The following is a 57,671-nucleotide window of genomic DNA, read 5'->3' on the forward strand; positions in this document are numbered from 1 at the left end:
AACAAAGTATTTAAATTGCGACATGCTTTTATTAGAGGCGAACAAATAGTAGCTGAAGGGTATGAATTACGTGCCTGGACATCATTTGAGGGTAAGCCGAAGGCGCTACCGGTTCCTGAAGATATCCGAAAAAAAATGATGCCAAAAACCCACCAGTCTATGAAGAGGTGAATACATGCTTACGGAAAAAAAGGAAATCAAACATTTTTTGAATACTGACCTCCTTCCTGACGAAATTTTCACACCCGAAGACTTTAGTGATGAACATATTATGCTGGAAGAGATGACTGGGAAATTTGTGAAGAACAGAGTTTATCCGGCATTAGGAAACATAGAAAACCAGGAGTTTGATGAAACAGTGCGTCTTATCAAAGAGGCAGGTGAACTCGGGCTGATCAGCGCAGATATTCCAGAGCAAGATGGCGGGCTAGAGCTTGGCAAAGTCAGTGCGTCCATCATATCTGAAAAAATGGCGCTTGGCCGTTCGTTTTCCATTACATTTGGAGGGCAAACCGGAATTGGGGCGTTGCCAATTGCCTATTTTGGAACTGTGAAACAAAAGGCGATGTATCTCCCAAAAATGTTATCTGGTGAGACTATAGCTGCATATGCTTTAACCGAACCTTCATCCGGCACGGATGCAATGAGTGCAAAGACAACAGCGGTACTCTCAAAATGTGGGAAATATTACATTTTAAATGGAGAAAAACAGTGGATTACCAACTCTTCTATCGCTGGCCTATTTATTGTATATGCAAAAGTGAACGGTGAAAAGTTTACTGCTTTCATTATTGAAAAAGATTACGAAGGAGTCTCCATTAGTCCTGAAGAAAAGAAAATGGGGTTGCGGGGGTCTTCCACATGTTCTCTTATTTTGGATAATGTAAGAGTACCTTCTGAAAATGTTATTGGTGAAGTGGGGCGTGGGCATATTATTGCGTTTAACGTATTGAATATCGGCCGCCATAAGCTTTCAGCCACTTCATTAGGAACTGCAAAGAGATCGATTGAGCTAGCAGTTAGCTACGCCAATGAAAGGAAGCAATTTGGCAAGCCTATTTCCAGCTTCAACTTAATCAAAAATAAACTGGCTGATATGGCTATAAAAACATACGCTAATGAAAGTTCCGTGTATAGAACTGCAGGCGCGATGCAGGAAGGGTTTGCAAATATGAAACAAACGGGCTCCGATGACTTTTGTGAAACGATTTCCCGTTATGCTTTAGCATGTTCGATCAACAAAGTTATGTCCACGGAAGTTCTTGACTTTATCGTAGATGAAGCTTTGCAGATCCACGGTGGATATGGATATATGGAAGAATATGAAATAGAGTCACTATATCGTGATTCCAGGGTTAATCGGATTTTTGAAGGTACTAATGAAATTAATAGAACCCTGATTGCTTCAACATTACTGAAAACCTATGAATTGCCTAGTAAGAAAGGAAATGTTGACGAAGGTACGCTGCTACGTGAAAAGCAGACACTTCAGCTGATGAAAAAGCTTTATCATTCTACAATAGAGTCTGTTCGGAAGAACGACCTGATAAATCTAAATCAAGAACAGGAAACAGCTGCATTTATCGCGGACCTAGTCATCGGAATTTATTCGGCGGAAAGCTCCATTTTACGAACGGAAAAAGCAGTACAGATAACAGGGAAGTATGAAAACAGCCAAAAAATTGCTTATACGAAAGTATTTATACATGAAACATCCCAAATGGTCGCCATCAGAGCCTTAAATATTCTAAATCATCTCGGTGATGATGAAGCATTTTCGCGGATTGCTGGACGTCTTATCATGAGTTGCCCGGAAAATATTGTGGAAGTGAAGCGTAAAATTGCGGATGTAATTATTGAATCTGAAAAATATGTTTCTTAGTTATTAGTGCAGATACTTGATCAGCTACCGAGATAATTGGGGTGGTAAATAAAGTTCAATTATTAGATTTAATTATGGAATCGCTTTCAAATCATGAATTTATTTTAAAAGGAGTGAATTGAGTGGCTAAAAGTGAAGTTTATACACAGGAAAAGCTAGATCAGTATTATGAAGGAATGAAGAAAAGAAATCTTGGCCCTCTATGGTACGACCTTGGCCATATGGTAACCAAAGAGCCGGTACATGATGTAGAGCCGTATTTATGGAAGTGGAAATCCATTCGTGAATATGTGCTGACTGCAGGGGAATTGCTGGAGCCGGGGAAAGACGCAGAACGCCGTGTAGTGTATCTTCAAAATCCGAGCCTGCTGAAGCGAGGTCTTGTTGGCTATGGGACACATACTTTATATGCTGGCATTCAGCTACTGTTACCTGGTGAGAGCGCCCCCTCCCATCATCACTCACAATCTGCGATCCGTTTTGTTATTGAAGGGGACGGGGCATACACGGCGGTTAATGGAGAGAAAACGTATATGGAACGTGGAGACATGATTTTGACGCCGGCCTGGACTTGGCATGAGCACAAGCATGAAGGAACAGAGCCGATGTTTTGGATGGATGGGCTAGATGTAGGTCTCGTCCGCACGATGGCTGCATCGTTTTTTGAGCCGTATGAGGAAGAGTCTTACCCGATGGAAGCACCAGAAAACTATGCTAATCAGCAATTTTCAATGGGAGCGTTTAAAAAGCTAAATGAAAAATCAAATCCTGATTATCCATCACCAATTTTCGGTTACAAATTCGATCGTGTTAAATATTTGCTTAATCAGATGACAGAAGCAGATTTTGACCCGTTTGACGGATACGCGATTGAATATATTAATCCAACCACAGGTGGCTCTGCTGATTCCCGCATTGGCACAATGATGCAAAAGCTTAAACCAGGTCAGCAAACGAAAGCGCACCGACATGTTCACAGCGCAATTTTTCATGTTCTTGAAGGTACAGGCTATACTGTCATTGATGGTCAGAAGTTTGAATGGGAAAAAGGGGATTTCTTTATTCTACCACCATGGAGCAATCATGAGCATGTGAACACGGGATCAGAAGATGTGTTCCTATTCTCCTTCAATGACAAACCCGTCATGGAAAAATTAGAGCTTGAATTCAGCGAGGGATACCAAGAAAATGATGGACACCAGGTAGTGGAAAAAGTCTTTATACCTGACGGAACCGTTTGAGAAGAGAAGGGGGAGGCATTGTGAAGATTGCTATTTTTAATGACGATTTACTTGGAGTGGTAATGGGAGACCGTGTAACAGATGTATCAAAAGTAGCAGGATGGGATAAAGCTGACCCGAATTCTTCTTTCCTCAAGCTCGTTGAAAATTTTAATGAACTAAAAGAGGAAATGAATCGGGAAGCGGAAACAGGAACTTCTTATTCATTGAATGAGGTGACATTGAAGTCCCCCGTACCAAGTACACGGAAAATTTGGGCTGCACCTGTGAACTATCGAAAACATCAAGAAGAAATGAATGAAATATTCAACAACGCACCTAGGACAATCGAAGAAATTGCCTTGTTTCTGAAATCACCTGAGTCCTTATCTGGCCCCTCCGATCCCATTTTACTTCCTTATAAGGATCGTCGTACGGACCATGAGGCTGAGCTTGGATATGTGGTCGGTAAAAAGGCGAAAAATATAAAGGAGGAAGAGGCAAAAGATTATATCTTTGGTTACTTTGCCTTATTGGATATTTCCATTCGGGGCAATGAAGAGCGGACCTGGCGAAAGTCGTTTGATTCATTTACTCCGATCGGACCATGGATTGTGACTTCCGATGAAATCGAAGATCCAAATGACTTGGCAATGACATTATGGGTGAACGATGAAGTGCGTCAGGATGGAAGTACAAAACATCTCATTTACGATTGTTACAAATGTTTTGAAGTGGCATGCGATAATATGGTGCTCCTTCCTGGAGATATTGTGGCAACGGGTACCCCTGAAGGAGTTGGTCCGATTGAAGAGGGGGATTGTGTCCGCATTAAAATTGACAAAATTGGTGAATTCACCGTAGATGTTAAACTGGCCGGTGAAGTTTAAGGAATTGTAAAACTGAAAATGTCTATTTTGCCTTATAAATCTAACCACAAATAATTATAAAATATTAAATAAGGAGAATCTCATCTATGGAAAAAATAAATAAATGCGATGTAATAGTTGTTGGCGCTGGCCCGGTTGGTTTAGTTGCAGGTCTTGCATTGAAGCAAAAAGGAATTTCTTCTGTAGTTATAGAAGCGGATCCGCACGGACGTCCTCGTCCGGGTAGCCGGGCGATCTATATGCATAGTGCAACTCTAAAACTTTTGGAAGAAATTTCGAAAGGACTGGGGTTCACACTGGGGCGCAATGGGATCATTTGGCCTGTTAAGCGAACACTTTATAAAGGAAAAGAAGTATATGTCCGTAATTATGGATTTACGGATAATACCGATCAAAAAAAATTACCCCATTTCACGGCATTGCACCAAGATGATATCGAAAATCACATTTATGATGCCTGTCTTGACGCTGGTGTTGAGTTCGTTTGGGATTCACCAGTGAAAAAATTGGATATAACCGGTGCTGGGGTGAGATTGACTACAAAATCCGGTGAAGTGTGGGAAGCACAATACATTATTGGCAGTGACGGATCACATTCAGTTGTAAGAGAACAGGCTGGTTTAAAATTTGAAGGACCGCGAACGGCAGATACATTCCTTGTAGTTGATGTAAAAGAGGATGAGGAAAATCCCCTGCCGCTTGAGCGTACATTTCATTATCAACATCCAGCAATGGGAGGAAGGAATGTGATGTTTGTTCCGTTTAAAGGTGGCTGGCGGGTGGACCTTCAGCTTTTAGAAGGTGACAATCCGAATGACTATACAAATATTGAGGGTGTCAAAAAGTGGCTTCCAAAAGTGATGGATGCTAAATATGCTGAGCGTATTACATGGGTATCAACATACCGTTTCCATCAGGTCGTTGCCAATTCTTTTACAGATGAAAAAAGGCGAGTTCTTCTCGCCGGTGAAGCAGCCCATTTATTTGCACCTTTTGGTGCCCGTGGATTGAACTCCGGAGTTCCGGATGCAATTATTTCTGTACGGGGGATTAAGAAAGCGCTTCAATCTAACTCTGAAACGGAGCGAAAAGAAGCAATTGATGCAGCTGCCACCGAAAGACGTATTGCCGCAAAGTGGAACCGTGACGGATCAACCACTGCATTACATCACCTTCAAGGAGATGCCCCTGAAATGAACCTAAAGCGTGAACTTGCAGCATCCCTCGTATCCATAGTTCCAAGACTGGGACGCTGGCTCGATGAAGGCCCATATGGACCGAAATTTGGTCCTCCAGAACTGACAACAAAATATTAACAGACATTGGTCGACAGGGAAATCCCAGTCAGCCTGATAAAACGGAAGGTATGAAAGGAGCGGACTAATATGGCTTTAGTCGGAATAATCAATGAAGAAAAGTACGGTACGGACGCACGGCCTGCCAATGAAATGATTGTGCGACTTACTTCCATAGACTGGTATTCACAAGTCGGGGTGAAGTGTAATGAAGCAGAGAGAAAAGTAGATCAGTTTATGAACGCAATTGGCGTCAGTGAATATAAAATAAAGTGGCTTTCGGCAACTCAGGTTTCAGAGGCAATCAGCTGTCTTTCGTTTGAAAGAAGTACACTTTGGGAAGTTCTAAAGGAATTACCAGATCAACTTAAGGAAAAGATCGATGCCGCTGGAAATGAAAAACTGCTTGCAGATATCGTGGACAAAGTGCCGGAGGCCGTTTTTCATGGAGCATATAAACATGCATTCAACGCATTTAGGGATGAAAAAGCAATAAAGTTCCTCGTTGGACATGCCATGTATATAAGTGTTCTTGCTTGTACAGCTGAACTTGCTGGTGAAGAAAACCCATTTTCCTTTATTGTAGAATTGCTTGAAGATGGACATCTGCCGCTCGGTCCTGAAGGAAATACATTTTATCTTCTATAATTTAAGAAGCAAACATGATAGGATGTTTGCTTGCTAATATCACCTACTCACACATACCGGATAACACATATAGTAGTGTTAAGATACTATTGCAAACAGAGACTTTTGAAGACTACCATCTTCCAATAAGAAAACAAGGTAGCCAGAAACGGAAAATCTGGTGCAGCCTTGTTTTCGTTTCAGTTTTATATACGAATAGTTATTTGCCTAAGAACAACTTGTTAGATTTCGGATTATAACTTATTTCTATTAATGTAATAAACGACTGCGATTACCAGAATCAACAGTACCAAAACAATCCTTATATCGTCCGATGCCCTCAATACTTGTGTCACCGAATACGCCTCGACAAGGAGGGCAGGCAGTTTTCCGATGGATGTGGCGAGGAAGAAAATCATCATTCGCGTCTTGCTTAATGCTGCTGTAAGGTTAATCACGCCGGATGGTATAAAAGGAAGGAGCCTAAGCATCAGGATCATCCAAAATGCATGAAACCCTTGTGACTTTTGCAGCTTCATGACCCACCGGTTCTTCATGAACTTGGGTTGGAATGTTTGAAAGCCCTTTCGATATAACCAAAAGCTGACCACTGCACCGGCAATTTCCCCCATGTAAGAAAGGATCAATCCCTTTTCAAATCCAAATACGGTGATATTGGCGGCCGTGATGAATACGCTTGGAACAAAACCAAGCACGCTAATCAATATATTGAATACTAAACTTACAGCAATGGAAAAAGGGCCGCTGGATAGTAATGCCTCAGAAATGAAATTCATATCAATCCACAGAACTCCATTTATACCCGATGCCCCAGACCGTTTTCAAGTGTTGATCTACAGGAAAACCGACATGACGCAATTTCTCTCTAATATTTCGAATATGGGAATCGATTGTCCGATCTTCCGTATCCGTTTTAAATCCCCAAATGGTCGAAAGCAGGTGGTCTCTGGAATACACTTGATCTGTTGATTTTAAAAACAAGCATAACAGTGAGAACTCTTTTGGTGTCAATGGGATTGTTTTTGTATCATAATGTGCTTCATAAGCGGATTCATTTAATTTTAGCCCTCTAAAAATCACAGTATCATCCTGATTATGCACTCGCCGCGTCACTGCTTCGATTCTGGCAAGTAAAACTTCTTCATTAAATGGTTTCGTAATATAATCGTCTGCGCCCTTTTTCAACCCTTTCACCATTTCTTGTGCAGCATCCCGGGCGGTGAGCATGATTATGGGAATGTTGGTAAACGCACGGATCCTTTCACATGTTTCCCACCCATCCAAATTAGGCATCATTACATCAAGAAGTACTATGTCCGCATGTTTATGCGATAAGAACTGTAAGGCTTCATGTCCAGATTTCATCTTCATGCATGTATATCCGTGAGGTTTAATGTATAGCTCTAATAGATCAAGCATTCTCTGTTCATCATCAACCAGAACTATTGTCTTCATTTGTAATCTCCTTAAATGTGATAGTGAAGCACGTTCCTTGCTCCAAGTTGCTTTTAACCGAAATGGTCCCTCCTTGTATCTCCACTAATTGCTTGACGATGGAGAGCCCCAATCCGAATCCACCGGTATCTCTGGCGCGTGATTTCTCGACACGATATAAACGGTCAAAGATATGGGGGATATCTTCAGGGGGAATGCCAACACCTTGATCGATTATGGAGACGGAAATCCTGCCAAGGCATTCAGTGGCTTTGATGGTGGTGACTGTATATTCGTTCGAGTACTTCAGCGCATTATCGAGCAGGTTAAGAATGACTTGCTCAAACCGTGAGGGATCTATATCTATAAATAAATCATCCTTACATTCCAGATTCAATTGAATTCTTTCATTTGTAAAAGCCGGCAGCACTTTTTCATGAATGTTTTGCAGGAATGAAGAGAGCTGGACGGTTTCTTTTGATATGGTGAATGTATTCACATCCATTCTAGCCATATTGAATAGTTCGTCCAATAATCTGTTTAATCGTTCGGATTCATCATGGATGATCTCTAAGTATCGTGTTCGTTCGGCAGCATTCAAGTCTTTCCGGCGGGCAATATCAGCGTATCCCTTGATATAAGTTAGCGGCGTGCGCAGTTCATGAGAGATACTTGCCAAAAATTCATTGCGTTCCTTCTTTAAATAGTTCAATTCATTAGCCAAGCTTTGAATGGATTGGGCAAGCTCCCCGAGTTCATCATGAGATCGTACTGGCACTGCCAATGAAAAATTCCCTTTGCTGAGTTTGGTTGTCGCTTCCTTCATTGAAATAAGCGGTCTAGTCAAAGCTTTTGATAGAAAATAAATGGTGATAAGCATGAAGAAAAGGAGCAATGCAGTCGCAAAAAGGAAATGCTTATTCAATTGTGCAATTAAATCCTCAACTTCCCTAGTATCTTTGAACATATAAACATAGCCTTTTTTTTCTTTATCACTGATAAATGGCGTAATGGTCGCTATATATCTTTCATCCTTCCAACTTGATTGGATGACCATACCTTTTCGGGGAACTTGCGGGATGTTTTTTGCCAAGATTTTTTTCATTCCCCCATTTACCTTTTCGGAAGATATCAGAATATCGCCCCTTGTGTTCGTAATCACGACATCTGTATCGGTATGGTACTCCATCAGGCCGATATGCTTAAGGGTAGAGTCGGAATACGTGATTTCCAACACATCACGATGACTATTGCCACGGGCCTTCAGTGATTCCAATTCTTGATTGATACGGGAATGGATCACTTTATTATGCAAGTAAATCATCGAAACGGTTTCCATCAAAAAAATGCAAACAAATATAGATAGTCCGAGCTTAAAGGAGATTTTCATGAGCATTCACCTTCTTATGGAATAAAGTCAGTTTAGCGAAAAAGTATGAAGAAAGTATGCAGTATTTTCAATTTCTTCGCATCTCTTAAACAACGATAATCCGAATGAAGACTTGTTGCAAGAAGGACAATAACTTTAATGGACCCAAACTGCATTTTTTCAGTCTTGTATATGGTAATGCGGGAATAAGTTTTTTTAATTCTATTGGAAGTTGTTATTTAAAAAATAGATGATGATTCTTGAATTTATGTAGACTGCTTTTATTTTATTTAAACCTATAATAAATTGAAACTGCCGGAAAAATGGGCAGTTTTTTTTATTTAGTCTATTCAAAATGTTTTGTATTAAGGAAACATTTTGTCGTAAATGAATACTATATAAAAAAGGAGCTGATCCATATGAATTGTACAAACCGTACGCAGAAAAAAATAATGGCTTATTCCGCATTATTCAAAAAAATGGGCATTCTCAATGATGAGGAATACAAAAATATCGCAAAAACCTTACAAACAAAGGATTGAGGAAGTGTCCATTGGAAATTCATAAACTATTATCCTGCATTAAACGGGCTGTAAAACCCCCGCCTTCCAATTTTCGAAGTAGGAGGGGGACTTCAGTCTGGAACTCAAGGAGGTGCCGTCATTTGTCCGGCCCTGAGTCTATCGAATTCCATCTTTTTGGCGGCTGCACTCAGCTGGATGAAATACTGCATCTTTATTTTGGAAAACTACATATATGATGGACATTCATATACAAATAGAGGGGGGGGAATTTGGACTGCCCAAAAATTTCTGCCTTTATTAGAAGTGAAAAGGAAGATTGTTGTGATCCGGTGGTGTTCTCTGCGATAATGGAATAAAGAAATCGAAAAGGAGTTACGTAGGATGGCAGAGGACTATAAGATTCCCAGCTTGAAAGTTGATGAGATCGATAAGAAAATCATATCGGTTTTACATGAAGATGCACGAATTTCGTATACCGAATTAGCAAAGAAAGTGGAGCTTTCCAGAGTTGCGGTACAGATGAGAATTAATCATCTTGTTGAAAACGGGGTGATCGAGAGGTTTACTGCGGTCATAAATCCAGCTAAGGTCGGCATCCATGTCTCGGCATTCTTTAACGTTGAGGTTGAGCCAAAATATCTGGAATCGGTCGCACAGCAATTAGAAAGTGAACCGGCTGTAACGAGTTTATATCATATGACTGGTCCGAGTAAACTCCATATGCACGGAATCTTTACTGATAACCAAGAGATGGAACGTTTTCTCAATGAGAAGCTTTATGCGGTCGTCGGTGTTGTCAGCGTTGATTGCCAAATTCTCATTAAACGCTATAAAAGCCGGATGGGCATGAAGCTTTAATAAAAATTCCCCCTATATTATATAGGCGGATTTTTTATTATTACTATGTGTGCGGGATGATAAAGCCGCCGTACGCAAAGGCAAGAATGATTACGAATGCGGGGTGGATCTTGAATTTACCTAAAGCCAAGAATGCCAATCCAGCGATGACGATTGAATGGATGTAGCCGATGGATCCGACCGCATCCGCTGCCATATTCCAGGTGAGCAATAACATCATGATCGCAATCACGGGCTGTACAAGCAGTGACATGCCTTTTACGATAGGCGATTGCTTGTATTTTCGCAGGATTTTTAATAAATATATCAAAGCCACGGCTGAAGGGATGATCGTGCCTGCCAAGGCAGCTAGAAATCCTGGCCAGCCATATACATCATATCCGACATATGCGGCTATTTTCGTGGCGATCGGTCCTGGGAGTGAATTTCCTAACGCCAGCATTTGTGAGAACTCGGTATTATCAAGCCAGCCATAACGGTTAACGATTTGATCATACATTAGCGGAATCGAGGCTGGACCTCCGCCGTAACCAAGCATATTGGCTATGAAAAACGCCAGAAAAACAGCAACTCCTATTGGGATAATAAGACCCATTAAGCGGATTCCTCCTTCCTATCCGTCTTTTTGTTTTTCAATCTATCCTTTAATTTAAAATGAAACGCTCCATATATAAGAAAAATCATGATGACGATACCCGGATGCAGGGAAATGACCTGCAGAAGCAAAAAGGAAATCGCAAAAAAGGTGATTCCGAGCACCTTTCCTAACCCTTTTACCGCCTTTTCGCCAAACTCATAAGCCATTTGACCAAGCATGACAGCAACCACCGGCATTACAGCAGCGATCATATTACTGATCATTGCGGAATTACTTAGAACATTAATGAACGCAATCAAGAAAACCATCGCAATGCATGACGGTAAAACGTGGGCGGCCACACTTACGGTGGCTCCCGGCCAGCCTTTTAATTTGTAACCAAGATATGCTGCCATCTTCGTGGCAATCGGTCCTGGGAGTGTATTGGCAATCGCCAAAGTTTCCCCGAATTCATCATCGTCGAGCCAGTGATAACGGGAAACTGCTTCGTGGCGGATGAGCGGGATGACTGATGGTCCGCCGCCGAAACCTAATATCCCCGTTCTCATCATCCCAATCGTCAATTCCATATATGGTTTTTTCAAGAACGATTCCTCCTTCGTTATAAAATTTAGCATTCATTTCCAAAAGATTATGAATTAATGATAACAAAAACTCTTTCGAAATGTACATAAAATAATAATTATTATTACGTAATGATTGTATATTTGGGATTTTTCAATATAATCGGCTGAAAAAAATATAATAATACATCTTTTTGTCTTAAGAATCTAGAAACCGTTGGGACGGTGTGGATGAGTTCTTGGATTCCGCCTTATTATTAACATAAAGGGGTATTAATAAGGAGAAATTACAAATAAAAAACAACTTATTCTGCAATCCCCTTTTTAAAACCAAAAAAGAACCCTATAGACAGCCTTTTTTAAAGAGACCGCTCTATAGGGTACATTTTAATATATAACTCTAATAAACTTATTAATGTGGGTTATTCTTCCCGAATGACTAATAATACCCCGATAAAAATTAATATTGTGCCGATCCAAAAAGACAAGCCGATTTGTTCCCCTAGTATTAACCAACCTAAAAAAGTACCGACTATAGGCTGTAAAAAGAAAAATAATCCACCACTTGAAGCGGTAAGCATTTGCAGTCCGCGATTCCACAGTAAAAAGGCACATGCTGTGGAAATAACGCCCAAGTATAATAGGCCGCCCCATATGGATGGATGCATGATTGCTTGAAAATCAAGCTCATCCAATCGACTGATCGTAATAGGCGTTAAAAAGACAATTGCCACTAGCACTGCATAGGTCGTTATAACAATTTGTGAATATTGCCCAGGGACACGTTTAATTAGAACAGACATAAGTGCCCAAGTTAAGGCAGCAATAAGCAGTGATAGGCCCCCAAGTTGGTGAGATGAGCCGATATGGGCATTCCCGACAATGATACCGACTCCGATCGTCGCTAAAATTACAGAAATTGATTTCTTGATAGTGATTTTTTCTTTTAAAATGATACGTGCAAATATCACCATGAATGCAGGTGTTGTGGAAGTAATGATGGCTCCCATTTGTGCAGTGGATAGCAGTGTACCGACTTCCTGGGTCACGATGGAAATTGTGTTTCCAACAAGTCCTATAATGAAAACCAAAAGCCAATCCCGTTTTTCAATCCGCCAAGATTGTTTTGTTATAAAACCAATTGTCAGCAATGCTAAAATCGCAATTACATATCGTAATAATACTAATTCAAGTGGCGGAACAACGTCTACCACAACTTTTACCACAACATACATCCCGCCCCAAATGCTAGCAGCGAGTGATAAATATAAAGAACCTAATATAGTGTTTTTCATCTTGTACCCTCCGTTTTAACTAAACATTTCCAGTCCTTAACGGAGATGCAATTTTTCTGCCGTTAAGGAAGAATAACTGCAGGTACATCATTTTCGAATAGAGGTGACCACATCAAAAGCTTTCAGCTCACTTTCAAAAAATATTATTTTCAATGATTTTAGTATTCCGAGTTGCTACTTTATTCGTTTCAAGCATCAGTAAGTTATAAAATATACTCATTTAAATATACAAGATTTTAGATTGATAAAACAACAAATAATAGTATTAAGCTAGCGTACCATTAAGATTATCCGTCAATCAAGATAGTATACTAAAACTTGAAACACATGAAAAAACCCCACCTGATCTATTAACAACTGGTGGGGTTTCTATTTGGCTTAATGAATTCTAGTTGGGATAAAAAGAGGGATTTATAGGGAAAGGATGCAAATGGTACAGTAATAAAGCTGGAAAGAAAAGGTGGATTAGGATTAAAGAGCTCCCTTAAAGAGTTTAATCCTAATCCACCGTTACGTTATATTTGGTGCATGACCTTTCCGGAAGCATCACAATCCGTTATATTTTCTTTCAATTTTCCTGAACTCATCTGATAGTTCAAATAGGGTGTGTAATACGGCTGTTTGAATATATAGATTCATATAATTATCATTGCTCTTCTTTTGAAAGGATAAATCATGTTTTTCATTTATTTTCCTAGTAATACATGCATTAATTTCGCTCCACATTTCTTTCGTTCCGTCTTTAATTTTAGTCTCCATAATCTCCCACTCCTTTTTTATTAGTTTATCCAATCTATTACATTCTTATACTTATTATTTGGCCAATCTGGTAACTTTTTTTATCTTAAAATTAATGTCTACAGTTTTATGGGTATCCTTCTTTTTCTTTGCTTCATAAAGAAAGAGTTAGCATAAAGAATAAAGAAAATGATAAAGAGGAAGATGACCACTGAGGCAATCGACACCCCCGTTTGAAAACTCTCCATATTATTGAGTAAATCCAATATATCCTGGTTATACGTCAGTGATGAGAAGGTGAAATGGACCATTACACCAGTAATCATGGCAAACAGATAAATCGTATAAACTCGGAAATTGCGCTGAACGTTCCGGAACGTCATATTCAGTAAGTTCACATTTGATTCCCTCCCATGGCACTCTGGATGTGAAGGATTCGAGCAAAGAAGTCACTTTGACTTTGGTCACCTTTATAAAGCTCGTTTACGATTCCTCCATCACGCAAGAAGATAACTCGTTTACAGAAGATTGCTGCATAGGAGTCGTGTGTAATCATGAGAATGGTCGTTCGAAACGTTTCATTTAAGCTCGATAACTGTTCCAATAATTGTGTTGCCGCTCTCGAATCAAGTGCGCCTGTAGGTTCATCTGCAAAGACAATCGCAGGGTTTGTAATAATTGCGCGCGCGGATGAGGCCCGTTGTTTTTGACCGCCTGAAACTTCTGTAGGGTATTTATCCTGGATTTCTTCAATATTCAATGCCTGAATGACTGGTCCCAGCCGTCTTTCCATCTCATCCGTAGAAAATTTCCTCAATGAAAGGGGCAGGAGAATGTTCTCTTTAATCGTTAAAGTATCAAGCAAGTTGTAATCTTGAAAGATGAACCCCATGCGTTCTTGGCGAAATGTACGCAATGCTTTTTTGTTTAAATCCAACAGGGCCTGTTCTTCAAGCCAGACCTCCCCGCCAGAAAATTTATCAATTGTCGAGAGCACATTCATCAGTGTGGTTTTTCCCGAACCGGATGGCCCCATAATAGCCGTAAATTCACCCGAAGTAATGGTAAGGTCAATATTTTTTAAAACCTGTGCTTTTCCATAGGATTTTGATAAGTTTTTAGTTTGTAATACTTTTTTCAACGTAAATCTCCTCTACATACTATAAAATTCATCCCTTTTCCCACCATAGATGTAAGAGGAAGTAAGATAACAATTTTGTCACATTACAATTTGAATATGTAAAATAAAAGTGTGAACAGTGAATGTAATAAATGGATTTCCCTATAACAATTATGCATTTTCAGCAACTTGGTAGCATAAAGAGGGATTAGTGAATCTCAGCAAAAGGGGATTAAATTGTAAGATAAAGAATAAAAACAAATTTTCTACAAAGAATACTTCTATTAATTACAAGTTAGGAGTGTATATATGGAACAAACACTTTATGAAAAAGTCGGCGGGGAAGAAGCGATAGCAAAAGTTGTGGACTATTTTTACTCCGAATTGGTTCTTAAGGATGAGACAGTTAATCATTTTTTTGAAAAAACGGATATGGAAAAGCAACGCCGTCATCAAACAAAGTTCATTAGTTTTGCATTAGGTGGTCCAAAACAATATTCTGGACAATCCATGGCAAAAGCACACCAAGGATTGAATCTGCAACCAGAACATTTTAATGCCATTGTAAAACATCTTAACGATGCACTAGCTCACTTTGGAGTGAATGAAGCTGACATAAATACAGCTCTATCTAAAGTTGCTACACTAAGAGATGATATCTTGCATAAATGATTGTTATTGAGCTATCAGGTGCTTTGCAAAGGTGAGCTGACTAGCAGCTCTCCTTTGCAACCAAATTAATAGTAATAATATATTAATGGATTAGAAAAAATAGTGTTAAGGAAGGAGGGATTGCGAATGTCTATGAAAAAGCGGGTAACAGGATTGGCCGTTGTGCTTGCAATGTTTGTAGTTATGACAAGTCTAGGCTCACTCGGCGTATTTGCCGAATCCGGTGTTGTAGCTCAGCCTACGGTGAAATCGATTGAGGTAGAGTTGAACGACGATTACTTTAATCCGGAAGTCATCACTATTCCGAATGGAACAGCCACAACGTTGATATTGAAAAACAAAGGTACAAAAGAACACACCTTCACAGTGGAGAAGCTCGGAATTGACGCCGAGGTCCAGCCAGGTAAAGAAAAAACCATTACCGTGCAACCGAAACAGCCCGGTACATATGAACTGACATGCCGGTACCATTTCCAGGAGGGAATGGTTGGGAAAGTAATAGTCAAATAAAAGGCAGGGCCAATAAGGCCTTGTTTTTTTTATTTATTAAGCTATTTTTTCATTACACAGGAAATTGATGTTTGGATGATTAATAATTGTTCCACCTCTAATAAATGGTAATATAATGTATCGTAACGTATAAACCAAATGGAAGGAGGTGGAAAGGTGTATTTTTTTAAACCTATTTCTGATGAGGTTCGTTTATCTCAAATAGTATTCAATAAACATAAAAAAACGATGAAGCTCATTTTAGGGTCTATTTTTGCCTGTATTGCTGCTATTCTACAGGCTGCTGCTGGCTTTTTACCAGGTATAGGATATTTTATAAGTCCGCTAGCCACTGCACCTATTCTGTTATGTTCCATGTTTTCCATTCCATATGGAGTGATGACCTACCTTCTGACAATTATGTTGTTATGCATCCTACAGCCCACTGAACTGATTGTATTTCCTTTTACAACAGGATTGTTAGGACTTGGCATAGGGGCATCTTTTTACTTCTTTAGGAAGAGATTAAGTATTATCGCTGCTGGCGCAATTCTTTTAATGTTAGGGATTATGAGTCTAATATTTATTTTTCACTTTCCAGTTTTAGGTCCAGCAGTCTCTTTTTCCTTTTCATTTCTTATTACTGGCTTCTTATTTGCTTTTCTTTATAGCTGGTTATGGGTTGAAATTGCTTTAATCATTTTTAAAAGATTAAAAATGATTATAATTTAGTGATTCCCCATCACTCACTTGATTTAAATTTGGATTCATAAGAGAATTATCAAGAATTAATTCATGGAACAATTTCAAAAACAGTACCCTGGTTGAAATCAGTCACTTTCATAGAGCCATAAACGCCTAAATATAACTTGCTTTGATCCAGGTTCGTTCCCAAATTAACATAATAAGCTGATTGAGACCCAAAATCATAATCGGTTTGTATCACACTAAAATCATTTTGTTCACCATTTGGTCTAATGGTGGTATAAGCTAGAGCCCCTCTAACCTGAGGTTGAGATTCTTTCCGGAAAAGATCCGTAAACACAACGCTTCCTGCTAAACCAGGGACGCTTTTCCCCATATATGCTTGCACTCCTGTAAGTGCAGTTCCTTCAAACTTATCGGGTCTGTTATCTTTATGAAAATAACTAGTTAAAGGCTGAAGACGACTCCCTGAAAGTGATACTGCTTCATTGTAATAAGCAATTGTTTTTTCATCCGAATTCTGATTTTCAGTGCAGCCTTTTATAATCGAAGCAGGAAAAGCACCTTCCCAACCTCGCCAGCCAAAGTTAATAAATCCTTCTTTGTCAGGTTCAGAATTCATGAAAGAAGCTTGAATAAGCTGAGTAACCGGCATTGGTTTATAATGAACGAATGAAAAAATCGACTCGACCAAATTCTGGCCGACATTTCCCGCATATTTAATATACTGATTATAAAACCTTTGAAATGAAATGCCTGGTATATTGCGAACACCTTTGGCCATTACCATGAGCGCTTCCTGAATGGTTGTGGGAAGTTCATTGAAACGTGTGACAATGGGTGGATCATTGACGTACATATTCTTACCTACATCAATTTCAATTATTTTACCAGCGATTTCCAGATCATCCTGACTTAAGTTAAATGGATCATGGCCTGATCCACCATCTCCGGTTGTTAAAACAAGTTTTCCTGTTTCAGGTGAAAAGTTTAAACTATTGACCCCATTATGATTTGAAAATGGTCTTCTTAAGTTAAGTAATGTCCGTCGTTTTTGGGGTTGGCCATTCGATTGTAAAATCCATTCTTCAATTGTATCAATATGATCATATTGTGTTTCTCTATTTATCCACCGTAGGTTTAAAGTCTTGGGATCACATGGATCAGGCTTAAAAGATTCAGGAAGAGCACCTGGTCCTTGTGTTCCAGCCACTGAATAATGAAGATAAAACAGACCGTTATAATAAAAATCGGGATGAAAAGCTAGCCCTAGCAATCCCCGTTCATCATATCCGCCACCAGAAGCACCTAGTTTCAGGATTCGCGGGCGAATATCCAAAAAAGTCCTTATATCTCCGTTTCCTATGTAAAAGATCTCTCCTACCTGGGTTGCAATAAATAATCTTTCAATTGAGTCACCTGGAAGTATGGTTGTTTTCAAAACAGTAGGTAAATTTATTTTACTTACGATGGGCCGTAAACCAACCTTGACTTTTATCAACTGACTTTGCACCCCTTCTTATTGTTTTCTTTTTATAAGAATATGATTAGAGCTGTCCATTAGTACCAAATTAGGCCGGGGAATCTGATAAGGCATTACACCATTTTCTGCACGAGCGTAATTAAATGGGTAGAAAAATGGGAGCCTTTTTAAATAAAACTGTATTTATTGCTAGGCAAAATCTTAACAAGATTTCTAAATGTTAAGCCGTATGAGTATTTAAAAAAGATATGCATGTACTGGGTTAATTTAATAATTATTATATGAAATATAACAAAAAATCACGGTCCCTTTATACGGATATAAAATTCAAGAGTTATTCTTAATTTACATCTAGAGGGAGGGATCGGAAATTGTCAAAATTTCAGGCCATATCTTCTTTGTTCATCTTGGTATTCATCATCATTTTCGTAACTTATAAAATCTCAGCATACTCATCCAATCATTCCACAACGAACCATTCCACATCCAACCACTACATTCAAGTACATTTGTTAGGAGTTAATGATTTTCACGGCCAACTAAATAAATATCAAATGGTTTCAGGAACCATGGCAGGTGGGGCTGAATACTTGTCTGCCCATTTAAAAAAATATAAACAAGAAAACCCAAATACACTACTTGTTCATTCAGGTGATATGGTAGGAGGAAGTCCTCCAATCTCTTCTCAATTTAAAGACGAACCGACGATTGAATTTTTAAACCTTCTGCACTTTGATGTCGGGACACCTGGAAATCATGAATTGGATCAAGGCGTAAATGAAATGAAACGCCTTATTTATGGAGGATTCAATAAAAAAACAGGCTATTTTCAAGGTGCCAATACTTCTTACAGTTCTGCAAATATAATCGATAGAAAGTCGGGTACTCCCTTGTTACCACAGTATGTTATTAAACAAATTGACGGAATTAATATTGGATTTATCGGGGTGGTCACAAAAGAGACCAACCTGTATGTGGCACCTGAAAATCGAAAAGAAGTAGAAATTACGGATGAAGTTACAGCAATTAACCGATCCGTTAAGATTTTAAAGGAAAAAGGGATTAAAGTGATTGTTGTATTGGCACATGATTCAGCTAAATCAGATAAGGCAGGAGCAAATACCAGTGGAGCTTTAGTGGAGATGGCTCCAAGAATCGATGATGAGGTCGATGTCATTTTTGCGGGTCACAGCCATGAATATGCCAATACCGTTGTAGCCGGTAAACTGATCGTTCAAGCTTATTCTAATGGGAAAGCCTTTTCTCAAGTAAATCTTGAAATTGACCCACATTCTAAAATTATCGTTAAGAAACAAGCAAAGATTATTGTCACTTCACATCATCATATAAAACCGGATAAAGAAACGGTTGCCCTTCTAAATAAATACAGAAAAAGATTGGGGAGCCACTTTAATCAGGTAATAGGACAAATGCCTGAAGAAATCAAACGAAATCAAGATGCAAACGGTGAATCCCCATTAGCGAAAATGATTGCAGAATCTGAGCGGGAAGCCATGGGAGTAGATATAGCTTTTGTCCATCAAGGCGAAATGCGGAAAAGTTTTAAAAAAGGGGAGGTCACTGTAGAAGACCTTTATACAGTCTTGCCTATGGGGCATAGTGTCAGTAAGTTAATCTTAACAGGAGACCAAATAAAACTTGCTTTAGAACAGCAGTGGGCGAAAGGTTATGAAAATAGGCTGCAAACGGTTGGTTTAACGTATAATTGGGACCCCGAAGCTCCAATTGGCAACCGCATTGTTGCGTTGAAAGATATGAAGGGTCAAGAGATTCAGGCAAGCAGCGAATATGAAGTGGCAGTTAGTAATTATTTAGCTTCAGGCGGTGATAACTTCACTGCATTTGAACAAGGCAGACTCGTAGAATCCGGTCCGCAAGTTGTCACTGCACTAATACGCTATATCCAACAGAAGTACCCTCCCCATTCATTGAAAGAATGAAGGGGAAAATACAAGGACTTGCATAAGTAAGTGAGCCCAAAAAATTATATTTTCGACTATTGTTAATTTACTCTTTCAAAGGAGTTGCTTCGGCAGCTTTTTTTCTTATGGAATAAAAAGGTGCTGTCCGGTTTGTAAAATTCAGAAAAATAAAAAATATATTATTGACTTATGTCTGAGGTATTATGTATTATGTATACATAACACATATGAGGTTTTAGCCAATCATGTAGATTTAAATTGTTCATATTGTAAAGACTTATCAAAAAGGACGGATTAATATGGCAGGAATTCATTTAAAACCAATCGAAAAGGAAAGAACAACACAAGATAAAGTTTATAATCAAATAAAAAAAGCAATTTTATTTGGTGGTATTACCAGTGATGAAATATTTACTGAAGTTCAATTAGCGGAAAGGTTAGATACTTCAAGAACTCCGGTAAGGGCAGCTATTCAAGATTTGGTGAAGGAAGGATTACTTGTTACCATACCAAGGAAGGGTTTAACTGTAAGAAAGATTACACCAGAGGAACAGGATGAAATCTTTTTACTAAGAAGTGCAATTGAAGTTGAATCGGTGAAAAAACTAACAAAAGAAATGACATCACCTGAAAAGCTGAGGTTACTTAAATTAATTCTGAAGCAACAAGAAGAAGCGTTGCAAAACGATGATGCTATTAGTTTTATCAGGCTAGACCATGAGTTTCATCTCTCGCTGACAAGGCTAGCAAACTTCACTATAATAGAGCAAGTTTTGAACAATCTTCATAACCTTACTCAGCTTATGGGTTTAAAAGCAGTCAGTAAACTTGGGAGAATGAAAAATGTTTTAATGGAACATACTCAGATTATCCAGGCTTTAGAGGAGAAAAATCCCGAACTGGCTTCACAGGCGATTTTAAACCATTTAGAAAAAACAAAAGAAACATTGATTATGGTTGATAATTCCTGATTTCTATCAAATGCTTGAAGGGGGGTGCTCCTAGTAAAAGGCAGTTTATTAATCTTTGGGAAAAAAAGGGTTTAGAATCAACTTCAGACTATGAAGTTGAAGCAAGGTTAAACCGATTCTTTTTTTAACGTGTAGAGCAAAGCCTTGGGGAAATTCTTCCGAATGCTTTTTCCTGGGTTTTTGCTTAGATAGTAAGCCTTATTGTTGAAATAGTAAGAGAACAATCTATAATTCATTGGAAATGAAAGCGTTTACCAATCGATCCCGATGTTAATGTTCATAGGTAAAGAGTAAAGGTATAAAGGAATAATGATTCGATATGGAATGTCATTTACCTACCTTAATTATAGATTGGAATTGGCAAAACCTTTAATGTATACACAATACATAATACATAACACGAAATACAGTTAAGGTTCGCCTGTTAAATCGTTTCTTGTTTTTAAAACATGTACTTATTCAAACATATAGGAGGAATCAGGTATGGTTAGAACAGGTAAAGAATATTTACAGTCATTGAAAGATGATAGGGCAATCTACATAAATGGGGAACGAGTACAGGATGTGACGACCCACCCAGCTTTTACAGGAATTACACATACCATTGCAGGTTTATACGATTTAGCATGGGATGAATCTCAGAATATGACATACAAAACTGAGGACGGTACACTAGCAAATAAAATTTATATGATTCCAAGGAGTCGGGAAGAACTTAAAGATAGAAGATTGGCGATTTCTAAATGGTCTGAAGCAACATGTGGATTTGTCGGAAGAAGCCCTGATCACGTCGCCAGCTTTTTGGCTGCTTTTGCCAGTTCACCCGATGTGTTTGATCGTGGAGGAGAAGGCTATGGGAATAATGTTTTGAATTTCTATAAACATGTGCGAGATCAGGATTTATATGTAACATACGTTATTATTCCGCCACAAATCGATCGAAGTAAAGCAGCTCATGAGCAGGAAGATAAATTTCTTCCAGTTGGAGTGTACGAAGAAAGAGAGGACGGAATTATTGTTCGAGGTTCTCAAATGCTCGGTACTGCATCAGCAGTATCAGATTACTTATTTGTAAGTTGCCTAACACCACTCAGACCTGGTGATGAAGATTATGCTTTGTCTTTTGTACTGCCGATTCATGCAAAAGGATTAAAATTTTATGCGAGACCTGGTTATGCTGAAAAATCTCCAAGCACATTTGATTACCCATTGTCCTCTCGTTTTGATGAAAGTGATTCATTAGTTGTTTTTGACGATGTATTCATTCCTTGGCAAGATATTTTTGTTTACAAAAATATTGACATCGTGAGAGCTCAGTTCCATGAAACACCAGCTCACGTTTTAGGCAATAATCAGGCGCAAATAAGATTTAGCAATAAATTGAAATTTTTGATTGGTGCTGCTCGAAAAGTTTCTGCTATGAATGGAATTGATAAAATCCCTTCAGTCCAAGAGAAGTTAGGGGAACTTGCTTCTATTGCGGCTTCTGTAGAAGGTAATCTCTTAGCTTCTGAATATAATTGTATCATCGACAAAAACGGTGTGGCACGACCGAATCCACGTTTTCTCTATGGTGTAGTAGGTCAACAGGAAACTATATATGCTTCCACTATTAAAATTTTACGGGAGTTATGCGGTGGAGGTGTTTTACAATTACCATCTTCATATAAAGAACTCATCAATCCTGAAACGAAAGATGATATGTATCAATATATACGTTCTACGGGAGTTGGGGCTGAGGAGAAAATTAAACTATTTAAGTTAGTATGGGATATCATTGGTTCAGAATTCGGTGGCAGGCATCAACAGTATGAAATGTTCTATAATGGTGCACCTTTTGTCACGAAAGGCTTTTCATTTAGAAATTACGGCTATGATGAGCCGGTTCAAATGGTGGATAAATTTTTAGGAAGCTATTCACTTCCCACTCAGGTGGAAGAACTAATATAAAAAAATATAAATAAAAGGATGTTGCAGAAATGAAAATTGCATCAATACAATTAGAGATTAAAGATAGCGAATCTAAATCTGCTCGCATAGATCGTGTGGAGTCAATGATTGATGGATTAAAAGGACAAGATTTAATAGTTTTACCAGAAACGTGGGCAACAGGGTACTTTTCTTTTGATCGTTATATTGACGAATCAGAAGAATTGAATGGGGATTTTGTCCAACGATTCTCCTCAAAGGCTAAGGAAGTTAAGTCATATATATTTGCAGGTAGTTTTATAGAAAATAATAATGGAAAATACTACAACACAAGTGTTCTATTTTCTCCGGATGGGAAACTTATAGGAACCTATCGAAAAATGCATTTATTTCGTTATGGTTCAAGAGAAGGCCAAATATTGACGAGAGGAAATGAAACAACTGTAGTCGATACAGAATTCGGGAAAGTTGGCTTATCAACTTGCTATGATTTGCGATTTCCTGAATTGTATCGTGCTGAAGTGGATTTAGGAGCAGAGTTACTTCTTGTTACATCTGCTTGGCCGCATAGAAGGCTGGAGCATTGGAAATTATTCAATTCAGTTCGAGCATTGGAAAACCAGTGTTTCTTGATTTCGAGTAATTGTGTTGGTAATACTAATGACGTCCTTTTAGCTGGTCATAGTCAAGTGGTTGACCCATGGGGGATTGTTGTGGCTGCTGGAGGAGACGAAGAAACTATTATTAAAACAGAGATTGATCCATCTCAGGTTACTAAGATTCGAGATGTATTCCCTAATTTGAAGCACCGAGTTTTGGATAGAAAGGAGGAATTCAGTTGATAAATATTAATGTTTGTGGAAGAAATATTGTCGCAGACCCTAAACGATTACTTATTGCCGGCTATACGGGAAAAGACCAGGAATCTGTAAAAAAACATATTGATGAATTGAAGGAGATCGGCGTACCGGCTCCTCCACAAGTTCCGATGATTTACGATCTTTCAACAAATCTCATTACGACAAATAACTCAATTTCAGTTATTCAAGAAAGCAGCAGCGGAGAAGCAGAAGTGGTCATCATGAAAATTCAAGGGAAATGGTATTTAGGACTTGGCAGTGATCACACGGACCGCGGGCTTGAAAAAGTGTCTATTCAGAAATCCAAACAAGTATGCAGCAAACCTATTTCAACACAATTTTGGGCTTTGGATGAAGTAAAAGATCGATGGGATGACATTGAAATGAGAAGCTGGATGATTGTTGATGGGGTGAAAAAAGAGTACCAAACAGGCAAGCTGGGAGAATTCTTGCATCCTGAAGACTTGCTCAAAATAATCGAGGAACGTGGATATGATAGTGAGGATATGATTGTGTTTTGCGGAACATTACCGATTAAAAATGGTGAATTTATTTATGGGGAAGCATTTTCAGCAGAATTATATGATCGTTTAACGGATAACAAAATTCAATTGTATTATCAAGTTCATATTTTAGTGGATTCGGAGGTAGTTTGAAATGGAAAAATCAAAAATGAAAATTGATAGAAAACCAGAATTAGAATTTGTTGAGTATAAAACCTTTGAGGCTGTTCCTTCAAAAACTGTAAAAGGTGCATCTCAACGAATTATTGCACAGATTCCAGATACTAATGTAGCAACTCGAATTCTTGAACTGGAGGCAGGTACTGATACATCCCCTGATGGAGTCCAAGTCCATGATTTTTGGGAAGAATTATATATTATAGAAGGATCCTTAATTGATTTACGTCTAAATGAGGAATTTACAGCAGGAATGGTTGCATGCCGTCCTCCAGGGATGGAGCATGGTCCATGGAAATCAACTAATGGTTGCAGGATTTTCGAAGTTCGCTATTATGCAGATCAGAAAAAAGAAGAACATGAATTTGTCGATCATAACACTTTTGAAGCGCAGCCTTTTAGTAAGGTTAAGAGCCTTTCTGAAAGAATCATTGCTTCTGACCCTACTACAGGAGTCGCTACAAGAATTCTTCATAACGGTCCAGGGACAGATACTTCTCCTAATGGGGTGCAAGTCCATGATTTTTGGGAAGAATTATATATTATTGAAGGATCTTTAATTGATCTACGTCTAAATGAGGAATTTACAGCAGGGATGGTTGCTTGCCGTCCTCCTGGGATGGAGCATGGCCCATGGAAATCACCGGATGGCTGTAAGATTTTCGAGGTCCGTTACTACTCTAAGGTACAATAAACAGATATGTTTTGAAACGAATAAGCTCCTGCATATACGAATATGGTAATCCATCAAATGGCTTCTCGTGACATTAAACAACGAGGAGCCTTTTATCTCTGATACATTCTTACGCAGGACCCCAATGCGAGTGCTCAAATTGATTATTGGGGTATTTAAGTATCTGAATATTCCGTGTAATAGATTATGTATACAGAGTTCATTACGAAGAAACTCTAATCGTTAAGCAATGAGTGCACATTCATGAAAAGTTCAATTGTTCACTTAAAATGTACGTCATTAATGGTTGATGGGTCCACCGTACACCAGTGTTACACAAAATAATATCGGCTAAACATTTTAAAAATCATTATCTTGATGACGGAGAAGGTGAAGCAGGTTGGATGTTTTCCATTTAGCACATCCACTAGAGGGATCCCTATATCCAAGGGAGCCTCACGTAATGGCATTAGGTTTTTTTGACGGTGTTCATTTAGGTCATCAATCTCTGTTGAAGCAAACCAAGAGAATAGCCGAAAAGAAAAATCTTAAATTCACGGCGATGACCTTCGATCCACATCCAAATGAAGTAATCAAATTGGAGAAAGATTGGAGATATTTAACTCCCCTAGCTTTAAAGATTGAAAGAATGGCTGCTATTGGAGTGGACAAGCTTTTTGTTATAAAGTTTAATTTAGCATTTGCTTCCCTTCAGCCATCTGAGTTTATTAAACAATATGTTTTAGGTCTTCAAGCTAAACATATAGTGGTAGGATTTGATTTCACCTTTGGAAATAAAGCTCAGGGTACTGTTGATTATTTACAAAAAGTGAGTAAAAACAACCTCTTTGATGTAACCGTCATTTCAAAACAGGTACATAATGGCGAAAAAATAAGTTCAACTTTAATTAGAAAAATGGTAAGGGATGGAGATGTCCACCTCGTACCCTACTATTTGGGACATCATTTTGAAATTAATGGGGTCGTTTATAGTGCAAATAGACATAAACATGAGAAAGAGACAAATATGGAAATCTATATTGGGAATAAGTATATCCTGCCAGCACCAGGCTTATATCGTGTAGAAATCAAAAACGAGAACAAATCTTGTCATGGGAAATTTATAAGATATGGGTGCAGCAAGAGAAATGATGAAATAAGCGGTCAAATTATAGAAATGCTGAAGGGAGGTGTTGTGGAAGAATTGACTGTTAAATTCATAAAACAGATACCTTTCGAATCAATGTTTAAGTATAGTTCAAATTTTAAGGAGGTTATAAAATGATGGATGATAGAAATTTTAGAAATGCGATGGGGAAATTTGCAACAGGAGTAACAGTCATTACAACACTTTTAGAAGATGAAGCACACGGTATGACGGCGAATGCTTTTATGTCAGTTTCACTTAATCCAAGAATGGTCTTAATATCCATAGGCGAAAAAGCTAAAATGCTAGATAAAATTAATGAATCTGGAAAATTTGCTGTAAATATATTGTCAGATGCTCAAAAAGAGTTATCCATGCATTTTGCGGGGCAGATTAAAGAAAACCGTCAGATTGAATTTGGCTGGATAAATGAACTGCCAGTAATTAAAAATGCTTTAGCAAATATCGTATGTAAGGTCCATAGTAAACAAATGGCTGGGGATCATACACTCTTTATTGGAGAAGTAACTGAACTCGTCGTTAGCGAAGGAGCACCACTAGCCTTTTATGAAGGGAAATACGCCGAAATACTCAGCTAATCTGTTTATATCAGGATTTTTGTAAAAGTTTGATCATTAAATTTGAAAACGATGATCCTGTTCCGTATTAGTTAAAAAGACCGTAAAGCATTCTTGAAAAAGCGCTTTTGTTTTGTTAAGGAGGGGAATTCATGCAAAGCAAAAATAAGACAGCCGTCAGATCAATGGATATCCTTAATCTTTTTTTAACGCACTCAAAGTTAAGTTTTAATGAAATCGTACATTTTTCAGGGATACCGAAAACATCTGTTTATCGAATGGTAATGTCACTTGAAGAGATGGGTCTTCTCGCTAAAGATAGAGATGGAAAATATTCACTTGGCCTGTTATTTCTTCAGTTTGGCCATTTAGTAGCTGAACGCTTCGATATTCGGCAGGTAGCTTTGCCGATAATGCAAAAACTTCATGATAAGGTAGGGGAAGCCGTTAATCTCATCGTACAAGACGGCAAAGAGGCAATCTGCATCGAAAAACAGGATACAAAACAGCGTGTAAGGCTTAATACGGCAATTGGCCGGAGAACACCGCTGTATGCCGGAGCGTGTTCTCGTGTCATTCTCGCTTTTCTGCCCCAGTATGAGCGGGAACAATATTTAGAGCAAATAGAACTGAAGTCGATTGCATCTGGAACAATTACTGATAAAGAGAGACTTCGTATTCTTCTAGAAGAGTCTCGAAAAATGCAATTTACGATCAGTCACTCGGAACTTGAAAATTATATATCTGCGGTAGCTGCTCCTATTTTTAATTACAAAGGTTATATCATTGCGGGCATTAGTGTTGCTGGTCTTGAAGTGAATTACCAAAACGAGTTGTTGCCTCCATTGGTTGAAAAGGTTAAGAGTGCAGCACTCGATATTTCACGGGAATTTGGGTATAACGATAAACATCTTTGTTTAGGCTAATATATCCACGGTTGATAGACAAATTGCGATTATCGGCTTTTTCACCAGAACGATTAGTGCCTTATTGAAGGTATTTATATAATGTATTGTGGATACACAACACATTATACTGAATACTTACGAGTCTGATTAACTGCATGTTCAAGATTAATATAAGGCACAAAGTAAACAAATAGCAGGAGATCAGACTCTCTTTATCGGGGAAGTAACATAGTACGTTATTAATGTTGGTGCACCATTAACCTATTAATAATCAGCAAGCCATCCACATCCAAGAACCCGCATCCAGGAAGTAACTAATCCGGAGGTGTGTTAAATTGAGTGGGAAAAAGAAACTGGACAAGAAATCACAAAAGATATTATTTGCAAGTTTACTTGGCAGTACCATTGAATTTTTTGATTTCTTTCTTTATGGAACCGTTGCTGCACTTGTATTTAATAAACTGTATTTTCCTAATGATGATCCGTTTGTAAGTTTATTGCTTGCTTATGCTTCATTTGGCATTACATTTTTTATACGACCTCTTGGTGGGCTTGTTTTTAGTCATTTGGGAGACAAGTTTGGCAGGAAAAATACTCTTGTGCTTTCACTTTTATTAATGGGAATTTCTACTGTATGTATTGGACTACTTCCAACATATAGCATGATAGGGCTTTGGGCACCAATCCTTCTGGTTTTTTTTCGTCTCGTTCAAGGGATTGGACTTGGCGGGGAATGGGGAGGAGCAATACTCTTAGCGGTTGAATCTGCACCTAAAGAAAGACGTGGCTTTTTTGGAAGCTTTCCTGCAATGGGTATCCCTCTTGGGATGTTACTTGGGACATTCTCCATTTCATTAATGAGTTTACTTCCTGAATCACAATTTCTTTCATGGGGATGGAGGGTTCCATTTGTCCTAAGTGCGATTTTAGTAGTTATTGGTATCTGGATAAGGAAAGGGATTGAGGAAACATCGGCCTTCAAGGAAGAGAAAGAAAAAGGAAACGTCGTAAAAATCCCACTATTTGAGACACTGCGATATCATTGGAAAGCTGTTTTAATTTCTTTAGGAGCAAAATGTGTTGAAGTGGGCCCATTCTACTTATTTTCCACATTTTTCATATCCTATGCTACAGAAACACAAGGTTTTTCAAGGACTACAGCTTTAAATGTAGTTACTGTTGCAACAATCGTTACAGCGATTTGCATGCCATTTATGGGAATGTTATCTGATAAAATTGGCCGTAAACGTGTTTTTCTTATTGGTACTATCGGAATAACGCTTTTTGCCTTTCCATACTTTTATTTATTTTCCTTACAATCCACTCCTTGGTTATACGTTATTTCAATAGTGGGCTTAGGAATACTGTGGCCTCCAATTGCGGCGACTATCGGGACAATGTTTACTGAAATGTTTAGTACGAATGTTGGTTATACAGGAATAACGCTTGGTTATCAAACAGGCTCTGCATTATTTGGTGGAACTGCCCCAATGATTGCGACTATATTAGTAGGCACCTACAATAATTCTTGGATTCCGCTTGCTTCATTTTTAGTATTTCTTTGTATCGCATCTCTTATCTCAGTATTATTTGTCCGAAGTAGTCAAAGTAAAAGTAATCCTTTCTCTGAAAAAAGGACAATAGACGATAAGGATACAGATAATCAAATAAGCGGGTAATGAATAGTCTTTCTAAGAGGGAAAATAGATTGATCTTTAAAAATGGTGACGTTTACACAGTTAATGAAGAGCGAAGTTGTACGAGAGCGGTTGGGATAGGGAAACCTTCCAATATCGCTCTCTTTCAATGAAGTCTCTTTGAAGTGTTTACGGTAGAAGGCACCAAGTAGACTATGTTCGGGCGATGGCATTATGATAACTTTGCCATTTGATTTTTCCTTTATAAATGACTTAATGAATAGATATTTCTTAGATATCGGAAGAGTGAGAGCCGAGGACTGCTAGCTGAAGAAGAAAAGTATTGAATAATGGGTTGCCATATCCCGTCCCTGACGACTGATTATGCAATATTAAATAAATGATGTAGAATTGCATAAACCTATTAATTCATTAAATAATCTGTATATTGCAATTGTTGGCAAAATACCATTAATACCCACTTGGTATGGTATTTGCATATAAATTAATTAATCACGAATAAGGGTGGAGTGATACATGGAGAATGCAAAGTTAAGACGTTCGTTAACAGTATTTCCTTTAGTGCTATTTGGATTGGCTTATATGGCACCTACAACAGTTTTTTCTACATATGGGGTTGTTGCGGAGATAACGAAAGGGATGGTACCTGCTGCCTATATCATAGCTTTGGCTGGTATGTTGTTTACAGCCTATAGCTATGGTCAAATGGTTAAGGCCTACCCTGTTGCCGGTTCTGCATATACATTTACTCAAAAGGCTCTTAATCCTCACCTTGGGTTCTTAGTGGGCTGGGTTATCCTATTGGACTATTTATTTTTGCCAATGATCAATGGATTACTGATCGCTATTTACTTAAACGCATATTTTCCATCCGTTCCTTTTTCCTTCTGGTTAATAGCCTTTGTCATTTTAATCACCACTGTAAATATAATTGGAGTGAAAATAGCAACAAAAATAAATGTTTTATTAGTTGCCTGTCAATTTCTTATAATAGTAATATTTTCATTCCTCTCGATTAAAGGGTTACTTAACGGAATGGGTTCAGGAACATTATTCATGAGTTCTCCATTTGTGAACGGAGATATACCACTATCTTTAGTATTAGCGGGTTCATCTGTTTTATGTTTATCTTTTTTAGGATTTGATGCTGTTACCACATTTTCAGAGGAGACCATTAATCCGAAAAAAATAATACCAAAAGCCATTTTCCTCGTCGCGTTAATAGGGGGAGGTCTGTTTGTCACCATCTCATACATCAGTCACCTTGTTTACCCAAATTTCCAAGCTTTTAAAGATCCGGATTCCGCTTCCTTGGAAATTGCCATGTACATAGGGGGTAATTTATTTCAATCTATTTTTCTAGCAGGATATATTACCGGAGGGCTGGCATCTGGTTTATCAGCTCATGCAAGTGTTTCGCGACTTTTGTATGCGATGGGGAGAGATGGAGTTCTTCCAAAGAAAATATTTGGTCACATTCATCCAAAATTTCAAACTCCAACACACAACATCATCTTAGTGGGTATTTTTGCTTTATCTGCTTTATTTGTTGATTTAGTGACAGCATCATCCTTTATTAACTTTGGGGCGCTTGTTGCCTTTACTTTTGTTAATCTTTCGGTTATTTCCCATTATTATATTAGAGAAAAACAGCGAAACGGAATGAACACACTAAAATACCTCATATTGCCGCTGATTGGTACTGGTTTCACAATTTGGTTATGGACTAGCCTTGATTCAAAGGCACTTTTACTCGGACTGGGATGGTTTGGAATTGGTTTCATCATGCTGCTTTCAAATACGAAATTGTTTAGTAAGCGGCCGCCTGAGCTTTCTATTGATAATGCGATTGAAAAAGAAATTCAGGCATAAAAGCTATAGTCATCAAGGAGGATAAAAATGGTAAGTGCAGACATCATTCTTTCTGGTCAACATGTTTTTACTGGGTTACAAGATGAGCCAATAAAAGCAGCTATCGCCATTAAAGATACTAAAATTATTAAAATCGGTTCTAAAGAAGATATAATGTCATTCCTTGGAGATCAAACAAAAGTCTATGACATGGAAGATGGACTAATTATACCGGGTTTTCATGACTTTCATATGCACATTATGATGGGAAGCATTTTACAGAAGGATAGTGCCAAATTATTTGATGCAGCTTCAGAAGAAGATGCAGCCAAAATAGTAGGTGAATTTGCAGAAACGAGACCAAATGATGAGTGGATATTTGGCGTCGGCTGGGATCATACCAATTGGAAGAACAAAGTGCTGCCACATAGAACAATACTAGATAAATATATTAGTGATCGCCCTGTTTTATTATTCAATGCAGAAGTGCATTACGCATGGATCAATAGTAAAGCAATGGAAATCATTCAATTAACGAAAGATACCCCAGATCCGGAATATGGGGAAATTGGAAAAGATGAAAATGGGGAACTGACAGGCCTTCTATTTGAACAGGCAATTGGCTATGCATCAGAACATGCATATAAATTACCGAAAGATAAACGTGTAAGCCTATTCCAAGGTTTTCTTAATGAAACAAAAAGATTGGGAATCACATCCGTTAATGATTTATACGGAGCTAAAATTGCGCCAAATCCATTAGACGATCTTGAAATTTTCAAGGAATTTGAGAGAGAAGGGTTACTTACAACCAGAATTCACTTTTCGCCGGAATTAAAAATGGATTTAGCTGCCGCAATGGAATTACAAACAAATTATCAGTCAGACAAGCTCACCTTTTCTGGATTAAAACAATTTATAGATGGTGTTGTGACAAGTCATACTGCTTTTTTATTGGATCCTTACAAAGACCGTCCAGATACAAAAGGCGGAACAACCTATCCAGCTGATACAATTAAACAATTAGTAAAAAAGGCAGATAAGGAAAATTTCCAAATTCGTTTCCATGCTATTGGTAACGGTGCAGTCCGCTTAGCATTGGATGCATTTGAAGAAGCGAGAAACGTAAATGGACAAAGAGATGCTAGACATGTCATTGAACATGTGGAGGTATTGCATCCGGATGATGTTCATCGCTTTAAGGAATTAGATGTAATCGCTTCCTTTCAACCTAAACATATTGAATTAATGGAAAGTGAGGCATACACAGCCAGAATAAGTGAAAAACAACAACCTCTCTATTATCCTATCAAAACACTAGTGGATACTGGTGCTAAAATTGCCTTTGGTACAGATTTTCCTGTAGTACCCTTAAATCCCATGATGGGTATTTATCAGGCAATCACCAGAAAAGATTTAACCGGGAAGGCGTGGCAAGAGTCGGAAGGAATAACATTAGCTGAAGCGTTAAAATATTACACGGCTACACCGGCATTCGGGTCTTTCAGAGATAAAGAATTAGGCACCTTGGAAGCAGGGAAGATAGCGGATATCGCAGTATTAAATAAAAATTTATTTAGCATATCAACAGAGGAAATTCTTGAAACAGAAGTGAAGATGACGATTATGGATGGAAAGGTCGTATATGAAAACCAGGTCGTCCAAAAGGTATAAGATAAAAAAATATTAAAAGGTAGGTAGTGAGAAAATGTCAAAAGTAAAAGTTGGTCTTATTCAAATTCATTGCGGAGAATTCATTGAGCAAAATATCCAAAAAACGATAGAGAAAATAAAAGAAACAGTAAATAAAGGGGCACAAATCGTTTGCTTACAGGAATTATTTTCTTCGCAATATTTTCCGCAAACGGTCAGTGTGAAAAATTATGATTTAGCTGAAGATGTAAATAGCGGTACATTAGCCGAAATGGGTGAATTAGCAAAGGAATTAGCAATTGTCTTGATTGTCCCTTTTTACGAAAGAGCAGGTGCTGGAATTTATTTTAATAGTGCAGCTGTATTTGATGATGATGGAGAATGTTTAGGGATTACAAGAAAAAATCATATTCCGGATGGTCCCCAGTATCATGAAAAATATTATTTCGTTCCAGGCAATACAGGCTATCCTGTCTATGAAACGGCTTATGGAAAAATAGGAGTCGGGATTTGTTGGGACGAGTGGTATCCAGAAGTTGCCCGAATTTTGAGCTTACAAGGTGCAGAGATATTATTCTATCCTTCCGCTATTGGTTCAGAGCCAGATCATCCCGAGATATCGACAAGATCATCCTGGGAAAAGGCAATTTCCGCTCATGGCATTTCTAATGGTGTATTCGTTGCTGCGACAAATCGAGTGGGCCAGGAAAAGGACATGAATTTTTACGGCGGTTCATTCATTAGCGATACATTCGGGAATATTCTAGCTTCACTTGATGAAGAAGAAGGAATTATTGTGCAAGAAATTGATTTAAATGAAATAGAAGAGACTAGAAAAATTCTTCAATTCTTTAGAGACCGTCGTGTCGATACATACGGCCCTATATTACAAAAAGAAATACTCCCAACCCCATCCCCTTCAAAAAAGGGAACAAATAAAGCGCTGTTTAGTTAATCATTAAAAAATAATGCATGGATTTTCTCTTAGGAAGTCCCGTACCAATCAAGCTAATTCTGTTTTTTAAAAGTAGGAATTGCTGTCTTATTTTACGCTTACCACATCGTAATTAAGGCTGTGCAATCCTTCTTCTCAAATTTGGTATGCTTCGCCTGAAATTTAAACGAACGATTGTTGGTGGACACGTTGTTTATGTTCAGGTGAGGACATTAGTAAAATAATAACCGTCTCTGCTAACTTTGCCATCTAATGTTTACTTTATAAAGGTAATTTTAAGAGCATGAATAAGGGACATTGGAAGTGGGGAAGCTTGCTGATATCGTTGCCCTCGACCGTGATCTTTTTGCGGTTCCGCTTGAGGAGATACCAGAAACGAAAGTGAAAATGACCATCATGGATGGTAAAATCATCTTCACTGCTCCTGAATGCTTAAATGCGTAATAAATTATACAATGGAGGTATAATAGGGCTCAGTCGATTATAGCGAAATATATTTAAAAGAAATAGCAGGTGGGACTACCTGTTATTTCTTTTTTGTTAACTGAGAGCTATGCCTTAAAAGGTATAGCGTTTTTGTTTATACAAGCAGTTTTATCAAAATTTAAAATAAACAGGTGTATAAGTATAAAAACAAGGAAATAAATTCTGAGGAAATAAAAATTTCAGGTGGAGTTATTAGTTTATTATACATGACTAATAGTGTACTTTTTTTGTATTTTAAGATAATTCCAGGACAGGAATTTTCTTATAGGGGTACCGCTAAAAGGTCTGGCAAATACAGTAAACGAATCCATTACGTGTTTTTAGATTTCCCTGAAATACGTGGAGTATATATCCTTTTTCTTATTTACCCACAAAAAAGCCAGATTCCTCTTGAATTATATTGGGAGAAAGCAATATTATTTTGCTATTCTTATTTTAAGGAGGATTGTTTTATTGGGTATTTTTATCGTATTTATGTTCTGTTTATCTATTGTTTTTTCTTTACTTCATTTGTTCCATTGTTTACCTTGGTTTCGTGGACAAAACGAAGGGATAAAACAGATTCTTGAAAAGGAAAAAGGAATTAGTATTCTAGTCCCTTGTTATAATGAACAGGGAATTATAGAAACCTCCATTAAGAGTATGAAATCATTATCTTAATCACAGTTTGAGGTCATTTATATTAATGACGGTTCAAATGATAAGACTATGAATCTCTTTCATAAATTTCTAAAGTTAAAACCATGTTCAAAATCTGCACTTAGAAAGCTTTCCCATAAGAAAGTAGAAAATTTTTATCAATCCAAACTTTATCCTAATATCTACGTTATAGATAAAAAGAATGGGGGAAAAGCTGATTCCTTAAATGCAGGTATTGAATATTCTAGCCAAAGTTTGATTGTAACATTAGATGCTGACACCATATTGACAGAACAGGCCTTATCAATTGTTAACAACACATTTGAGGATAAGGATGTAGTTGCTGCAGGTGGTATGGTGCACGTTTTGCAAACAAAAACATCTAATCCTTTGAGAGACTTGTCTTTACTTCATGCAAATATGCTAGTTCGTGTCCAAATGTTGGATTTCCTAAAAGCATTCTATATTACCAAAGTATCTCTTGCACGCTTTCGTGCATTAGCTATCATATCCGGAGCATTTGGTATTTTTACAAAACAAGCTCTTGTTGATGTAGGAGGATATCGTACAACAATAGGAGAAGATATTGATATAACACTGCGCATTCATAGGTACATATCGGGACAGAAAAAAAAGAAGATTGTTTTTGTACCGGAAGCTGTTTGTTATACAGAATTACCTGAGAACTGGAATGATTTTATCAAGCAACGCATACGATGGCAAAAAGCATTTATTGATTGTTTTATCCATTTTAGATCCTTTTTTTGGAAAACGTTTTTCACTAAGCCAGTTTCCTTTTTCTACATAGCCGAATCTTTTCTAGTAGGGACCGTGGGTACTTATATTACGACAGGTATTTTTGTGATAAATAGTACCTTAAACCCTCCTACTTTATCTCCTTATTATATATTTACCTATTTGTCTTACATTTTTTTATTTAGTTTAACGTATGACTTGGTGGCAATTGGTATGGGTAAGCATTACGGGTTTACGTTTCAGAAGAAGGATAGATATCGATTATTTATTACAATTATTTTTGATATATTTGTCTATCGATTTGTAACTTTGTATATTGTTATGTATGGAAGCATTGCTTATTTCTTTAACAAAGACTGGAATAAAGTTGCTCGAACAGGAAGAAATTATCAAACTGATTCAAAATCTGCAGCATAGTTTGAAATCTGGCCTGATGTTCTGTTTCATCACACTGCTTTTTTAAAATGCCAAATTAGGTATCTAAATGCCAATTATTGCTTTATAGAAAGATTAATTTAGCACAATTCTCGAAGACCGCCCTTTAAAGGGGGCGGTTATTTTGTTCAGCTGTAGCTTTAAATGAAGATTGTAGCTTCCGTTGTCGTAGCTTTTTCTAATGCAATTAATAGGGATTTTATTTCAATAATAGGGTTGTACTAGGGGCAGCCTTGGAACTAACGGTGCAGGTTAGTTCCATAGGAAATATAGAATGAATAAGATGAAAATGTGAAACGATAAATGAATAAAATACCCGATTCATATTAACGTCATAAGTGAGCCGCCAGTAGCACCGGTTATCACTATAAACCAAGCTGGCAATTTCCAGTACACAAGCATACTAAATAAGATGGCAGCAAAAGCAAAGTCTATAGGAGCTAAGATGGAGCTGGTCCAAATGGGATTATAAAAAGCCGCAATCAAGATGCCTACAACTGCTGCATTTACTCCCATTAATGCCCCTTTTACTTTAGAATTACGGCGTAATGTGTCCCAAAATGGCAATGTCCCTAGAATAAGAAGAAATGCAGGTAAGAAAATAGCAATTGTTGCTAATAAGCCACCTTGCCATCCATTTATCACGGCACCTATGTACGCTGCAAACGTAAATAATGGTCCTGGTACAGCTTGTGTTGCACCATATCCAGCAAGAAATGCCTCTTTGTCTAGCCATCCAGTAGGGACAAATTCACGTTCAAGCAATGGCAAGACTACATGTCCACCACCAAACACTAAAGAACCAGACCGATAAAAGCTATCAAACAGAGCAATCCAATTTGATGAAGTAACCTCTCGTAAAATTGGAAGTAGAAACAGTAATCCGAAAAATAAAGCTAAACTAACAAAACCGACACCACGCGAAATTGGAAAATGAACGTTAGATTCATAACTTTCGTCGTGTTGTTTATAAATTAGAAAACCAATAAATGCGGCCAGTATAATAATACCAACTTGCACATAGGCAGTCTGCCAAATCAAGGTCCCAACCAAGGCTATTAATGCAATTGTCTTTCTCTTTATATCTGGAGTTAAATTTTTTGACATCCCCAAAATGGCGTGTGCAACTACTGCTACTGCTACTATTTTTAATCCGTGGATCCAGCCTGCATTTGAAACATCCATTCCTTTGAAAAATGATGCTAATATTACTAACGCTATCACCGAAGGCAGTGTAAAACCAAGGAAAGCTAAAATTCCACCGAAGAAACCCCCCCGCATAACTCCGACTCCAATTCCAACCTGACTGCTAGCTGGACCAGGCAAGAATTGACACAAAGCAACTAAATCAGCATAGCTTTTTTCATCCATCCATTTCCGTCGTCTAACATACTCATCATGAAAGTAACCTAAATGTGCTATTGGCCCACCAAACGATGTTAAACCAAGCCTTGTTGAAACTAATAGTATTTCAATTAGTGACTTTAAACTTCTGTTTGTTTTGTTTTGGTCCACTAAAGTATTCCTCCATTATTTAAGTTCATAAGCTTTCTTTCCGGCTTCCATAAATATTTCCTTTTTAAATGGTCGAATAAATAATTTTCTTATTTTCCCATCGACGTTTCGTTCCTCATTTATTAAAAGTCCATCAGATTCAATTGTGTATAAAGTACCTGAATTGACGGTTTATCCATGTCATTTTAGTTCTTCGAACATCCAAAGACCAAAGTCGATTATCTATAATGAAGTATACTATTTATAAATATTTAGTTTCTAATTCCAACAATTAATTTACACACTCTTAATATTTGCTCAACCTAACATTATTTATCAAAAAATGGAAACATTTATAGCCCTTAATGTTTAGGTAAATCCATAATGAAAGCCATTACCGGAAGCTGATCAGCAGCTTCTTTTCTTTTGGAAAAAAAAGCAGTAATTATAAAGAGGAGAGATTTTACACCTAACATACGTCCTCCTTTTTTTGTTAAGTGAGACGGTTAGCAAAGAACAATATGGGAAATACTAAAAGAATGAAAATCTTACCGAATTTTCAGAAAAATACATTGACGGGAAATTACAGTTGTTATATATTATTAATAAGTTAAATTTATTGTTATATAACAGAAGGGGGAGTCAAGATGATGAATATTCAGGATAAAGCCTATGAGAGTTATTTAAAGATTTGTGAAAGGTATGAAATCGAGTCGATAAACTTCGACCGCTTCATCAAAAACTTAACTAAAGATCAGTTGGATGAATACAGTAAATTAGCCGTTTAAATGAAAGGACGTGATTGCACAAGATGGACCTCCCGGTTGATGTAGATGTAGAAGCCAGTTAGAAACCCCACCAGTTGCTATAGGGAACAGGTGGGGTTTTGTTATGTGTTTTAAAATCCAGACTGTAATCGATCAAAAAAGAAACTGCCGGAGAAGGTCTTCTCCGGCAGTTTCTTTTAACTTCCCCGATACACTTGATAGCCCCATGGGGAAACGAGCAGTGGCACATGATAATGAGAGGATGGGGAAGATAGTCCGAAACGGACGGGTACCTGGTCCAAAAAGGGCGGATCAGGAAGCTCGATGGACTTGTTCCGGAAGTAATCCCCGATATGAAAAATGATTTCGTAGTTTCCTATTTTAGTGTTTTCTGCGTTCAGCAGCGGGGCATCGAGCCTCCCGTCTGTATTTGTGACCGCTGAGTGGAGCAGCTGCCAGTCAGCGGTTGATGATTCGGAATAGTATAATTCAATCGTCACGTTTTCGGCCGGCTGGCCATGCATTAAATCCAATATATGTGTTGTTATACCAGGCATAAATACTCCTTAACCGATGTTTTCTTCAGCAGCAGCCAGGATTTTATTATTTTCGAGATTTTCTTTTTTAACGGTGAAGACCTGAAATCCATATGGCGGGCGCGGCTCTGTATATACTTTCCCTTTGGATTCCGGGATTTCGGAAACGACTGTATCCCATGTGTGGTTTTGGGATTCGAATGTAACTTCAAGAAGCTGAGGGAATCTGGTTAAAATACGGCAGCCGATTTCATAAATCAGATTTTGGATCGAAGGAGTCTCCATTTCATGGAAAACGGATGTAGCAATATCGATTACCTGTTCAGCAGCCACGTATTTAGAAGGATCCACACCGAATGCATCCTTTTGATCCTCATAGACCCAGTGGAGATTCAAATAGATGAAAAGCGGTCGATTTCCATCTTCGGGAAGCGTCGTATACTCATCACGGACAAAACCGACAAAAGAGTTCCCGCTTACTTTGATTAATTGGAGGTCAAGGATGGAACTGCTTTGCTGAACGATTTCACTGCCGTTTTCCCTACGGATGATTTCGACGGCTGCCTTGGCCCGTTCGTTGCGGGACTTTTTGAATACAAGGTCACTCGGTTTCAATTGAAGATCCGTCGCTTCAGTCACAGCTTCGAAAGGGATATCCTCGGCAATCAATTTAACCGTATCGATTTGAGGATATTTGTTAAGGAAGGCTTCTGACACATATGAAGCAAATCCTTCTAATGTTGCTCCTTTGAATGTGGCTAAATGCCGTTGGATGAAGTTTTTCATCGAATCTGTCGCGACGACCATGGAATTGTCTCCTTCCGTGAAGGAGGGAAGAAAAGAGGAGCCGCCAACGGAAACTTTTACATTGGTGCCAAAAATGATATGATCTCTGCCTGAAAAAGTGGATTCTGGTATTTGTTTGATTCCGGTTAAAGGCTTGGAATAGGTCCTATAGGCAAAAACATTTCCTTTTCCATAACTTAGTGTTTGTGCGGCTGATTTATTTTTCATTGAATTCTCTCCTTCGATTTTGATTTTATCCTGTAAACGAAATAGGGCAATTTTATGAATTTCAGATAGTGCCTTATCGAACTCTATTGTTTCTGAATGGTGAATCCTTGTTTTCATCGATTGATATATGTCATTTTTATCTTTGCCGCGTACAGCCAGGATAAATGGAAAGCCGAATTTATTCATATATTGCCGGTTCAATGATATGAAACTTTCATATTCTTCGGCAGTAAGGTCCTTTAAACCGGCGCCATGCTGTTCCTTAGTCGAATCATCACTCATTTCAACTTTGTCCCCTAGGTTCGGGTGCTTCTTGATTAATGTTAACTTTTCTTCATTTGACGAATTGCTTACAATGTCCACCATGCATTGATGCAGAATGATAATGGATGAAAATGGTCTATTGGCTGCCGCCTTTTCTGCAATCCAAGGTGAATGTTCGAAAGTATCACCAAGGAACATCGTGAAATCCTTTTCGCTAATTGCATTTAGTGACTTAATAGTAATCATTCTAAGGGCTCCTTTTTAAATGCTTTTTGCCATGAACTGATCTGCATCCGCGATGGTTCTATCTGCCGCCTTTTTCTTTCGGGGAGTCAAGATCACATTCAGGATGATGGCTGTCAGGCTTCCTGTGATGATTCCATCACCGACAACGATACGGATGGTTTCCGGCAGGCTTGAGAATAACTCGGGAACGACGGTTGCGCCCAGTCCGAGTGAGACTGAACAAGCAATGACCAATAAATTGGCATTATCCGAGAAATCGACGTCATTCAACATTTTAATTCCTGATGAAACGACCATTCCGAACATGACGACGGTAGCACCTCCGAGAACGGCAGTGGGAATCAGTGTAGCGAGTGCTGCGATTTTCGGTACAAGTCCAAGCCCGATTAAAATGAAGCCGGCTACAATGGTGATTGTTCTTTTTTTTACACCGGATAATTGTACGAGGCCTACATTCTGGGCGAATGTACTATAAGGAAAGGCATTGAAAATCCCGCCTAAAGTGAAGGCAAGGCCTTCTGCCCGGTAGCCCTTGACAATATCTTTTTCACTCAATTCCCTGCCGGTTATTTTTCCGAGAGCAAGGAATGCGCCAGTGGATTCGACAAGGATGACTGTGCCAACCAACATCATCGTAAGTATGGGTGCTATTTCAAAGCTGGGTGTACCGAAGTACAAAGGAGCGGGGATATGGAACCAAGAAGCCTCGGCAACGGTGGAAAAGTCCATCTTCCCAAAAAACGTTGAAGCGATCGTTCCTGCTATGATGCCAATCAGAACGGAAATGGAGCGAATGAATCCAGTGAAGCAGCGATTGATTAACAGAATAACGGCGAGGACTCCTAAAGAAAGCATCAAGTTCTCAGCTGAGCCAAAGTCTTTGCTGCCGGAACCGCCAGCCATATTCTTTATGCCGGTGGGCACTAAGGATAATCCAATGATGATGACGACGGTACCGGTCACGACAGGCGGGAATAATTTAAGCAGTTTACCAAAGATGTTGGAGAAGAAAATGATGAATAATCCAGCGGCTATGATTGATCCATAGATAGCGGAAATGCCATAATTGCTGCCGATGGAGATCATGGGGGTGACTGCGACGAAAGAAGTTCCCAAAACTATCGGGAGGCCAATTCCAAAGTATTTATTTTTCCAAGATTGCAATAATGTAGCGATCCCGCAGGTCAATAGATCAATGGCAATAAGGTAGGCTAACTGTTGAGAATTGAATCCCAATGCCCCCCCGACGATGATCGGCACCAATATGGCACCAGCATACATGGCAAGAACGTGCTGAAGACCTAACGAGAAGGCCTTGGACTTATTAATTCTGTCATTCATAAAAAAACTCCCTTCTACAATAGCATGTCATTTTATATCACGTGATTCTGTTATGATTAATATCATAATAAAAAATCAGAAAATTGTCATTAGTTAGATTAGACAATTTTTGGTTGTGGATATAGACAACTTGCATAAAGTGATGGGAGGCTTTTGTTTTATATTTTAAGTAAGGATTTAATGCGAAGGGCAAGTCGTATCTGGAGTGTGGTCTCCGAATCTTTCAGGCTCTTGCCGAGCAGCTCTTCGCATTTCTCGAGTCTGTATACAACTGTGTTTCGGTGTACGAATAACCTTTTGGCAGTTTCGGATATTTGACAATGAGTTTCGAGATAGACGGATAATGTCTGTAATAAGGATTGCTCCTCCTCGGTGAAAACCTTTGAAAATCCCTGTAGTGCATAATGGTGAAAATTCATGAGGTCTTCTTCGGGGATGATCCTCAATAATTCCATAATATCCTTCGTTCGGAATATATGGATGTATTCGGTCCTTTTCGAAAGGCCTCCTTCGAGAAGGGAGTCGTTCGCTTCTTTGTAAGAATTCTTGGTCTGTAAAAAACTCTGGCTCAAATGGCTCACTCCGAAAGAAATCGTGCAGCCGAACTGGCTGGCTGTTATCCTTTGCAATGATTTAAGCGAGGTTTCGACAGTTTGGAGAACGTCAGAGACTTCATTCACTTCATATAAAAGAATGCATTTCTTGCCTTTGGTAAAGAGATGAATGGGATTGGGTGATAGGCAAAGTTCATCTTCCAAAAACTCGTATATCGAATCAGCCCGTCGCTGCAGCTGTGTGTAACTTATGTCCGAATCGGATTCATCGATCTTTCCGACTGCGCATATATAGGTTTTTTCATTGTGTAAGGAAAACTCCTTTGCCCGATTTATGATTTCCTCTTGTGAAGAGAAACTGCCATCGAGAAAATGAAGGAAGAAATCATTTCGGATATTCCGATCATGCTGTTTAAGGGCGTGTTCTTTCATCAGGGCAAAAGAAATGACATTAGTTGCCTGTTCTATCGTCAATGTTATGAGGTTATCGCTAGTCTTAATTTCTCCCAATATCGTCAAATAACCAAATTTTTCTTCATTCATATAGATGGGGAAGACGGTATAGGGCTGTTTATTGGAAAGGGATGAAAATGAAAAGAAAGGTGTTTTGGTTTTGTGGAATCGGAATCCCGCTTCGCTCATTTTTTTGATTATTGGAATAATTCCAGGTGTTGAGATTGGTTGGAATATCGGTTTTAGGTACTGGTCAACTAATAAGATGGGGTATCCGATCATATCCGATAAATGATCAAGCAGCTTTTGAATTCCTTTGCCGCGCATGATTAAGTTTGTGAATTGTTTATGTGTTTCCATGGCAAAAGTCAATTCCGCTGCACGTTGATCCAAAATCCCCCGTAATGTATGGTTGATGATTTCCCCGAGTGACAATTCGGCCGGGAGTTCAATGATTGGAAAGGATAAAACATTGGCAAGAACCAGTGCCTCCTCAGGTATTTCCTTTAGGTACCTCCTTGTCTTTATTCCCAGGGCTGCGCAGCCTTGGTTTGCCATCGCTTCGACGAGTGATGACAAGAGATGCGGCTTGTCCTTTATGTGATAAGCCGTCGTTACAAGGAATTCATTTGGTTTTAAAAAGTTGATGATATCCGGAGCGTCCATCATATTGACTGTGAGGACTTCCCGTTCGATCCCTGTTCCTCCGGCAATTAAATGCATGCCGGTTAATGCTGGCAATGTTAAAAGTTCGGCTACCTTCATCTGAAACACCTCATTTTGGAAAATTAGAGTATTGAGTGTAAGTTTATAAATACAGGGGGAATGAATCGGTTTTAAATTAGCGCATGTTGCTGATATTAGTTTGAATCCCTCCGTTTACTAACGTGCTTTGCGGATTTTCATTATCATATCATACAAACACTTTGGCATATCCTACAAATTTCATTGTTTGGATTATCGGATAAATAAAAAACATTTTTATGTTAGGTTTTATAACATCGTTGGTGACATGTTATTTTAATTTTGTTAATATTTATAAAAAATAACGTGAGGATAAGGGAGACGATAAAATGAGTGAAGGCACAGTTGCTTCCAGTAAGAAAAAAAGAGTAACGCCGTTTCCGAAAGAATGCACATTCAGCAAAGGGGACTGGGATGTATTATCGCAATATTGGTTTCCTGTGGCGGCAGTCGAGGAAATATCGGAAAAACCGATAGGCATTAAACTTCTGGATGTGCACCTTGTCCTTTATCGGGCCAAGGGGAAGATTATCGTTGCGAGGGACCTTTGTCTGCATCGTGGTGTACCATTAAGCATGGGATGGGTGGATGGTGATGATATCGTATGCCCTTACCACGGTTTTAGATATGGCCCGGAAGGGAATTGTACGGGGATACCTGCACATCCCAACGCTAAAATATCCCCGCGTCTTTGCATTAATATTTATCCCGCGGTTGAGCGCTACGGCTTGATTTGGACTTCGATTGCGAGCGATAAAGAGGATATTCCGAAGTTGCCGGCCTGGGATGATGAGGCATATTTGAACATCCTGCCGCCATCCATAGACATTGCCGGTTCAGCCGGTCGGCAGATGGAAGGTTTTTTGGATGTGTCCCACTTTGCTTGGGTTCATTCGGAAAGCTTCGCTGATCGTAACAATCCTATCGTTCCTAGTTATAAGGTGGAAAAAACGGAATATGGCCTGCATGTGGAATACTTAAGTTCCGTCAGTAATTACGGAAAAGGCATGCGGCATTTAGAACCTGCCCACTTTGAGTGGCTGCGTGTTTTTGATATCTATCCACCGCTGGCGGCCAGGCTTACTGTCCATTTCCCGGAGGATGGGAAACTTCACATCTTGAACTGTGCCAGTCCGGTTTCGGCACGAAAGACAAGAATGTTTTCACCGATGGCCCGTAACTTTGATTTAGATGCCCCGGTTGAAGATACTTATGAATTCAACTTGCAGATTTTCAATGAAGATAAGGAAATGGTGGAAAATCAAAAGCCGGAGGAGTTGCCTCTTGATTTGCAAGCGGAAGCGCATATCGCGGCAGATAAGACGTCGATCGCTTATCGTCAGCTATTGAGGGAATTGGGCTTAGGCTCGAATTATACAAGTTGATAAAAAGAGGGTGTCCGGTTTAATGGGCGCCCTCTTCTTTTGTTGGCTTGTTTTCAGTTGGTTATTTTGCACAAAAAAACACCGAAATACTAACAGAATTGTCAATGAAGTTAAATGTGAAAGCAAGTAAAATAATAGATAACATAAATTTGTGAATATTCATAACATGAATGGATATTGAGAAGGGAAGCGATGTGATGGGCATTCAAATCGAAAAATTCATAGATGAAAAGGATGATGTTGCGTCGATGATAGAATGGTTGGCATCTTTCGGGGCAACGGAGAGTAATGGGGTGACCCGTTTATTATATTCCAAGGAATGGATGAGCGCTCAGCAGGCAATGAAAGCTGAGATGGAAAAAGAAAACCTCAGTACATATTTTGATAGTGTAGGCAACTTGTTTGGCAGGCTTGAGGGAAGGGATCTCTCAGGTGGAATCATTCTGACCGGTTCTCATATAGACACGGTCAAGGATGGGGGGAAATATGACGGCGCATATGGGGTCATCGCTAGTTTCCTGGCGGTTAAGAGGTTGTATAAAGTCTATGGGGCGCCGCGAAAGACGATTGAAGTCGTTTCCTTTTGTGAGGAGGAAGGAAGCAGATTTCCCTTAACGTTTTGGGGGTCGAGGAATATTAAAGGAGTCTATGGTCTTGAGCATGTCAGGGATTTAAAAGATACAGAAGGAATTCCTTTTTTGGAAGCCATGAAAAAGTCAGGGTTTGAACCTGAAGCCTATAAAACCCCGGTCCGCGATGATATTGACCGGTTCGTCGAAATTCATATAGAACAGGGGATGGTGCTTGAAAAGAATGAGAATGCAATTGGGGTCGTCAGCCATATTGTCGGGCAGCGCCGTTATACGGTTAAAATCATGGGTGAGAGTGATCATGCGGGCACCACTCCCATGTCATACAGGAAGGATGCTGTCGGTTTTGCTTCGGAATTCATTTCTTTTTTAACGAAAAAAGCGAAGGGTATGGACCCGGGTTTAGTTGCGACTGTTGGGAGAATGGATGTTAAACCTAATGTTCCGAATGTCATTGCTGGTGAAGTGGAGCTCAGTCTCGATATCAGGCATCACGAGGAAGAGGTTCTTGAAAGGTTTTGTAAGGAAATTTTTTCGACTTTCGATTCCTTGGCAAAGAAAGCTGAAATGAAGCTGGAGGTTTCACAATGGATGGATGTCAAACCGGTTGCGATGGATCGGGAAATGAATGGCCTTGTCCGAAAGGTAGCTGAAGATAAAAATATACCATACCAAGATATGGTCAGCGGAGCCGGCCATGATGCACAAGTATTTGGTTCGTTTTGTCCGACTTGCTTGCTGTTCGTTCCAAGTAAGGGGGGGATCAGCCATTCGCCTAAGGAGTTTACGAGTGTTGTGGATATGGAAAAGGGAATCGACGTTTTAAGTGAAATACTATATAAATTAGCCTATTAAAGGGGTTGGGGAAAATGGCATATTCAGAATTGAATGCACCGCTGAGAACGATCATGACACCAGGACCGGTCGAAGTGGATCCGCGTGTTTTAAGGGCGATGAGCACACCGATATTAGGGCAATTCGATCCTGCATTCACTACAATCATGAATGAAGTGATGGAAATGCTGCGTTTGGTTTTTCAAACGAAAAATAAATGGGCATTCCCTATCGATGGCACCTCAAGATCGGGTAATGAAGCGATTCTATGCAGCATCATTGAGCCGGGAGATAAGGTTCTGGTTCCCATATTCGGTAGATTCGGTCATTTGTTGGTCGAAATCTGTGAGCGATACGGAGCTGAAGTCCATACGATGGAATGTCCTTGGGGAGAGGTGTTCGAACCGCAAGCTGTCATCGCGGAAATCAAGAAAGTCTCCCCGAAAATAACAGCAATCGTTCATGGGGAAACTTCCACAGGTTGTATGCAGCCTTTGAAGGAAATCGGGTTGGCCTGCCGAGAATTGGGTGTCCTGCTTGTGGTGGATGCGGTTGCCTCAATCGGGGGCACCGATGTTAAGGTGGATGAATGGTGTATTGATGGGTTGATAGGAGGGACACAAAAATGCTTGTCCGTTCCTTCAGGTATGGCACCGATTACGTATAATGAGAGAATAGAAGAAATCATCCAGTCCCGTAAAAAGGTGGAACGTGGTATTGCGACGGATGAAGATAACCAAAAGGTTTCGCTCCGCCGTCCGATCACCAGTAATTATTTCGATTTAAGCATGCTGCAGGATTATTGGGGACCGCGCCGCTTGAATCACCATACAGAAGCGACCTCCATGATTTATGCGTTACGTGAAGGGTTGCGCCTTGTGCTTGAAGAAGGTCTGGAAACGCGCTTTGCCCGTCATGAACTCCACGAAGCTGCTCTCGTTGAAGGGATCAAGGCAATGGGGCTGACGTTATTCGGGGATGGGAAAAACAAACTTCCGTGTGTAACTTGCATCGAAATTCCAAACGGAATCGACGGTGAAGCTGTAAGAGCCATGCTGTTGAATGAATTTGGTATCGAAATCGCTTCCTCGTTTGGTCCGCTTCACGGCAAAATCTGGAGGATCGGGACCATGGGATTCAGTTGCAGGAAAGAAAACATCCTCTTTGTATTGGCCTCCTTGGAAGCTGTCCTTTTGCGCCAGGGGTTCCAAGTTAATCGGGGAGAGGCTTTGCAGGCTGCACTGGATGTGTATGTGGGAAAGACGGAGAAAGTGGCTGCATCAAGGGGATCTCTTTGATTATAAAACTATTTTGGGGGAGTGGTCCATATGTCAATATATGATCTTATTATCCGCAATGGATATGTAGTTTTTCCTGATGGAGTGAAGAAAGCTGATCTTGCCATCCAGGATGGGGTGATTGTTAAGATTGGGGATATCCTGGATGGCGATGGTTATGCAGAGTATGAAGCGGATGGCCAGCATATCTTTCCTGGTATGATTGATGTCCATGTGCATTTTAGCGAACCTGGCCGCGCTCATTGGGAGGGCTTTGAAACAGGATCGCAAATGATGGCGGCGGGAGGCTGCACCACATATTTCGATATGCCATTGAATGGAATCCCTTCAACGATTGATCGAAAGGCCCTCCTTGAAAAGGGCAATCTCGGTGAGATGAAGTCGGTTATAGACTTTGGATTATGGGGAGGACTGGTCCCGGGAAATATCGATGATTTAGAGGATCTCGCCGAATCCGGAGTCATCGGATTTAAGGCATTTCTATCAGCGACGGGAAATGAGGAGTTTGAACGGGCAGATGATTTCACCCTTTTACATGGAATGAAGAAAATAGCGGAATTGGGAAAGGTCTTGGCCCTTCATGCGGAAAGTGATCCGATCACTCAGTGGTTAAAGCGGGAAAAAGAGAAGGATGGACTATTCAGTGCGAATGATTATGCAGCTACAAGACCTGTGCAAGCGGAAGCGGAGGCTGTGGAGCGTGCCATTACATATGCAGAGTTAACGGGCTGTCCGCTGCACTTTGTCCATATTAGCAGTAGTTTGGCCATCGAAAAAATTGAATCGGCCAAACAGAAGGGGCTGGATGTGACGGTCGAGACGTGTCCGCATTATTTATTATTCAATCAGGATGATTTAATAGAAAAAGGTGCGGTTGCAAAATGTGCTCCCCCACTAAGGGAAAGAGAAGAACAAGAAAGATTGATTACCCGTTTAATGCAAGGGAAATTCGATATGATTTCTTCCGACCACTCACCATGCCCTTTTGAGCTGAAAGATCCTGCCATACATAATATTTTTGAAGCGTGGGGCGGAATAAGCGGGGGGCAATTTTCGTTGATGTCGATGATAGAGTTGGCTGTTTTACATGGTATCCCGCTTCATAAGGTCGCTGAGTGGACAGCTTCAGCCCCGGCAAAAAGGTTCGGTCTCTCCTCTAGAAAAGGACAAATCGAGGTAGGGAAGGATGCAGACCTTGCCATCGTTTCCCTTAATGGTACGCATGAAGTTTCGGAAACGAATTTTTTCGCGAAACATAAGCAAAGCGTTTATATGGGCCATACCTTTCCTTGCCAAATCACGGCTACCATGAATAGAGGGAAAATAGTTTACGAGACTGATGTAATCAGTGAAAGGGAGCGTGGGGAGTGGCTAAAAGTGACAGATTCCAGTATTCCGGCCAATAGCTAGGAAGAAGGGTTTTAAAATAAGGGAGGGGGATTCCAAATCGGGAATCCCCTTTTTATTAGCTCAACGTATGTATCATGGGCAAAACAAGGGAAAATAAACCGGACAAGTTGATTGCTCGTCCGGTTTCAAGTGTTACTTATTCAACTTGGTCGACGAAATATTGATTTTTCCTGTATACCATCGCTTCCATGGTTGCAATCAATTCCCTTTCATTTGACACGTCTATTTTATACCAGGCCAGTTTATGGTTTTTCTTTATTTCTTCCGCTCTGGCAGTTAAAGTCTCACCCCGTTTGCCAGCTGATAAGAAGTTGATGTTGTTTGAAACGCCAACCGCAATTTTGCCATATGAATTACTGGCTGCGGCGAACACGTAATCAGCAAGTGAAAAGATGATGGCACCGTGAACCGTTCCATGGCTATTTAGCATGTGGTCACTTGGAATCAATTCTGCTTCAGCTGTCCCGGGACCGAGTTTCGTCAATTTCATCCCTAGAAAAGAAGCGTATGGTTCGTCGACCAGTACTTGTTTGATTTGATCGTAATGCAATTCGTGAATATCCTGATCTAAATGTGTGGTCATGGAAATCCTCCTTCTTAATGGTCTTTTGCTGAACTTATCCCATATCCGGTGTTTGATTTGAACAGTACTTCAGCAAAACCGTTTTCTTCATCTTTTGCTTTTGACAGTATTGTACCTAAATAAGCTCCAATAAAGCCGAGCGGTACGGTGAAAATGGTCGGGTTGCTCATCGAGAAGAGGGGATCGCCAGTGAAAATCCCCATCCCAGGTTCGGGATTCCATACATTGGGACTGAGCATGACCAGTATGATGGAGCTGAGTAACCCGAATGACATTCCGGTGATCGCTCCGGTTGCGTTGAAGCGTTTCCAATATATTGTGCAAAGAATGATCGGTAAATTGGCACTGGCAGCAATTCCAAGCGCAAGGACTGAAAGAAAAGCGACATTCATTGATTGAGCAAATAAAGCAAGTAAAATCGAAATGACCGCTACTCCGACAGAAGCCATTCGGGCAACGAGTATTTGCTGTTTTTCCGTAATATTTCCTTCCTTGATGATTTCACCGTATATATCATGTGCAAAAGCCGATGCCGACGTTAAAACAAGGCCGGATACAACCGCTAAAATCGTGGCAAATGCCACAGCAGAAACGAATGCGAATAAAAATTCCCCGCCCATGGTTAATGCAAGAAGGGGCGCGACCATGTTTCCAGCCGAGTTTGCTTCGATGATCCGCTCAAACCCGACGAAAGATGCAGCGCCGAAACCAAGGAAAATCGTCATGATGAAAAATACCCCTATAAACCATGTGGAATATACGACGGATTTCCTTGCAGTAGCTGCGTCCTTTACTGTAAAGAAGCGGACGAGTAAATGCGGAAGGCCTGCTGCCCCAAGGACAAGCGACATATTAAATGAAATCATGTCGAGTCCATCGGTGTATTTATTTCCTGGATTCAAAAATTCCTTTCCGAGCGGTGTTGCAGTTTGTACATGTTGGAACATCTCTGAAATGTTGAAATTAAAACGGGAAAAAACGATGAACGTCAATACAGCGGAACCGCCTAGCAATAGAACCGCCTTCGTGATCTGCACCCAGCTTGTCGCTCTCATCCCGCCGAAAATCACATAAATCGTCATCAGTACACCGACAAGAAGAACTGATAGCCAATAATCGATGCCGAGCAAAAGTTTAATTAATCCTCCTGCACCTACAAGTTGGGCAATCATGTAAAAGATTGAAATGACAAGTGTGTTAGCAGCAGCTATCCCTCGCACTTTTTTTGATTTGAAGCGTGCTGAAATCATGTCTGCCAGCGTAAACTTACCTAGATTGCGAAGTGGTTCCGATACAAGATACAATAAGACAAGAAAGGCAACAAGGTTCCCGATGCTCATATAAAAGCCATCAAAACCAATCAGTGCGATTGCACCCGTAATTCCCAGGAAGGATGCGGCTGACATAAAGTCACCTGCTACGGCCAATCCATTCTGCCATGCTGTCAATCCGCCGCCGGCCGTATAAAAATCGCTGGCATTTTTCGTCTTCTTAGAAGAGTAATAGGTTATTGTAAGCGTTAACAAGATGATGCCCAAAAAAAGCGTGAGGGATAAAATGCTCATTCGCCAAGCTCCTTCTCATATTTATTCAAGATATTTTTAGCCATCTTGTCGTATTTCTCTGCTTTTTTGATATAGACAATTCCCCCTAACCATACGACAGCGAATTGGAGAAGTGCATATACCCAAGCCCAAGTAATATTAAAAAAAGCTTCACCCTTCAACACTTCGCTATAAGCAGCTAAAATAGGCAGAACAAAATAAAAAGCAAGAAAGAAGAGAGTGACAGGTACGATGAAAGCTTTTTTCTTTTGAAGCAAATACTTGAATTCTTCCGTTTCAATTAATTGACGATACTTATTTCCGTTGTCATGTCCTGATGGTGAATGGCCGTTTTTAGCCTGTGATTCCATAGTAAGCCCCCTTTTTGTGTAGTACGTTTTTAAAACGATTGTTTGATAAAATGATATATCATTGTTAAAATTAACATAGTCTGAAAATTTAGTAAATTAGTATTTTGTCTATTCGGTCATTTTATCTGAATTATAAAAACATTATTGACAACGTAGAAATGACGTATTAATCTTGAAATAAATCATAACAATAATTTAATCTCCGTTTTATTACCGTTATGTATGTTAGATGGGACAATAGTAAAATTGAGGGGGACTGAAACAATGTACAATCCGGAAGTTGAAACGGCTTCGCGTGCTGAAATGGAAAGTTTACAAATGGCACGCCTTAAAAAAACGATTAGCCATGTATATGAAAATGTACCTTATTACAGAGAAAAGTTTAGAGAGATGGGCCTGGAACCAGAAGATATTCAAACTCTAAACGATGTGATAAAGCTTCCATTTACAAAAAAACAGACGCTTCGTGATCAGTATCCATTCGGTTTATTTGCCGTTCCGATGGAGGATGTAACACGCATTCATGGTTCATCCGGAACGAGCGGAAAGCCTACAATTGTCGGGTATACGAAAAATGATTTGGAAAATTGGGCAACAATCGTCGCACGTGGAATTGTAGCTGCAGGAGGCCGCAAGTCAGATATTTTCCATAATGCATATGGATATGGTCTGTTTACAGGGGGCCTGGGCTTGCATTGCGGGGCAGAAAAGCTGGGAGTTGCGACAGTACCCATTTCAGGGGGGAATACCGATAGGCAGATTACGATCATCAATGACTTTAAACCGCGAGGCATTTGCGGAACCCCTACTTATATTTTGAATATCGCTGAAAAGATGGAAGAGATGGGAATTGATCCTGCTGATAATGGGCTTGAGTATGGGATTTTCGGAGCTGAGCCATGGTCGGAGGCAATGAGGGCAACACTTGAGAGGAAACTGAAATTGAAAGCCATCGATATTTACGGATTAAGTGAAATCATGGGGCCGGGAGTTGCGATTGAATGTCATGAAGCACAGGATGGACTGCATATCGCAGAAGACCATTTCCTTGTCGAGGTCATTAACCCGGACACGCTTGAACCGGTTAAGGACGGCGAAGATGGGGAACTTGTCTTTACCAGCCTTACAAAGGAAGCGCTGCCAATCATTCGTTACCGTACAGGTGATATCGCCTCAATTACACATGAACCGTGTAAATGCGGGCGTACGACAACTAGAATGTCCCGTGTTAAGGGCAGAACGGATGATATGATCATAGTCAGGGGAGTGAATGTGTTTCCATCTGAAATAGAGCGTGTGCTATTCCAAATGGAGGGAATTGTGCCACACTATCAGATTCATCTCGTTAAGAAGGGAAATATGGACGGTGTTGAACTGCACATTGAAATTGAAAGCGGTTTCTACAGGGAGATTGAAGAAGACTTAACGCATGGGAATGTAGAGATATTAAGGAAAACGATACAGCATCATTTGAAATCCGCATGTCTTGTAACGATGGATATTGTTGTCAACATCCCAAAAAGCATTCCCCGTTCAGAAGGAAAAGCGATTCGTGTCGTTGATAAGCGGAAGGATGAAGTCATTCGTTCATAAATTCCATGCTCATGAATATGGATGTTGAAACAGGACGATTCTGTCGTTCAGTTCTTTCCTGCTGAAGTACCGATTGGAATAAGTGAGCTGAAGAAATCGAACCAGTAAACGCGATACATAAAGCGGATGCAATCGTGGTTAAATATGGGTTTATCTCTTAATGGAAGAGAAGATGGAGCCAATCATGAAATGGAGAAGGAGGAGGGCCTTTTGTCAAAATATACAGTTGTGGATCAAGAAACTTGCATTGCTTGCGGTGCATGCGGTGCGGCTGCACCTGAAATCTTTGATTACAATGATGAGGGAGTGGCATTTGTCATCCTGGATGAAAATGAAGGAACTGCAGAGGTCGCGGAAGGTTTATTTGATGATCTGGATGATGCAGTGGAGGGCTGTCCGACAGATTCAATCAAAGTGGAAACCTCGCCCTTTAAAGTTTTAGTGGATTAAAAGATTCAAAGAAACCTAGATAATTTCCTTTTATTTCGAAAAAAGACAGAATAGTCTTGCATTAAATATAACAGTAAAATATAATAACGTTATATAAACGTTATATTATAAAAAGAGGTGATTTGGATGAACGTTCTTTTAAATGATATGGCAGGAGAAGAAAAGCTAAATCAATTCATTGCCAGAATCGAAGCGGGAGAAAAGATAGAGGCGGATGATTGGATGCCGGAAGAATACCGGGGCACTTTAATCAAGTTAATATCGATGCATGGAATCAGTGAAATCATGGGGGCGCTTCCAGAAAAGGAATGGGTACCTAAAGCCCCGACCTTAAATAGAAAACTTGGAATCATGGCAAAGGTGCAGGATGAAATGGGGCATGGGCAATTATTGCTTCGAGTCGCCGAGGATCTGCTAAGGCCTTACAGTAAAAAACGGGATGACCTAATGCAAGATTTGTTTAAAGGAGATTTAAAGTTTCATAATGTTTTCCATATGGAAGCCAAATCCTGGGGCGATGCTGGATTGATTGGCTGGCTTGTTGATGGTGCAGCCATCATTTCCCAGACGAACATGCTTGGCGCCTCATACGGACCTTATGCCAGGGCATTACAGAGGATTTGCGCGGAAGAAGTTTTTCACGCCCAGCATGGTGAAGCGATAATCATGGCTTTGGCTGAAGGGACGGAAGAACAAAGGAAATTGGTTCAAGACTCCATCAATTATTGGTGGGAATCTTTATTACTTTTCTTTGGACCTCCCAGTAAGAATGAAGTGGGCACATCCAAACAGGATATAACGATTAAGTACAGAATCAGAACCAGTACGAATGAACAACTTCGACAAGCCTTTTTTTCTAAATATGTGAAGCGGATCCTTTCACTTGGCTTCAGCATTCCAGATGAAACGCTTAGGTTTGACAAAGCATCCGAAACCTGGATTTACCAACAACCCGATTGGGGGAAATTGAAGGTGTTCGCAAGGAATGAAGGTCCCCGTTCGCAGGATCGCTTAAGTCTTCGAAGAATTTCTTATGAAAATAATAAATGGGTACGTGAGGCATTGGCGCCCAAGGTCATCTAAGGGAGGGGGAAGGACGATATGGAAACTAGGCAAGGGAATTACTTTGAAGAATTTGAAGTATTTAGCCGTAAAACGCAATCATCACCCGTTCAATATCACTTCAGCCTGCTGGCCCCGAATGAGGATATCGCCATCATGATGGCACAAGAAAACTTCATGAGACGTGAAGCGGTTGATGATATCTGGGTCGTGAAAAGACAGAATATACGGAAAATGACGGCCGAGGAAAAGAAAACGCTTCAACGTATCGATAATAAAGACTACAGGACCACAAAAGGATACGGGTATTTAAAGAAAAAATGGCGGAAGTATGAGCAGGGAATGCTCGATGAAAAAGAGATAATGTCTTGGGCTGGAGGTGTGAAAAATGAAGAATGAATCATTGAAGGGCATCGCAATCAAGGAATTGCTGCTTCAACTGGCTGACGATGACTTCATCCATTCATACCGTGGTGCAGAATGGTTGGGACTTGCACCGCATATCGAGGAAGATGTTGCATCCGCTTCGATATCTCAAGACACGATGGGGCATGCCGCAATATATTATAAATTACTTGAAGAACTCGGTGAAGGGGATGCTGATAAGCTTGCTCATGACCGTCCCGCCAAGGAACGGCGCAATGCGATCATTCTCGAATTGGTCAATGGTCCTGGTTACTATATGAAAGACCCGGATTATGATTGGGCGTTTGCGGTAGTGCGAAATTATTTTTATACCCAAGCCAAAGCGATTAAGGTTCAATCCCTTCATTCAAGTTCATATGAACCGCTTGCTGAAGTGGCACAAAAGGTACAGATGGAACTTTACTATCATTTGATGCACTGGAAAACATGGTTCGTCCAATTGCTGGGATCCGGTCACTTGGAAGCGGTTTCGAGAATGAAAGCGGCAATCGGGAAAACAATGCCCGATTTTGCTGGCGTATTTTCACTTGGACAATATGGAGAGGAAATGGTTGAGCTCGGCTTGATAGAGGGCGAAGCTGTTTTACAGAAAAAATGGATCGAGGCCATCACACCAATTTTTGAAAGTGTCGGCTTGGCAACAACGATTCAAATAGGGATGGCAAGAGGTGATGGTCGTAATGGCCAGCATACGGAAGATTTGGAAAAGGCGCTAGAAACGTTAAGCGAAGTATACGCAAGCGATAAAGCAGCTTCATGGTGAATCAATAGAAAGGGGAGGGGTACCATGGCGACCGTACAGTTAAATACAGAAGAAATATATAGGCTCCTGGAAGACGTTAAAGATCCCGAAATCGATACAGTAAGTATTCTGGATTTAGGGATGGTCGAAGACGTGACGGTTTCGGGCCAGGACGTTTCGGTAAAAATGCTGCCAACTTTTCTTGGGTGCCCGGCATTGTCGATCATTCAAAAAAATGTGGAAACAGCCCTTCGACAGCTGCCTGCCGTAAAAAATGTAAGTGTGGAATTTTTACGTTCCCCTTCCTGGACATCCGATCGAATTACGGAAAAGGGGAAAGCTGGATTGAAGGTTTTCGGAATCTCCCCTCCTCCCCGACAAATGAAAAGTGATGGATCATGGCATGTGGATTGCCCATATTGTGAATCGACATATGTCACGATGGAAAATATCTTCGGTCCAACGGCCTGCCGCAGCATTTTATATTGTAAGGCATGCAAAAATCCGTTCGAAGCGATGAAACCGATGATAAAAATAAACTAATAAAATGGAGGTTTTCTAAAATGGTAAAACTAATCGCCCTTTATAAACAACCTGAAAACAAGGAAGAATTCGATGAGCACTACTTCAATGTACATGGTCCGATAACGGAAAAAATTCCTGGTCTTCAAAAAATGGAGGTCACTAAAATAGTCGGGACACCGATGGGCAAAGACTCTGAGTATCACATTCTATGTGAAATGTATTATGAAGACCATGATGCACTGCAAAAAGGAATGCGTTCTCCTGAGGGCAAAGCATCAGGGAAAGACTTAATGGGCTTTGCGGGGAAACTTGTAACGATGATGATCGGCGAAGAAATAAAATGAATGCGCTTCAATTCATTGAAACGTCAATCGCGGATGGCATTGGTTATATCTCTTTAAATCGGCCGCAGCAACTGAATGCCCTTAACAGGAAAATGGTGAGGGAAATAGTTTTAACCATGGAAGAATTCGACCGGGACCCGCAAGTGAAGGTGATCTTGCTATCGGGTAATGGAAAAGCATTTTCCGCTGGAGCTGATATTGACGAGATGGTGAACGACAATCCAATCAGTATGGAGTTAACGAACCAATTTGCCGATTGGGACCGAATAAGCCTAGTCAAAAAGCCTGTGATTGGTGCGGTGAAAAGTTTTGTATTCGGCGGTGGTTTTGAACTTGCTTTATCCTGTGATTTCCTGATTGCCGCCAGCGATACCCAGTTTTCCTTTCCGGAAGTGACACTAGGGGTCATGCCTGGTGCGGGAGGAACCCAAAGATTGACGAAATTGGTAGGCAAGACAAAGGCACTTGAATGGATGTTGACGGCTGAAAGGATAAAGGCAAAGACAGCTCTGCAATATGGTTTCATCAATAAGATCGTGGCACCTGAATTGCTAATGGAAGAAACGGTTGATTTTGCCAGGAAGATAGCAAAGCAACCCCCGTTAGCTGTAAGGCTGATTAAAGAATCCGTCAATAAAGCCGTTGATTACACCTTATATGAGGGCATGCAATTTGAACGGAAGAACTTCTATATTCTTTTTGCATCAGAGGACCAAAAAGAAGGAATGAAAGCATTTGTAGAAAAAAGAGAGCCGGATTTTAGAGGCGGATAAGGGGTGCTCTATGTACGAAACCATCAAATATAGGGTTGAAAATGGAGTGGCATGGCTTACTTTGAACCGTCCTGAAAAACTAAATGCCTTTACGTCCCAAATGAATAAGGAAATACAGAAAGCGATCAAAATATCTGCGGGGTCAGATGAAGTGCGGGCCATTATCATTACTGGGGAAGGCAGGGCCTTTTGTTCGGGGCAGGATTTATCGGATGTTGATGAGGGCATGAATTTAGGCCAAAAGCTGCTTGAGGACTACGGTCCTATGATGCAGCAAATAGCAAACTGTGAAAAACCGATCATTGCCGCAGTCAATGGAGTGGCTGCAGGTGCTGGCTTCAGCCTTGCGTTGGCATGCGATTTTCGGCTTGTTTCTGAAAAAGCCAGCTTTTTAAATGCTTTTGTCAATATCGGGTTGATTCC

57 protein-coding genes and 1 pseudogene (2 of these 58 running past the window's edge) are annotated in these 57,671 nt (G+C 39.7%); 39 read left to right on the plus strand and 19 right to left on the minus strand.

The window, feature by feature from the left end; translation table 11 throughout:
* The 6 genes from LQ188_RS14645 to LQ188_RS14670 all read left to right on the plus strand — a co-directional run.
* Window positions 1-171, plus strand: the 3' portion of a protein-coding gene (locus LQ188_RS14645) for a thioesterase family protein (protein ID WP_230177431.1). Its footprint begins 249 nt before the window's first position; 171 of the gene's 420 nt are visible here — the last part of the coding sequence; its start codon lies beyond the left edge, outside the window; it ends in the stop codon at window positions 169-171.
* A 4-nt stretch (window positions 172-175) separates the two neighbouring features.
* Window positions 176-1,882, plus strand: coding sequence for an acyl-CoA dehydrogenase family protein (locus LQ188_RS14650; protein ID WP_230177220.1), 1,707 nt, complete (start codon window positions 176-178; stop codon window positions 1,880-1,882).
* 122 nt (window positions 1,883-2,004) lie between these two features.
* Window positions 2,005-3,123: a cupin domain-containing protein gene (locus LQ188_RS14655; protein ID WP_230177222.1), complete on the plus strand. Its 1,119-nt coding sequence runs from the start codon at window positions 2,005-2,007 to the stop codon at window positions 3,121-3,123.
* Window positions 3,124-3,143: 20 nt separating this feature from the next.
* Window positions 3,144-3,992, plus strand: coding sequence for a fumarylacetoacetate hydrolase family protein (locus LQ188_RS14660; RefSeq protein ID WP_230177224.1), 849 nt, complete (start codon window positions 3,144-3,146; stop codon window positions 3,990-3,992).
* Between the two features lie 86 nt (window positions 3,993-4,078).
* Window positions 4,079-5,308 (plus strand): NAD(P)/FAD-dependent oxidoreductase, encoded by a 1,230-nt coding sequence (locus LQ188_RS14665; protein WP_230177226.1) that lies wholly within the window; start codon window positions 4,079-4,081, stop codon window positions 5,306-5,308.
* Window positions 5,309-5,377: 69 nt separating this feature from the next.
* Window positions 5,378-5,935 carry a hypothetical protein gene (locus LQ188_RS14670; protein ID WP_230177227.1) on the plus strand — a complete coding sequence of 186 codons (558 nt, stop codon included), beginning with the start codon at window positions 5,378-5,380 and terminating at the stop codon, window positions 5,933-5,935.
* A gap of 233 nt (window positions 5,936-6,168) precedes the next feature.
* Here the strand turns inward: LQ188_RS14670 and LQ188_RS14675 are convergent, their stop codons facing one another.
* The 3 genes from LQ188_RS14675 to LQ188_RS14685 are packed head-to-tail and all read right to left on the minus strand — an operon-like array spanning window position 6,169 to window position 8,759.
* The gene (locus LQ188_RS14675) at window positions 6,169-6,711 is read right to left on the minus strand and encodes a VTT domain-containing protein (protein WP_230177228.1); all 543 of its coding nucleotides are present in this window, start codon (window positions 6,709-6,711) and stop codon (window positions 6,169-6,171) included.
* 1 nt (window position 6,712) lies between these two features.
* Window positions 6,713-7,390 carry a response regulator transcription factor gene (locus tag LQ188_RS14680; RefSeq protein ID WP_101224307.1) on the minus strand — a complete coding sequence of 226 codons (678 nt, stop codon included), beginning with the start codon at window positions 7,388-7,390 and terminating at the stop codon, window positions 6,713-6,715.
* Window positions 7,368-8,759 carry a HAMP domain-containing sensor histidine kinase gene (locus LQ188_RS14685; RefSeq protein WP_230177229.1) on the minus strand — a complete coding sequence of 464 codons (1,392 nt, stop codon included), beginning with the start codon at window positions 8,757-8,759 and terminating at the stop codon, window positions 7,368-7,370. Before LQ188_RS14685 ends, LQ188_RS14680 begins: the two co-directional genes overlap by 23 nt.
* Window positions 8,760-9,643: 884 nt before the next feature.
* On the opposite strand from LQ188_RS14685, the gene LQ188_RS14690 reads away from it, so the two are divergent.
* On the plus strand, window positions 9,644-10,120 hold the full coding sequence (locus LQ188_RS14690) for an Lrp/AsnC family transcriptional regulator (protein WP_230177230.1): 477 nt from the start codon (window positions 9,644-9,646) through the stop codon (window positions 10,118-10,120).
* Window positions 10,121-10,163: 43 nt separating this feature from the next.
* On the opposite strand, the gene LQ188_RS14695 is transcribed toward LQ188_RS14690, so the two are convergent.
* The 6 genes from LQ188_RS14695 to LQ188_RS14720 all read right to left on the minus strand — a co-directional run bounded on the left by LQ188_RS14695 (window position 10,164) and on the right by LQ188_RS14720 (window position 14,455).
* Complete coding sequence (locus tag LQ188_RS14695) at window positions 10,164-10,715, minus strand: chromate transporter (protein ID WP_230177231.1); 552 nt, start codon at window positions 10,713-10,715, stop codon at window positions 10,164-10,166.
* Window positions 10,715-11,287 carry a chromate transporter gene (locus LQ188_RS14700; protein ID WP_230177432.1) on the minus strand — a complete coding sequence of 191 codons (573 nt, stop codon included), beginning with the start codon at window positions 11,285-11,287 and terminating at the stop codon, window positions 10,715-10,717. Before LQ188_RS14700 ends, LQ188_RS14695 begins: the two co-directional genes overlap by 1 nt.
* A 416-nt stretch (window positions 11,288-11,703) precedes the next feature.
* The gene (locus LQ188_RS14705; protein ID WP_101224303.1) at window positions 11,704-12,576 is read right to left on the minus strand and encodes a DMT family transporter; all 873 of its coding nucleotides are present in this window, start codon (window positions 12,574-12,576) and stop codon (window positions 11,704-11,706) included.
* Between the two features lie 546 nt (window positions 12,577-13,122).
* Window positions 13,123-13,335: a hypothetical protein gene (locus tag LQ188_RS14710; protein WP_230177232.1), complete on the minus strand. Its 213-nt coding sequence runs from the start codon at window positions 13,333-13,335 to the stop codon at window positions 13,123-13,125.
* A 98-nt stretch (window positions 13,336-13,433) separates the two neighbouring features.
* Window positions 13,434-13,712: a hypothetical protein gene (locus LQ188_RS14715; RefSeq protein ID WP_230177234.1), complete on the minus strand. Its 279-nt coding sequence runs from the start codon at window positions 13,710-13,712 to the stop codon at window positions 13,434-13,436.
* Complete coding sequence (locus LQ188_RS14720; RefSeq protein WP_230177235.1) at window positions 13,709-14,455, minus strand: ABC transporter ATP-binding protein; 747 nt, start codon at window positions 14,453-14,455, stop codon at window positions 13,709-13,711. Before LQ188_RS14720 ends, LQ188_RS14715 begins: the two co-directional genes overlap by 4 nt.
* A 288-nt stretch (window positions 14,456-14,743) precedes the next feature.
* Between LQ188_RS14720 and LQ188_RS14725 the strand changes: the two genes are divergently transcribed.
* The 3 genes from LQ188_RS14725 to LQ188_RS14735 all read left to right on the plus strand — a co-directional run bounded on the left by LQ188_RS14725 (window position 14,744) and on the right by LQ188_RS14735 (window position 16,327).
* Window positions 14,744-15,106, plus strand: coding sequence for a group 1 truncated hemoglobin (locus LQ188_RS14725; RefSeq protein ID WP_101224300.1), 363 nt, complete (start codon window positions 14,744-14,746; stop codon window positions 15,104-15,106).
* A gap of 126 nt (window positions 15,107-15,232) precedes the next feature.
* A complete protein-coding gene (locus tag LQ188_RS14730) occupies window positions 15,233-15,616 on the plus strand; it encodes a cupredoxin domain-containing protein (protein ID WP_101224299.1) in 384 nt (127 codons plus the stop codon).
* Window positions 15,617-15,772: 156 nt separating this feature from the next.
* Window positions 15,773-16,327 (plus strand): hypothetical protein, encoded by a 555-nt coding sequence (locus tag LQ188_RS14735; RefSeq protein WP_101224298.1) that lies wholly within the window; start codon window positions 15,773-15,775, stop codon window positions 16,325-16,327.
* A gap of 61 nt (window positions 16,328-16,388) precedes the next feature.
* On the opposite strand, the gene LQ188_RS14740 is transcribed toward LQ188_RS14735, so the two are convergent.
* Window positions 16,389-17,801, minus strand: a complete 1,413-nt coding sequence (locus tag LQ188_RS14740) for a PQQ-dependent sugar dehydrogenase (RefSeq protein WP_101224297.1) — start codon at window positions 17,799-17,801, stop codon at window positions 16,389-16,391.
* Between the two features lie 353 nt (window positions 17,802-18,154).
* Between LQ188_RS14740 and LQ188_RS14745 the strand changes: the two genes are divergently transcribed.
* The 15 genes from LQ188_RS14745 (at window position 18,155) to LQ188_RS14815 (ending at window position 35,887) form a co-directional block, all read left to right on the plus strand.
* Window positions 18,155-19,744: a bifunctional metallophosphatase/5'-nucleotidase gene (locus LQ188_RS14745; protein WP_230177236.1), complete on the plus strand. Its 1,590-nt coding sequence runs from the start codon at window positions 18,155-18,157 to the stop codon at window positions 19,742-19,744.
* 281 nt (window positions 19,745-20,025) lie between these two features.
* Complete coding sequence (locus LQ188_RS14750; RefSeq protein ID WP_230177238.1) at window positions 20,026-20,697, plus strand: GntR family transcriptional regulator; 672 nt, start codon at window positions 20,026-20,028, stop codon at window positions 20,695-20,697.
* Between the two features lie 483 nt (window positions 20,698-21,180).
* Window positions 21,181-22,647, plus strand: a complete 1,467-nt coding sequence (locus tag LQ188_RS14755) for a 4-hydroxyphenylacetate 3-hydroxylase N-terminal domain-containing protein (RefSeq protein ID WP_230177240.1) — start codon at window positions 21,181-21,183, stop codon at window positions 22,645-22,647.
* Window positions 22,648-22,676: 29 nt separating this feature from the next.
* Entirely contained in the window at window positions 22,677-23,468 is a 792-nt protein-coding gene (locus tag LQ188_RS14760; protein ID WP_230177242.1) for a carbon-nitrogen family hydrolase, read from the plus strand.
* Window positions 23,465-24,142, plus strand: a complete 678-nt coding sequence (locus tag LQ188_RS14765) for a DUF2848 family protein (RefSeq protein WP_230177244.1) — start codon at window positions 23,465-23,467, stop codon at window positions 24,140-24,142. The genes LQ188_RS14760 and LQ188_RS14765 overlap by 4 nt, the downstream gene beginning before the upstream one ends.
* A gap of 1 nt (window position 24,143) precedes the next feature.
* Window positions 24,144-24,860, plus strand: a complete 717-nt coding sequence (locus tag LQ188_RS14770; RefSeq protein WP_101224292.1) for a hypothetical protein — start codon at window positions 24,144-24,146, stop codon at window positions 24,858-24,860.
* Window positions 24,861-25,302: 442 nt separating this feature from the next.
* Window positions 25,303-26,124: an FAD synthetase family protein gene (locus tag LQ188_RS14775; RefSeq protein ID WP_101224291.1), complete on the plus strand. Its 822-nt coding sequence runs from the start codon at window positions 25,303-25,305 to the stop codon at window positions 26,122-26,124.
* A complete protein-coding gene (locus tag LQ188_RS14780; RefSeq protein ID WP_230177434.1) occupies window positions 26,124-26,585 on the plus strand; it encodes a flavin reductase family protein in 462 nt (153 codons plus the stop codon). The genes LQ188_RS14775 and LQ188_RS14780 overlap by 1 nt, the downstream gene beginning before the upstream one ends.
* A 131-nt stretch (window positions 26,586-26,716) precedes the next feature.
* Window positions 26,717-27,490, plus strand: coding sequence for an IclR family transcriptional regulator (locus LQ188_RS14785; RefSeq protein WP_101224290.1), 774 nt, complete (start codon window positions 26,717-26,719; stop codon window positions 27,488-27,490).
* Window positions 27,491-27,807: 317 nt separating this feature from the next.
* Window positions 27,808-29,151 carry an MFS transporter gene (locus tag LQ188_RS14790; RefSeq protein ID WP_230177246.1) on the plus strand — a complete coding sequence of 448 codons (1,344 nt, stop codon included), beginning with the start codon at window positions 27,808-27,810 and terminating at the stop codon, window positions 29,149-29,151.
* 495 nt (window positions 29,152-29,646) lie between these two features.
* Entirely contained in the window at window positions 29,647-31,002 is a 1,356-nt protein-coding gene (locus tag LQ188_RS14795) for an APC family permease (RefSeq protein WP_101224289.1), read from the plus strand.
* A 27-nt stretch (window positions 31,003-31,029) separates the two neighbouring features.
* On the plus strand, window positions 31,030-32,655 hold the full coding sequence (locus LQ188_RS14800) for an amidohydrolase (protein WP_230177248.1): 1,626 nt from the start codon (window positions 31,030-31,032) through the stop codon (window positions 32,653-32,655).
* A gap of 34 nt (window positions 32,656-32,689) precedes the next feature.
* Complete coding sequence (locus LQ188_RS14805) at window positions 32,690-33,589, plus strand: carbon-nitrogen hydrolase (protein WP_230177250.1); 900 nt, start codon at window positions 32,690-32,692, stop codon at window positions 33,587-33,589.
* A 303-nt stretch (window positions 33,590-33,892) separates the two neighbouring features.
* A complete protein-coding gene (locus LQ188_RS14810) occupies window positions 33,893-34,033 on the plus strand; it encodes an amidohydrolase family protein (protein ID WP_230177252.1) in 141 nt (46 codons plus the stop codon).
* Window positions 34,034-34,750: 717 nt separating this feature from the next.
* Complete coding sequence (locus LQ188_RS14815) at window positions 34,751-35,887, plus strand: glycosyltransferase (protein ID WP_290370125.1); 1,137 nt, start codon at window positions 34,751-34,753, stop codon at window positions 35,885-35,887.
* Window positions 35,888-36,226: 339 nt separating this feature from the next.
* On the opposite strand, the gene LQ188_RS14820 is transcribed toward LQ188_RS14815, so the two are convergent.
* Window positions 36,227-37,420: a chromate transporter gene (locus LQ188_RS14820; RefSeq protein WP_230177256.1), complete on the minus strand. Its 1,194-nt coding sequence runs from the start codon at window positions 37,418-37,420 to the stop codon at window positions 36,227-36,229.
* Window positions 37,421-37,435: 15 nt separating this feature from the next.
* A pseudogene (locus tag LQ188_RS14825) lies at window positions 37,436-37,671 on the minus strand (PadR family transcriptional regulator).
* Between the two features lie 375 nt (window positions 37,672-38,046).
* On the opposite strand from LQ188_RS14825, the gene LQ188_RS14830 reads away from it, so the two are divergent.
* Window positions 38,047-38,187, plus strand: coding sequence for a hypothetical protein (locus LQ188_RS14830; protein WP_157831099.1), 141 nt, complete (start codon window positions 38,047-38,049; stop codon window positions 38,185-38,187).
* Between the two features lie 176 nt (window positions 38,188-38,363).
* On the opposite strand, the gene uraH is transcribed toward LQ188_RS14830, so the two are convergent.
* The 4 genes from uraH to LQ188_RS14850 form a co-directional block, all read right to left on the minus strand.
* Window positions 38,364-38,723 carry a hydroxyisourate hydrolase gene (uraH, locus tag LQ188_RS14835; protein ID WP_230177257.1) on the minus strand — a complete coding sequence of 120 codons (360 nt, stop codon included), beginning with the start codon at window positions 38,721-38,723 and terminating at the stop codon, window positions 38,364-38,366.
* A gap of 9 nt (window positions 38,724-38,732) precedes the next feature.
* Window positions 38,733-40,226 carry a factor-independent urate hydroxylase gene (pucL, locus tag LQ188_RS14840; protein ID WP_230177258.1) on the minus strand — a complete coding sequence of 498 codons (1,494 nt, stop codon included), beginning with the start codon at window positions 40,224-40,226 and terminating at the stop codon, window positions 38,733-38,735.
* 15 nt (window positions 40,227-40,241) lie between these two features.
* On the minus strand, window positions 40,242-41,567 hold the full coding sequence (locus tag LQ188_RS14845; protein WP_101224284.1) for a nucleobase:cation symporter-2 family protein: 1,326 nt from the start codon (window positions 41,565-41,567) through the stop codon (window positions 40,242-40,244).
* Window positions 41,568-41,725: 158 nt separating this feature from the next.
* A complete protein-coding gene (locus LQ188_RS14850; protein WP_230177259.1) occupies window positions 41,726-43,339 on the minus strand; it encodes a PucR family transcriptional regulator in 1,614 nt (537 codons plus the stop codon).
* Between the two features lie 308 nt (window positions 43,340-43,647).
* On the opposite strand from LQ188_RS14850, the gene LQ188_RS14855 reads away from it, so the two are divergent.
* The 4 genes from LQ188_RS14855 (at window position 43,648) to LQ188_RS14870 (ending at window position 48,835) form a co-directional block, all read left to right on the plus strand.
* Window positions 43,648-44,703 carry a Rieske 2Fe-2S domain-containing protein gene (locus LQ188_RS14855; protein ID WP_230177260.1) on the plus strand — a complete coding sequence of 352 codons (1,056 nt, stop codon included), beginning with the start codon at window positions 43,648-43,650 and terminating at the stop codon, window positions 44,701-44,703.
* Window positions 44,704-44,900: 197 nt separating this feature from the next.
* Complete coding sequence (gene allC / locus LQ188_RS14860) at window positions 44,901-46,148, plus strand: allantoate deiminase (RefSeq protein ID WP_230177261.1); 1,248 nt, start codon at window positions 44,901-44,903, stop codon at window positions 46,146-46,148.
* Window positions 46,149-46,162: 14 nt separating this feature from the next.
* The gene (locus tag LQ188_RS14865) at window positions 46,163-47,425 is read left to right on the plus strand and encodes an alanine--glyoxylate aminotransferase family protein (protein WP_230177262.1); all 1,263 of its coding nucleotides are present in this window, start codon (window positions 46,163-46,165) and stop codon (window positions 47,423-47,425) included.
* 30 nt (window positions 47,426-47,455) lie between these two features.
* Window positions 47,456-48,835, plus strand: a complete 1,380-nt coding sequence (locus LQ188_RS14870) for an allantoinase (protein WP_230177264.1) — start codon at window positions 47,456-47,458, stop codon at window positions 48,833-48,835.
* Window positions 48,836-48,971: 136 nt separating this feature from the next.
* Here the strand turns inward: LQ188_RS14870 and LQ188_RS14875 are convergent, their stop codons facing one another.
* From LQ188_RS14875 to LQ188_RS14885, 3 genes are read right to left on the minus strand one after another with little or no spacing between them, the layout of a single operon-like run.
* Window positions 48,972-49,418, minus strand: a complete 447-nt coding sequence (locus LQ188_RS14875; RefSeq protein WP_101224278.1) for a hotdog fold thioesterase — start codon at window positions 49,416-49,418, stop codon at window positions 48,972-48,974.
* Window positions 49,419-49,432: 14 nt separating this feature from the next.
* Complete coding sequence (locus LQ188_RS14880; protein ID WP_230177266.1) at window positions 49,433-50,983, minus strand: cation acetate symporter; 1,551 nt, start codon at window positions 50,981-50,983, stop codon at window positions 49,433-49,435.
* On the minus strand, window positions 50,980-51,333 hold the full coding sequence (locus tag LQ188_RS14885; protein WP_230177268.1) for a DUF485 domain-containing protein: 354 nt from the start codon (window positions 51,331-51,333) through the stop codon (window positions 50,980-50,982). The genes LQ188_RS14880 and LQ188_RS14885 overlap by 4 nt, the downstream gene beginning before the upstream one ends.
* Window positions 51,334-51,597: 264 nt before the next feature.
* On the opposite strand from LQ188_RS14885, the gene LQ188_RS14890 reads away from it, so the two are divergent.
* From LQ188_RS14890 to LQ188_RS14930, 9 genes are all read left to right on the plus strand, one after another.
* Complete coding sequence (locus LQ188_RS14890; RefSeq protein ID WP_101224275.1) at window positions 51,598-52,926, plus strand: AMP-binding protein; 1,329 nt, start codon at window positions 51,598-51,600, stop codon at window positions 52,924-52,926.
* Window positions 52,927-53,136: 210 nt separating this feature from the next.
* Window positions 53,137-53,376 (plus strand): ferredoxin, encoded by a 240-nt coding sequence (locus LQ188_RS14895; RefSeq protein WP_048678740.1) that lies wholly within the window; start codon window positions 53,137-53,139, stop codon window positions 53,374-53,376.
* A gap of 126 nt (window positions 53,377-53,502) precedes the next feature.
* Entirely contained in the window at window positions 53,503-54,459 is a 957-nt protein-coding gene (paaA, locus tag LQ188_RS14900) for a 1,2-phenylacetyl-CoA epoxidase subunit PaaA (protein ID WP_101224274.1), read from the plus strand.
* An 18-nt stretch (window positions 54,460-54,477) separates the two neighbouring features.
* Window positions 54,478-54,837: a 1,2-phenylacetyl-CoA epoxidase subunit PaaB gene (gene paaB, locus LQ188_RS14905; protein ID WP_101224273.1), complete on the plus strand. Its 360-nt coding sequence runs from the start codon at window positions 54,478-54,480 to the stop codon at window positions 54,835-54,837.
* Window positions 54,827-55,627, plus strand: a complete 801-nt coding sequence (gene paaC, locus LQ188_RS14910) for a 1,2-phenylacetyl-CoA epoxidase subunit PaaC (protein WP_230177270.1) — start codon at window positions 54,827-54,829, stop codon at window positions 55,625-55,627. The genes paaB and paaC overlap by 11 nt, the downstream gene beginning before the upstream one ends.
* Before the next feature lie 24 nt (window positions 55,628-55,651).
* Window positions 55,652-56,149: a 1,2-phenylacetyl-CoA epoxidase subunit PaaD gene (gene paaD, locus LQ188_RS14915; protein ID WP_230177272.1), complete on the plus strand. Its 498-nt coding sequence runs from the start codon at window positions 55,652-55,654 to the stop codon at window positions 56,147-56,149.
* A gap of 20 nt (window positions 56,150-56,169) precedes the next feature.
* On the plus strand, window positions 56,170-56,475 hold the full coding sequence (locus tag LQ188_RS14920; RefSeq protein ID WP_098372584.1) for an EthD family reductase: 306 nt from the start codon (window positions 56,170-56,172) through the stop codon (window positions 56,473-56,475).
* Window positions 56,472-57,248, plus strand: a complete 777-nt coding sequence (locus LQ188_RS14925) for an enoyl-CoA hydratase-related protein (protein ID WP_230177273.1) — start codon at window positions 56,472-56,474, stop codon at window positions 57,246-57,248. Before LQ188_RS14920 ends, LQ188_RS14925 begins: the two co-directional genes overlap by 4 nt.
* A gap of 10 nt (window positions 57,249-57,258) precedes the next feature.
* Window positions 57,259-57,671 carry the 5' portion of an enoyl-CoA hydratase-related protein gene (locus tag LQ188_RS14930; RefSeq protein ID WP_230177275.1) on the plus strand. It continues 361 nt past the right edge of the window, so only the first 413 of its 774 coding nucleotides appear in the window; its start codon is at window positions 57,259-57,261; the stop codon falls past the right edge of the window.

Origin of the sequence: Peribacillus sp. Bi134 (assembly GCF_918698065.1) — a bacterium.
Taxonomy (GTDB): Bacteria; Bacillota; Bacilli; order Bacillales; family DSM-1321; genus Peribacillus.

What these genes read in the sequence shown, in the direction of transcription:
- LQ188_RS14925 (WP_230177273.1), top strand. Translation starts at nt 56,472, where the DNA reads ATGAATGCGCTTCAATTCATTGAAACGTCAATCGCGGATGGCATTGGT.
- LQ188_RS14795 (WP_101224289.1), top strand. Translation starts at nt 29,647, where the DNA reads ATGGAGAATGCAAAGTTAAGACGTTCGTTAACAGTATTTCCTTTAGTG.
- LQ188_RS14800 (WP_230177248.1), top strand. Translation starts at nt 31,030, where the DNA reads ATGGTAAGTGCAGACATCATTCTTTCTGGTCAACATGTTTTTACTGGG.
- LQ188_RS14890 (WP_101224275.1), top strand. Translation starts at nt 51,598, where the DNA reads ATGTACAATCCGGAAGTTGAAACGGCTTCGCGTGCTGAAATGGAAAGT.
- LQ188_RS14865 (WP_230177262.1), top strand. Translation starts at nt 46,163, where the DNA reads ATGGCATATTCAGAATTGAATGCACCGCTGAGAACGATCATGACACCA.
- LQ188_RS14670 (WP_230177227.1), top strand. Translation starts at nt 5,378, where the DNA reads ATGGCTTTAGTCGGAATAATCAATGAAGAAAAGTACGGTACGGACGCA.
- LQ188_RS14780 (WP_230177434.1), top strand. Translation starts at nt 26,124, where the DNA reads ATGGATGATAGAAATTTTAGAAATGCGATGGGGAAATTTGCAACAGGA.
- paaB (WP_101224273.1), top strand. Translation starts at nt 54,478, where the DNA reads ATGGAAACTAGGCAAGGGAATTACTTTGAAGAATTTGAAGTATTTAGC.
- LQ188_RS14850 (WP_230177259.1), bottom strand. Translation starts at nt 43,339, where the DNA reads ATGAAGGTAGCCGAACTTTTAACATTGCCAGCATTAACCGGCATGCAT.
- pucL (WP_230177258.1), bottom strand. Translation starts at nt 40,226, where the DNA reads ATGATTACTATTAAGTCACTAAATGCAATTAGCGAAAAGGATTTCACG.
- LQ188_RS14730 (WP_101224299.1), top strand. Translation starts at nt 15,233, where the DNA reads ATGTCTATGAAAAAGCGGGTAACAGGATTGGCCGTTGTGCTTGCAATG.
- LQ188_RS14700 (WP_230177432.1), bottom strand. Translation starts at nt 11,287, where the DNA reads ATGGAATTGACGATTGGGATGATGAGAACGGGGATATTAGGTTTCGGC.
- LQ188_RS14805 (WP_230177250.1), top strand. Translation starts at nt 32,690, where the DNA reads ATGTCAAAAGTAAAAGTTGGTCTTATTCAAATTCATTGCGGAGAATTC.
- LQ188_RS14725 (WP_101224300.1), top strand. Translation starts at nt 14,744, where the DNA reads ATGGAACAAACACTTTATGAAAAAGTCGGCGGGGAAGAAGCGATAGCA.
- LQ188_RS14770 (WP_101224292.1), top strand. Translation starts at nt 24,144, where the DNA reads ATGGAAAAATCAAAAATGAAAATTGATAGAAAACCAGAATTAGAATTT.
- uraH (WP_230177257.1), bottom strand. Translation starts at nt 38,723, where the DNA reads ATGCCTGGTATAACAACACATATATTGGATTTAATGCATGGCCAGCCG.
- LQ188_RS14650 (WP_230177220.1), top strand. Translation starts at nt 176, where the DNA reads ATGCTTACGGAAAAAAAGGAAATCAAACATTTTTTGAATACTGACCTC.
- LQ188_RS14845 (WP_101224284.1), bottom strand. Translation starts at nt 41,567, where the DNA reads ATGAATGACAGAATTAATAAGTCCAAGGCCTTCTCGTTAGGTCTTCAG.
- LQ188_RS14785 (WP_101224290.1), top strand. Translation starts at nt 26,717, where the DNA reads ATGCAAAGCAAAAATAAGACAGCCGTCAGATCAATGGATATCCTTAAT.
- paaD (WP_230177272.1), top strand. Translation starts at nt 55,652, where the DNA reads ATGGCGACCGTACAGTTAAATACAGAAGAAATATATAGGCTCCTGGAA.
- LQ188_RS14750 (WP_230177238.1), top strand. Translation starts at nt 20,026, where the DNA reads ATGGCAGGAATTCATTTAAAACCAATCGAAAAGGAAAGAACAACACAA.
- LQ188_RS14695 (WP_230177231.1), bottom strand. Translation starts at nt 10,715, where the DNA reads ATGGGTCTTATTATCCCAATAGGAGTTGCTGTTTTTCTGGCGTTTTTC.
- allC (WP_230177261.1), top strand. Translation starts at nt 44,901, where the DNA reads ATGGGCATTCAAATCGAAAAATTCATAGATGAAAAGGATGATGTTGCG.
- LQ188_RS14705 (WP_101224303.1), bottom strand. Translation starts at nt 12,576, where the DNA reads ATGAAAAACACTATATTAGGTTCTTTATATTTATCACTCGCTGCTAGC.
- LQ188_RS14680 (WP_101224307.1), bottom strand. Translation starts at nt 7,390, where the DNA reads ATGAAGACAATAGTTCTGGTTGATGATGAACAGAGAATGCTTGATCTA.
- LQ188_RS14675 (WP_230177228.1), bottom strand. Translation starts at nt 6,711, where the DNA reads ATGAATTTCATTTCTGAGGCATTACTATCCAGCGGCCCTTTTTCCATT.
- LQ188_RS14885 (WP_230177268.1), bottom strand. Translation starts at nt 51,333, where the DNA reads ATGGAATCACAGGCTAAAAACGGCCATTCACCATCAGGACATGACAAC.
- LQ188_RS14775 (WP_101224291.1), top strand. Translation starts at nt 25,303, where the DNA reads ATGGCATTAGGTTTTTTTGACGGTGTTCATTTAGGTCATCAATCTCTG.
- LQ188_RS14760 (WP_230177242.1), top strand. Translation starts at nt 22,677, where the DNA reads ATGAAAATTGCATCAATACAATTAGAGATTAAAGATAGCGAATCTAAA.
- LQ188_RS14870 (WP_230177264.1), top strand. Translation starts at nt 47,456, where the DNA reads ATGTCAATATATGATCTTATTATCCGCAATGGATATGTAGTTTTTCCT.
- LQ188_RS14690 (WP_230177230.1), top strand. Translation starts at nt 9,644, where the DNA reads ATGGCAGAGGACTATAAGATTCCCAGCTTGAAAGTTGATGAGATCGAT.
- paaA (WP_101224274.1), top strand. Translation starts at nt 53,503, where the DNA reads ATGAACGTTCTTTTAAATGATATGGCAGGAGAAGAAAAGCTAAATCAA.
- LQ188_RS14755 (WP_230177240.1), top strand. Translation starts at nt 21,181, where the DNA reads ATGGTTAGAACAGGTAAAGAATATTTACAGTCATTGAAAGATGATAGG.
- LQ188_RS14855 (WP_230177260.1), top strand. Translation starts at nt 43,648, where the DNA reads ATGAGTGAAGGCACAGTTGCTTCCAGTAAGAAAAAAAGAGTAACGCCG.
- LQ188_RS14710 (WP_230177232.1), bottom strand. Translation starts at nt 13,335, where the DNA reads ATGGAGACTAAAATTAAAGACGGAACGAAAGAAATGTGGAGCGAAATT.
- LQ188_RS14875 (WP_101224278.1), bottom strand. Translation starts at nt 49,418, where the DNA reads ATGACCACACATTTAGATCAGGATATTCACGAATTGCATTACGATCAA.
- paaC (WP_230177270.1), top strand. Translation starts at nt 54,827, where the DNA reads ATGAAGAATGAATCATTGAAGGGCATCGCAATCAAGGAATTGCTGCTT.
- LQ188_RS14685 (WP_230177229.1), bottom strand. Translation starts at nt 8,759, where the DNA reads ATGAAAATCTCCTTTAAGCTCGGACTATCTATATTTGTTTGCATTTTT.
- LQ188_RS14880 (WP_230177266.1), bottom strand. Translation starts at nt 50,983, where the DNA reads ATGAGCATTTTATCCCTCACGCTTTTTTTGGGCATCATCTTGTTAACG.
- LQ188_RS14920 (WP_098372584.1), top strand. Translation starts at nt 56,170, where the DNA reads ATGGTAAAACTAATCGCCCTTTATAAACAACCTGAAAACAAGGAAGAA.
- LQ188_RS14665 (WP_230177226.1), top strand. Translation starts at nt 4,079, where the DNA reads ATGGAAAAAATAAATAAATGCGATGTAATAGTTGTTGGCGCTGGCCCG.
- LQ188_RS14830 (WP_157831099.1), top strand. Translation starts at nt 38,047, where the DNA reads ATGATGAATATTCAGGATAAAGCCTATGAGAGTTATTTAAAGATTTGT.